The sequence below is a fragment of the Streptomyces sp. HUAS 31 genome (assembly GCF_028198125.1).
Classification (GTDB): Bacteria; Actinomycetota; Actinomycetes; order Streptomycetales; family Streptomycetaceae; genus Streptomyces; species Streptomyces chartreusis.
The window spans coordinates 7,523,456-7,579,982 of the sequence record NZ_CP116353.1; the positions used below are offsets into that span (position 1 = coordinate 7,523,456).

The following is a 56,527-nucleotide window of genomic DNA, read 5'->3' on the forward strand; positions in this document are numbered from 1 at the left end:
CCGTTCGGGGCGTTGCCGCACGTTGCGGTGGGGAAGCTCGGTGAACCGAGGTTCGGGCCCGCCTGGTTGGGGGTGTCCGCCACGAAGTCGCTGCCGCTGCACCCCTCGTCGTCGTCACCCCAGATATGACGCAGATTGAGCCAGTGACCGATCTCGTGCACGGCCGTGCGGCCGCCGTCGAAGGGCGCGCGGGCCGTGCCACGCGTGCCGAAGGCGCTGTGTGTGATGACGACGCCGTCCGTGGACGCGGCGCCACCCGGGAACTGGGCGTAGCCCAGCAGTCCGCCGCGCAGCCGGCAGACCCAGACGTTCAGGTAGACATCCGCGGGCCAGGCGTCACGTCCCCCGCTCAGGCTGAACTTGACCAGATCGTCCGTGTCCCAGTCCGTGACCGAGGTCTGGGTCCGGGTGATGCCGTCGGTGGTCCGGCCCAGCGGGTCGGTCCGGGCGAGATGGAACTGGAGACGTGCGTCGGCCACCAGGTCCCGCCACACCGGGGGCACTTGGTTCACATCGGTGTTGGCCGCCCGGAAGTCCTGGTTGAGAATGTCGATCTGACTGTTGATCTGGGCGTCGTCGATATTCTGCTCGGGGGTGTTGTGCACCACGTGCACCACGACGGGAACGTCGATGACGCCCTGACGGGCGGCCTCGCGGCGCTGTGTCTCGTAGCTGAACGCGGTGTTCTCGATCACGGCACGATTGCCGGCGTACTCCGGATTCACGGTGAGGAGTCGCCGGTGCACTTCCATGGCGCCGCACCAGCGGCTGTAGTCGGCGGAAGTGGCGCGGAGATACGACTGCGCATCGGACATGGCTGCGCCCCTCAAAGGGTGTTGGATGTGCCGCGTACACGGCGGCGTACTGCGCGTCGGACACGCGCTGTGGGGGTCGCGTGACACCGGTCGGCGGCCGGTTGCCCGTTCCTCCTGGACCCATACACTGATAATCCTAGTCATTCACGGAGAAGACCGGCAATTTTTGCGGCATGGAAGTGAGCGAGGTGGCCGGGTCATGCGAGAGCCCCCTGCGGGTCTGTTCCGGTCCTGGATCCACTCCTACGAAGAGGATCACGGTGATGTGAGGGTCTACCGGCCGGACGACCACCCGTTCCCGCCGGCCCGCGGACGCCGGGGAATGGAGTTCGCAGCCGGCGGCGCGTTCGTCGACCACCCCTTGGGGCGAGGTGACGCTCCCGACGCCGTACCCGGCCACTGGCGGCTCGCGGCGGACGGTCACATCATGTTGACCTTCGAAGGGGCGCGCCCGGAGCGGGAGTTGGAGATCGTGCGCTGCGACGAGGCCGTGCTGGAGGTCCGGCGCATCATGCACTGAGGGCACGCACAGGGCCCGTTGACTCCCCCGGAGTCAACGGGCCCTGCATTTGGGGTGGATGGGTCAGACCGGTACGCGTTCGCCCTTGTCGTCGTGGGCCGGGCCGTGGGTCACGGCCTCGGGGGCCTCGTCGTGGGTCATGTCAGGCAGGCGGTGCAGCCATTTCGGGAAGTACCAGTTGCGCTCGCCCAGCAGCGCCATCACCGCCGGGAGCAGGACGCCCCGGATGATCGTCGCGTCGATGAGGACCGCGGCCGCCAGGCCGACGCCCATCTGCTTCATGGACTGCATGGACAGCGTCCCGAAGATCGCGAACACGGCGACCATGATGACCGCGGCGCTGGTGACGACACCGGCCGTGGTGACCACACCGTGCTGGATCGCGTCCTTCGTCGTACGGCCCCGCAGTCGTGCCTCACGGATCCGCGAGACCACGAACACGTGGTAGTCCATCGACAGGCCGAACAGGATCACGAAGAGGAACAGCGGCAGCCAGGTGATGATGGCGCCGACGCCCTCCGCGCCCACCAGCGACGCGCCCCAGCCGTGCTGGAAGACGGCGACGAGGATTCCGTACGCCGCGCCCACCGACAGCAGGTTCAGCACGATCGAGGTGATCGCGATGGTCAGGGAGCGGAACGACAGCAGCATCAGCCCGAAGGCGAACACCACCACGAACGCGAAGACCGGGACGACCGCTCCGGCCAGCTGGTCGTTGAAGTCCTTCGAACCCGCGACCTGCCCGGTGATCGGCGCCTCGACGCCGTCGACCCTGCCCAGCGTGGCCGGCCGCACGTCGTCGCGCAGCTTGTCCAGGCTCGCGCCCGCCTTGTCGAGATCGGAGCCGCCGACCAGCGGGACGTACACGAAGGCGATGTTCTGCTCGTCGTGCAGCTTGATCTCGACCGGGCCGCGCGAGGCGCCCGAACTGACCGCACGCTCACGGAAGTCGGCGAGCGCGGACTTCACCTCGGGAGCGTTGATGTCGTCGGCCTTGACGACGACCTCGGCAGGGTCGGAACCGCCGGGGAAGGCCTCGTTGAGGCGGTTGTACGTCTGCACGATCGGCAGCGAGTCCCCGAACTCCTGGTCCAGCGTGAGGTTCTGGGTCTTCATGCCGAGCGCGGGAGCCGCGATGGCCAGCAGCGCACCGGCCGCGACGGCGACCGAGATGACGGGCCGCGCGAGCACTCCCTTGAGCACGGCCGTCCAGAACCGGCTCTCGCGGTTCGCGGCGCCCTTGTTGCGGCGGAGCCGGCTCTCCGGGTGCAGGAAGGGGATCTTGCCCTTCTCGACCCGCTCGCCCAGCAGCGACAGCAGCGCCGGCAGCACGGTCACCGACCCGACCATGGCGACCGCCACGACCATCAGCGACGCAAGTCCCATCGCCTCGAACTCGGCGAGACCGGTGAACAGCATGCCCGCCATCGCCACGCACACCGTGACACCGGAGACGATGATCGCGCGGCCACTGGTGGCGGCGGCGACCCGGAGCGCGGTCTGCGCATCCCGGCCGGCCTGGCGCTCCTCGCGCTCACGGCGCAGATAGAACAGGCAGTAGTCGACGCCGACGGCCAGACCGACCAGCAGCATCACGGAGTTCGCGGTGTCGCTCATCGGCATGACATGGCTGACGATGCCCATCAGGCCCATCGTCGCCATGATCGCGGTGACCGCGAGCAGCACCGGCAGCAGGGCCGCCACCAGCGCGCCGAAGGCGATGAGCAGAATGCCGAGGGCCACCGGCACCGCGGAGTACTCGGCCTTCTGGAAGTCGTCCCCGAACGCGTCGTCGAACGTCTTCATCATGCTGGCGCCGCCGATCTCCTCGATCCGCAGCGACCCGTGGTCCTTCTGGACGTCCTCGACCGCGTTCAGCACCGGCTCGACTCGCTCACCCGCGGTGTCCGAGTCACCGCGCATGTCGAACTGCACCAGCGCGCTGCGGCCGTCCTTGGAGATCGTCCGAGTGTCGTACGGCGACGTCACGTCCGTGACCTTGCCGGTGCCCTCGACCGCCTTGACGACGGCCGTGACGGCCGACCTGAACTCGGCGTCGGTCGCCTTGAGCGAACCGTCCTTCGACTGGATCAGGACGGTCTCACTGGCCGGCTCCTCGATCCCGGCGTCCTCGATGATCTTGGCGGCGGTGTGCGTCTCGCCCTTGAGCTGGTCGCTGTCCTTGACGTCGACCCGGCCGGCCGCCGAACCGAGCCCCATCGCCAGGACGACGAACAGCACCCAGATGCCGACGGCAGCCCATCGATGGCGGGCGCTCCAGCCGCCGGCGCGGGCGGCGAGGCCCCGTACCCGCGTTTCTCCGTTCCCCATGATGGGCTTGCCCCCTCGTCTTGCGGTGGCGGCCCCCTGCCGCCTCCTTTCGTTTCGAAGGTATGGGCCGGATAAAGCCATCTCGTCGTGCTCGCCGGTGAAGTGCGGCGGCCGGAAATCATCCGCTCGGCCCCCGGGCCCTCCCCACTGGGGAGGATGGGGGTCCCTTACATCTATCCGGCCGGGTCGGGGGAGTGGATCAGGGAGGCGCCGGTCTGGCGGATCGGGTGAAGGAGCTTGTGCTTCATGCTGACCGGTAAGTAACTTACGGGTCCGGCCCTCGTGCCCGCCCCCACTGGGCACGACGGCCGGCTCACGACGACCGGACCGCCCGGGGCGCGCGGGATCGCCATAAGGTGGCCGGATGACGACGACGTATGCGGCGCTGCTCCGTGGCATCAACGTGGGCGGCAGCAGAAAAGTCCCGATGGCCGAACTGCGCACCCTGCTGACCGGTCTCGGCCACGACGGCGTTCGCACCCATCTCCAGAGCGGCCAGGCCGTGTTCGCCGCCGATCACGGCGACGAGGAGTCCCTGGCCGCGGAGCTCGCGTCGGCCATCGAGAAGCACTTCGGCTTCGCCGTCGACGTGATCGTCCGCGACCATGCCTACCTCAAGGCGATCGCCGACGACTGCCCCTTCCCGGCTGCCGAGTTGGAGCCCAAGCAGCTCCATGTCACCTACTTCTCCGCCCCGGTCGAGGCCGAGCGCTTCGCGGAGATCGACCGGGACACCTACCTCCCGGAGGAGTTCCGGCTCGGCGACCGCGCCCTGTACCTGTACGCCCCGAACGGCCTGGGCCGCTCCAAGCTCGCCGAGATCCTGTCGAGACCGCGCATCAACAAGGGTTTGATCGCCACCAGCCGCAACTGGAACACCGTCGTGAAACTCGTGGAGATGACCGGTGACTGACGTCCGGACCGCCGCCGTGGAAGCCGCCATCGAGGGCGAACTGCGCCTTCTCCAGCCGGAGGTCCGGTCCTCCCCGGAACTGCTGGCCGAACTGCTGCACCCGGAGTTCAGGGAGTTCGGCGCGTCGGGGCGGTACTGGGACCGTCCGTCGATCATCGAGTCCCTGGTCGCGGGCGAGGACCCGGGGCCCCGGCCCGTCGTCGTGTCACGGATGGACGGCGTCCAGCTCGCCCCCGACGTCGTCCACCTCACCTTCGACACCGTGCACGCCGGCCGGCACGCGCACCGCAGCTCCCTGTGGCGGCGCACGGACGCCGGCTGGCAGATGTACTTCCATCAGGGGACGCCGTTCCCCGCCGAGGGGGACTGACCTTGCGCTACGTCATCATCGGGGCCGGAGCCGTCGGCGGCGTCATCGGCGGACGGCTCGCGGGCTCGGGGCACGAGGTCGTCCTGGTCGCCCGCGGCGACCACTTCGAGGCCCTACGGGATCACGGGCTGCGGCTCAGGGTGCCCGAGGGCGAGCTGACCCACCGGCTGCCCGTCGTCGACGGACCCGCCGCGCTCGGGGAACTGCGCCCCGACGACGTCCTCGTGCTCGCCGTGAAGACCCAGGACAGCGTGGCCGCGCTGCAGACCTGGGGCCCCGCCCCGGTCGCCGGCGGCGGTACGGCCGCCGAGCGGCTGCCCCTGTTCTGCGCGCAGAACGGCGTGGAGGGCCAGCGCCTCGCCCTCAGGCTCTTCCGGCGGGTCTACGGCGTCTGCGTATGGCTGCCTTCGACGTACGTCGAACCCGGGGTCGTCTCCGCCGCCGGCAGCCCCCTCACCGGCATCCTGCACCTAGGGCCTGTCTGGCGAACCCACGGCACCGACGAGACCGCCCGCCTCGTCGCCGCCGACCTGGAGAAGTCGCACTTCGAGGCACCGGTCGTCGCGGACGTGGCGCGCTGGCAGTACGCCAAGCTGCTGTCCAACCTCGGCAACGCCCTGGAGGCCGTCACCGGCCCCGTCTCCGACGAGGACGCCGTCGCGCTGTTCCGGCGGGTGCGGGCCGAGGGCGCGGCCGTGCTCGACGCCGCCGGGATCGCGTACGCGAGCACCGAGGAACAGCAGGCGGTACGGGGCGACAAGGTCACCCTCGTCCCCCTGGACGGCGCCCCGCGCGGCGGCGGCTCCTCCTGGCAGTCCCTCACCCGCGGCACCGGCACCATCGAGGCCGACTACCTCAACGGCGAGTTCGCCCTGCTGGGCCGGCTGCACGGCGTACCGACCCCGCTGAACGAACTCCTCCAGCACCTCGCCGACACCTTCGCGCGCGAACGGCGGCCGGCGGGCTCGATGCCGGTGGCCGAGCTGATGCACCTGGTCGACGGGGCGGTCGTCAACACACGCTGATCGACTGACCGCGGCTCGCCCCAACCAGGCGACAAACAGCGGCCGTTGTCCCTATGGTGATCCGCGCCAGGACGGCGGGAAGAGCAGGTCACCGTGGCGGGCGGCGCGGCACCGGCATGCCCGCGACGGTGCGGCCGGGCCGCGGCACCGGCCGGGCTCCCGGCCGTGCAAGCCACAGGAGGCGGGACAGTGAGTACCTACAACATGCGCGACTTCGACGGCTCGGCGCACGACGGGTCCGACCCGGCCGCGCTGCTGGGCCTCGCGGAGCGCCTCGTGGAGCGGCTGCACATCGAGAAGCCCGCACTGGTCCCGCAGGGGGAGATCGTCCGGGACGAGCTGCTGTACGCCGCGCAGGACGGCCTGCCCGCCAACCGCGGCCGGATCCGCTTCGCCCTGGAGGCCATCGGCACCGGAGTGGCGGCCGGCGGCGGCTGTCTCATCCTGGTCCAGGAGATCGGCCGCGTGCTGGAGGTGTGACGCCCCCGGACGCCCAGGTGCCGGGCGCTCAGGCCCCGACGGCCGCCAGCACCGGCACCCGCGCCGCCTCGTAGCGCTCCAGCAGGACCCGGGCCACCTCGGGCGCCGCCCCCAGCACGTCCGCGAGGACGTCCGCCCCGGCGGCGCCCCGGGCGATACGGTCCGGGAGGAAGCCCGGCGCCAGGACGTACGGCGCCACGGCCACCCGCTCGCAGCCCAGCTCGCGCAGCTCCCGCACGGCGTCCTCGGTACGAGGAAGAGATGCGGAGGCGAACGCAGGCCGCACGGCGCACCAACCGGTGTGCCGCCACTCCCGCGCGATTTCAGCGATCACTGCGATCGCCTCCGGGTCGGTGGACCCCGCCGAGGCCAGCACGACCCCGGTCGAGGACTTGTCGGCGGGCGTCAGGCCCGCCTCGTACAGGCGCCGCTCCAGGGCCGCCGTCAGCAGCGGCGACGGGCCGAGCACCTCCGCCTGCCGGATCCGCAGCTGCGGCGGCGCGTCCCGCAGCACCGCCGGGATGTCGGCCTTCGCGTGGAAGGCGCGCGTCAGCAGCAGGGGCAGCGCCACGACGTCCCGCACGCCCTGCGCCGCCAGCGACTCCAGCACGCCCTGCACGGAGGGGATGTTGAAGTCCAGGAAGCCGGTCTCCACCCGCACCTCGGGGCGCAGCGCGCGAACCCGACGTACGAGGGCGTGCACGGTCGCGGCATGCCGCGGATCGCGGCTGCCGTGGGCGATGACGAGGAGGACCGGTTTCTTGGACATCGGGGTTCAGCTCCTTGCCAGCAGACCGCGGCTGCGCAGCACCCACCGCTCCAGCGGGCTGAAGATCAGCAGGTCGATGGCGATGCCGACGATCAGGATGAGCAGGATGGCGAAGAACACCATCGACATGGAACTCGTGTTGCGGCCGTTCTCCAGCAGCTGGCCGAGGCCGACGCCGAGGTCGGGCGAGGACGCGATGATCTCCGCCGCCATCAGCGAACGCCAGGAGAAGGCCCAGCCCTGCTTCAGGCCCGCGAGATAGCCGGGCAGCGCCGCCGGCATCACGATGTGCCAGGTGCCCTTCAGACCCGTCGCGCCCAGCGTGCGGCCGGCCCGCAGGAACAGCGGCGGCACCTGGTCGACACCGGACACCAGGCCGTTGGCGATCGAGGGGACCGCGCCCAGCAGGATCACCGCGAACATCATCCGGTCGTTCAGGCCCAGCCAGATCACGGCCGGCGGCACCCACGCCACCGACGGCAGCGACTGGAGGCCGGACAGGATCGGCCCGATCGCCGCGCGCACGAACCGCACCCGCGCCACCACCAGACCCAGCGGCGTACCGATCGCGAGCGCCAGCAGGAAGCCGAGCAGACCGCGCGAGACGGACGTCCAGATGTACTCGTGGAGCGTGCCCTCCAGCCACGACTCGCGCAGCTCGCCCCACACGTCGGACGGCGCGGGCAGCTTCGTCGGGTCGCCGGCGATCCCGGACGACACCAGGAACTGCCACACCGCCAGCACCAGGGCGACGGCGACGACCGGCGGCAGGATCTTCTGGGTCAGGGTCCTGCGGAAGGGCGTACGGCCCGTCTGGACCGTCTCCAGTGCGTCCAGGCCCGCTTCGAGCCCGGCGAGATCGGCCCCGTCCTTGGCGGCGGTCGTCTCAGTGCTGGCCATGACGGCGGATCTCCCCACGCAGTTCTTCGGTGATCTCCCGGGACAGTTCCGCCACCTCGGCGTCCTCGATGCGGCGCGGCTGCGGGATGCCGACCGTCCACTCCCGCGCGATGCGGCCCGGCCGGGAGGACAGCAGGACGACGCGCTGCGCCAGGCGGACCGCCTCGCGCACGTTGTGCGTCACGAACAGGACGGACACCTGCGTCTCGCGCCAGATCCGGGTCAGCTCGTCGTGCAGCACGTCCCGGGTGATCGCGTCGAGCGCGGCGAACGGCTCGTCCATCAGCAGCAGTTTGCTGTCCTGGGCGAGCGCCCGCGCCATGGCGACGCGCTGGCGCATACCGCCGGACAGCTCGTGCACCCGCTTGCCGTACGCGCCCTTGAGGCGGACCAGTTCGAGGAGTTCCTCGGCGCGCTCGCGCCGCTCGGCCTTGGCGACACCCCGGAGCTTCAGGGCGAGCTCGATGTTCTTGCCCGCGGTCAGCCACGGGAAGAGGGCGTGCTCCTGGAACATCAGCGCCGGACGGCCGTCGGTGGTGATGCTGCCCGCGCTGGGCCGGTCGAGGCCGGCCACCAGGTTCAGCAGCGTCGACTTGCCGCAGCCGGACGCCCCGAGGAGGGTGACGAACTCGCCGGGCGCCACGTCGAGGTCGATGTCGTCGAGCACGAGCTGCTGCCCGGCGGGGCCGGCGAAGGACTTCGAGACGTGGTCGATGCGCGCGGCGTGCTCCACGGACACATCCGTGTCGGCGGCCTTGGCGAGGGCTGTCGCCATGGTCGTCACCTCCTGGGAACTCATCGGGATCAGTGCCTTGCTCACGACTTCGCGCCGAGTCCGGCGTCGTCGACCTCGGGTTCGCCCTCGCCCTTGAGGACCTTGTTCAGCGGTGCCAGGTCGTAGATCCCGGCCAGGTCCGGCTGCTGGAGCAGCCCGGCCTTGACCGCGTGCTCGGCCTGGGTGTTCAGGGTGGCCGCCAGCGGGTCGTCCGTGACCCGGATGGACCGCCACGCGGGGTCGAGCACATCGGCCGGGAGCGGCTTGCCGGTGTCGGCCTCGAGCTGGGCGTTGGCCGCCGCCTTCGCCTTGTCCGGGTTGGCGCCGATCCACTTGTTGGTCTTCACCGAGGCGCGCAGGACGGCCTCGACGACGTCCGGGTGCTCCTTGAGGAAGCTCTGCGACACGATCACGTTGGTGATCACGAACTTCTTGTCCGGCCACAGGTCGCCCTCGTCGAGCAGCACCTTGCCGCCCTCGGCGACCAGCTTCGAGGCGGTCGGCTCGGGCACCCACGCGCCGTCGATCGAGCCCGACTTGTAGGCGTCCGGCGTGATCTTGTTGTCGGTGCGGACGACGGAGACGTCGCCCTGGCCGCTCTCCGCGTCGACCTTCCAGCCCTGCTCGGAGACCCAGTTGAGGAACGCCACGTCCTGGGTGTTGCCGAGCTGCGGGGTGGCGATCTTCTTGCCCTTGACGTCCTTCAGGGACTTGATCTTCTCCGGGTTCACGACGAGCTTCACGCCGCCCGAGGCCGAACCGGAGATGATCCGCAGGTTCTTGCCGCCCGCCTTGATGTAGCCGTTGACCGCGGGGGAGGGGCCGATCCAGCCGATGTCGATCGACCCGGAGTTCAACGCCTCGATCTCCGAGGGACCGGCGTTGAACGTGGAGTACCGCGCCAGCGTGCCGCCGAGTTCCTTCTGGAACAGCCCCTCGTGCCGGCCGACCAGTGCGGTGGCGTGGGTGAGGTTTCCGAAGTAGCCGATCTTCACCGAGTCCAGGCCGTCGACCTTGGCCGCCCCGGCGATCGCCTGCTCGGCGTTGTCCTTGGCCTGCGAGCCGTAGCCGCACGCCGCGAGGGCGAGCAGCGGCAGCGCGGCCAGGACGGCGAGCGTCCGTCGCAGGGCGGGGGTGGCAGGCACGGGAGGGGTTCCTCTCGGTGGCCCGGCACTCACGCCCTGCTCAGGCGCGGCCGGGAGATCGGCGGATGGACGAGGGGCGGGTCAGCGCACACATCGCGATACACCGCCCTGTCCGCTGCCGAGGGCGCCGCTGCCGACGCGGCCGCCCTCCTTCGCGAACGTGGAGAAGAAGTCGAGGGCCTTCATGTCAGAAGTCCCACCCGTCGTCCTCGGCCTCGTCCTTGACCGGCTCCGGCGAGGCGAACGACTCGCCGACCATGCCCGCGGTGAGCGTGGTGCCGTCGCTGGGGTCGATCAGGATGAACGAACCGGTGCGGCGCGAGTCGGCGTAGGAGTCGACCGGCAGCGGCTCGGCGGTGCGGACCTTCACCCGGCCGATGTCGTTGGCGACGAGCTGCCCCGGGTGCGGGTGCAGGGACAGGTCGTCCAGCGTCAGCCGGGACGGGATGTCCTTGACGATCGCCTTGACCGTGCGGGTGCCGTGCTTGAGCAGCACCCGGTGGCCGACGGTCAGCGGCGCGTCGGCGACGTGGCACACGGTCGCCTCGATGTCCTGCGTGGTCGCGGGCGCGTCCTTCGTCGGCACGAGCAGGTCGCCGCGCGAGATGTCGATGTCGTCCTCCAGCAGGACGGTCACCGACTGCGTGGTCCACGCGACGTCGACCGGCTCGCCCAGCAGGTCGATGCCGGAGATCCTCGACACTCGGCCCGACGGCAGCACCGTCACCGACTCGCCGACGCGGAACGAACCCGCGGCGATCTGACCGGCGTAGCCCCGGTAGTCCGGGTGCTCGGCGGTCTGCGGACGGATCACGTACTGCACGGGCAGCCGGGCGTGGCAGTGGCTCAGGTCGTGGGTGACCGGGACCGTCTCCAGATGCTCCAGGAAGGTCGGCCCGCCGTACCAGTCCATGTTCGCGGACGGGTCCACCACGTTGTCGCCGGCCAGCGCCGAGATCGGGATCGCGGTGATCTCCGGGACGCCCAGTTCGAGCGCGTACGCCGTGAACTCCTCGGCGATCGCGGCGAACACGGACTCCTGGTAGTCGACCAGGTCCATCTTGTTCACGGCGAGCACCACGTGCGGCACCCGCAGCAGCGCGGCGATCGCGGCGTGCCGGCGGGTCTGCTCGACGACGCCGTTGCGGGCGTCGACCAGGATCACGGTCAGCTCGGCCGTCGACGCGCCGGTGACCATGTTGCGGGTGTACTGCACATGGCCCGGGGTGTCGGCCAGGATGAACCGGCGCCGGGGCGTGGCGAAGTAACGGTACGCCACATCGATCGTGATGCCCTGCTCCCGCTCGGCCCGCAGACCGTCGGTGAGCAGCGCGAGGTCCGGGGCGTCCTGCCCGCGCGAGGCGGACGCGCGCTCCACGGCCTCCAGCTGGTCCACGAGGACCGACTTGGAGTCGTGCAGCAGCCGGCCGACGAGCGTGGACTTGCCGTCGTCGACGGAGCCGGCGGTGGCGAACCGCAGCAGGGTCGTCTCGGAGAGTTCCGTGGTCGTGCTCATGCTTAGAAGTACCCCTCGCGCTTACGGTCTTCCATCGCGGCCTCGGACATCTTGTCGTCGGCGCGGGTCGCGCCGCGCTCGGTGAGCCGGGAGGCGGCGATCTCGGTGATGACCTGCTCCAGGGTCACGGCGTCGGAGTCGACGGCGCCCGTGCAGGACATGTCACCGACGGTCCGGTAGCGCACGAGACGCTTCTCGACCGTCTCGCCGTCCTTGGGGCCGCCCCACTCGCCGGCCGTCAGCCACATGCCGCTGCGCGCGAACACCTCGCGCTCGTGCGCGAAGTAGATCTCCGGCAGCTCGATGCCCTCGCGGGCGATGTACTGCCACACGTCCAGCTCGGTCCAGTTGGACAGCGGGAACACACGGACGTGCTCGCCGGGGGCGTGCCGGCCGTTGTACAGGTTCCACAGCTCGGGCCGCTGCCGGCGCGGGTCCCACTGGGAGAACTCGTCGCGCAGCGAGAAGACGCGCTCCTTGGCCCGCGCCTTCTCCTCGTCGCGGCGTCCGCCGCCGAAGACCGCGTCGAACTTCTCGCTCTGGATCTTCTCCGTCAGCGGCAGCGTCTGCAGCGGGTTACGGGTGCCGTCCGGACGCTCCTTGAGCACCCCGCGGTCGATGTAGTCCTGCACGGAGGCGACATGCAGCCGCAGGCCGTGCTCGGCGACCGTACGGTCCCGGTAGTCAAGCACCTCGGGGAAGTTGTGCCCGGTGTCGACGTGCAGCAGCGAGAAGGGGATCGCCGCGGGGGCGAACGCCTTCAGCGCCAGGTGCAGCATGACGATGGAGTCCTTGCCGCCGGAGAACAGGACCACCGGCCGCTCGAACTCACCCGCCACCTCGCGGAAGATGTGCACCGCCTCGGACTCCAGCGCGTCCAGGTGCGAGAGGGCGTACGGGGAGTCCGTACCCTCCTCCACCTCGGCGACGGTCGTCGTCATGCCAGTCCCCTTTCGGTGAGCAGCGCGTGGACCGCGGCCGCGGACTCCTGGACGGTCTGGTGCTGCGACTCGATACGCAGGTCGGGCGTCTCGGGCTGCTCGTAGGGGTCGTCCACCCCGGTGAGCCCGGACAGCTCGCCCGCCGCCTGCTTGGCGTACAGACCCTTCACATCCCGTACGGAGCACACCTCGACCGGAGTCGCCACGTGCACCTCGATGTACGGCGCCCCGCCCTCCTGGTGGCGCTTGCGCACCGCCTCACGGCTGTCCGCGTAGGGGGCGATCACCGGCACGAGCGCCTTGACGCCGTTGCGGGCGAGCAGTTCGGCGAGGAAGCCGATGCGCTGCACGTTGGTGTGCCGGTCCTCACGGCTGAAGCCGAGGCCCGCCGAGATGAACTCGCGGATCTCGTCGCCGTCGAGCACCTCGACGAGGTGGCCCTCCGCGCGCAGCCGCCCGGCCAGTTCGTACGCGATGGTGGTCTTGCCGGCGCTCGGCAGACCCGTGAGCCAGACGGTGGCTCCGGTCGTCACTTGGTTCTCCTGAGTCTGATTCGTCCGGGTGGTCGTCATCCGTGGAGCCCGCACTCGGTCTTGGCCCGCCCGGCCCAGCGGCCGGCCCGCGCGTCCTCGCCCTCCAGGACCCGCCTGGTGCAGGGGGCGCAGCCGACGGACGCGTAGCCGTCCATCAGCAACGGGTTCGTCAGCACGCCGTGTTCGGCGACGTAGGCGTCCACGTCGTCCTGCGTCCAGCGGGCGATCGGGGAGACCTTCACCTTCCGGCGCTTGTCGTCCCAGCCGACGACCGGGGTGTTCGCCCTGGTCGGCGACTCGTCGCGGCGCAGCCCGGTCGCCCAGGCCACGTAGTCCCCCAGCCCGCGCTCCAGCGGCTCGACCTTGCGCAGCTTGCAGCACAGGTCGGGGTCACGGTCGTGCAGCTTGGGCCCGTACTCGGCGTCCTGTTCGGCGACCGTCTGACGCGGGGTCAGCGTGATGACGTTGACGTCCATCACGGCCTCGACCGCGTCGCGGGTGCCGATGGTCTCCTCGAAGTGGTAGCCGGTGTCGAGGAACACGACGTCCACGCCGGGCATGGCACGGGAGGCGAGGTGGGCGACCACCGCGTCCTCCATCGACGAGGTCACGCAGAAACGCGGCCCGAAGGTGTCGACCGCCCACTGGAGGATCTCCAGCGCGGAGGCGTCCTCCAGGTCACGGCCCGCCTGCTCGGCGAGCGCCTTCAGATCGTCGGTCGTGCGCTCTTCCTGAACCGCGGTCATATCTCGTCTCCCCCTGCGTCGTTGGGCTGAAGGCCCCGGGTGAGCAACCCGAGGAACTTCAGCTGGAATGCGCGGTTGCACGCCGCGCATTCCCATGCGCCGTGGCCCTGCTCGGACGGACGGAGGTCCTCGTCGCCGCAGTAGGGGCAGTAGAAGGGGGCGGCCCGCTCGCTCACGACAGGGCCTCCTCGGAGGCACGGGCGGCCCACGTGGCGAACCGCTCGCCGTCCTCGCGCTCCTCCTGGAACCGCTTCAGGACGCGCTCGACGTAGTCCGGCAGCTCGTCGGAGGTGACCTTCAGGCCACGCACCTTGCGCCCGAACCCGGCCTCCAGACCGAGGGCGCCGCCCAGGTGCACCTGATAGCCCTCGACCTGCTCGCCCCGGTCGTTGACGACCAGCTGCCCCTTGAGACCGATGTCCGCCACCTGGATACGGGCGCAGGCGTTGGGGCAGCCGTTGATGTTGATGGTGAGCGGCTCGTCGAAGTCCGGGATCCGGCGCTCCAGCTCGTCGATCAGCTGGGAGCCGCGAGCCTTGGTCTCGACGATCGCGAGCTTGCAGTACTCGATGCCGGTGCAGGCCATGGTGCCGCGCCGGAACGAGGACGGCCGGGCGGTGAGGTCCAGCGCCTCCAGGGACTCGACGAGCGAGTCGACCTGCGCCTCCTCGACATCGAGGATGATCATCTTCTGCTCGACGGTGGTCCGGACCCGGCCCGAGCCGTGCGCCTCGGCGAGCTCGGCGATCTTCGTCAGCGTCGTGCCGTCGACCCGGCCGACGCGCGGGGCGAACCCGACGTAGAAGCGGCCGTCGTTCTGCCGGTGCACACCGACGTGGTCGCGCCAGCGCTGGAGCGGCTGGGCGGGGGCGGGGCCGTCGACCAGCTCCCGCTTCAGGTACTCGTCCTGGAGGACCTGGCGGAACTTCTCCGCGCCCCAGTCGGCGACCAGGAACTTCAGGCGGGCGCGGGTGCGCAGCCGCCGGTAGCCGTAGTCGCGGAAGATGCCGATCACGCCCGCCCAGACGTCCGGGACCTCGTCCAGCGGCACCCAGGCGCCGAGCCGGACGCCGATCTTCGGGTTGGTGGACAGGCCGCCGCCGACCCACAGGTCGAAGCCGGGGCCGTGCTCGGGGTGGTTCACACCGACGAACGCGATGTCGTTGATCTCGTGGGCCACGTCGAGCAGCGGCGAGCCGGAGATCGCCGTCTTGAACTTGCGCGGCAGGTTGGAGAACTCCTTGCTGCCGATGTAACGCCGGTGGATCTCGTCGATGGCGGAGGAGCCGTCGATGATCTCGTCCTCGGCGATACCCGCGACCGGCGAGCCGATGACCACACGCGGGGTGTCGCCGCAGGCCTCGGTGGTGGACAGACCGACCGCCTCCAGGCGGTTCCAGATCTCGGGCACGTCCTCGATCCGGATCCAGTGGTACTGGACGTTCTGCCGGTCGGTGATGTCGGCGGTGCCCCGGGCGAACTCCTGCGAGATCTCACCGATCACCCGCAGCTGCCGGGTGGTGAGCCGGCCGCCGTCGATCCGCACCCGCAGCATGAAGTACTTGTCGTCCAGCTCCTCCGGCTCCAGGATCGCGGTCTTGCCGCCGTCGATCCCGGGCTTGCGCTGGGTGTAGAGCCCCCACCAGCGCATCCGGCCGCGAAGGTCGTTCGGGTCGATGGAGTCGAAGCCACGCTTGGAGTAGATCGTCTCAATGCGTGTCCGCACATTGAGACCGTCGTCGTCCTTCTTGAACTGTTCGTTGCCGTTGAGCGGGGTGAAGTGCCCCGCGGCCCACTGACCCTCACCGCGGTGACGGCTCACCTTGCGGCGGGGAGTCGCGGCGGCAGGCTTCTGCGGGGTGGCGGCCATGGTTGATACGTCCTTCGGGACAGGCGGGAATGCGGCTCTGACCTGCGCATACGGGCGCATGGGCATACGTGCGCGGCTTTGCGCGGGAATGAAGCGGGAAGAGAGAGATGTCGGGCGCTGCGGGGCTGTCAGCGCGCCGGACAGATGGCGCTGGACATGCGGCCGAGGTCGACGTGCCGCCGACTCACCAAGGCAATTCCAGTTCCAGACATGACGGAAGCGTGGCACGGCGATCTGGACACAGTCCAGCTTCGTCCATCATGCGGACACCCTTGTCCCGTAGAGCGAGACAAGGGTGTCGTCGGTCACATGGCCGTATTGGGTCGTTTCTTCCCAGGTCAGGCTGGGTACGCCCCGGGCCACGGTCCGGGCGTGGCCGCCACGGCCTCCTCCTCGACCTTCGTGTCGAAGAGCTTGAAGCCGCGGCGCTGGTAATTGGCCATGGCGTGCTCGCCGTCCTTGCTGCATGTGTGCAGCCATACCCGCTTCGTCGGCGCCCGTCCCGGCCAGCGCTCCGCCAGGTCCCAGGCGCGCGCGGCGCCGTACGCCAGCAGATACCCGCCGATGCGGCGGCCGCGGAAGGCCGGGATCAGGCCGAAGTACTCGATCTCCACGACCCCGTCGTCCTGTGGGCTCAGCTCCACGTACCCGGCGGGCGTACCCCGGTCGTAGGCCACCCAGGTCTCGACGCCGTCCCGCTCCAGGTGCTCCTGCCACCGTGCGTACGGCCAGTCGAGCCGGTCGGTCCACAGGATGTCGCCGCCGACCGAGGCGTACAGGAACCGGCTGAACTCGGGAGAGGGCACCTCGGCACGGACGACCCGCACGTCGCCCTGCGGGGCTTCGGCCGGGAGGAGGTCGTCGGGGGAGGTCTGTTCCAGGGACCAGGTGGTCACGGCGAGGTTGGGCATGTCGGCCAGGGAATCATCCCGATGGCGGACTTGTCGATTGTCTCCCGGCCCGTCGTGGCCGGTCGCGCCGGCGGGGCCGCATGTCGGGACGGCCCCGCGCCCCTTCGTTTCGCTGTGCCCTTCCGGTGTGCCTCAGTCGAGCGCCCGGTCGATCGACGTCAGTGGCATCGCGAACAGCATCCGGCCCGACTGGGACCAGACCTCGCCGGTCGCCTCCCAGTACGACAGGGGGCCGGCCTTCAGGCCCCAGCACCGGGGCGCGTTCTCCGAGCCGCAGCGGGTCGCCTCGGCGCCTTCGGTGTCCTGGCGCCACAGGCTGCCGTGCCGGTCCGTGCTGCCCGGGGCGCGGCCCACGTACCAGCCGGCGCGGTCCGCTCCGCCTGCCCGGTAGGAGAGGACGCCCTCGATACCGGACGCGTCCGTCTCGTACGCCTCGACGGCCTGCGCGGATCCGCTCGCGCTGCTGGCCAGCAGGCCGGGGCGGGCCGGGTCCTTGCTGAAGTCGTAGCGCCACAGCCGGGCGGGCCGGTCGCTGTCGACGGCCGTCCGCTCGCTCGCGACCAGGCTGTCGGGCGCGGTGCTGCGGTCGAGGGAGATGCCACCGAGGTGCGGGGCGGTGCCCGCGCCTGTGAGGCGGTACGAGCCGATGGCCGGCAGGACGAAGCGCTGGCCGTGGGCCGACCAGCCGTCCGGGACGCGGCCCACGGCGGCACTGTCGACCGTGGCGCGCTGGACGCGGTTCATGTCGTACACGTACAGCCCGTCGGCCGCGGTGACCAGCAGCTTGTCCTGGTACCAGACCATGCCGGAGAGGCGGGAGGTCAGGGCGCGGTAGTCACGTCCGCCGTCCACCGGGACGACGAGGAGCGCGGAGGCGTACCTCAGGTGGGTGAGGTCGTTGGCGTCGACGAAGGCGACCCGCGCGAGGCCCCGGTCGGCGGTGCCCTCGTTCCAGCCGGAGAGGATCACCCGGTTGTCGTTCCACCAGCCGTCGTCGTCGGCGTCGCCCGAGGTGGTGACGGCACCCGCCCGCCAGCCCCGGGTATCGGCGCCGTCCCAGCAGTACGCGCGCGTGGCGGCGGGGGCTATCGGCAGCGCCGTGCGCTCGGTCGGCGTACAGCCGTTCGCCTTGCGCAGGCTCCGGTCGGCGGTCTGAAGGACGGCGTCGACGCCGACCGGCTTGCCCATCCCGGAGGAGAGTTCGTCGAGCGTGGCCTGCGGGACCAGCCGCTCCTGGAGCCGGAACGCGCCGGTCTCGGCGGCCCTGGTGAGAGGGGTCAGCGCCCCGGGGTTGTCGCCGACCGTGGCCTGTGAGGCGCTGATCATCGTGGCGGCGGCGGTGAGTGCGAGGGCGGTTCCGGCGAGGAACGCGCGCAGCGCACGCCCCTGCTTACGTCGACGGTGTCTGCCGCGGTGCTTCATCAAACCTCCCGAGGCGAGCCAACTGCGGCCATTGGTTTGTGCGTTGACCAAAGGAGCAGGTGGGGTGGCCCGTACAGGGATGCTACGGCAGTTGGGCACGCTTGCGGACTAAGACCCTGCAAATATGCGGAAGAAGAGTTCGGACTCAGGGCATCTCGGCCGAGAACCGCCCCCGCACCACCGCGGGGGCGGTCGAGTGCGGCAGCAGCTCACGCGGGTCCTCCGGCAGCAGCACCTCGACCTCCGCGTCCTCGCGGAAGCGGTACGGCCGGTGCTCCAGCAGGCCCCCGAGATAGCGCCGCACCCGCGACAGCTCCGCCCGCACCGTCACCGTGCGGCCCGGGTCGCCGAACATGTCCTCGGCCAGCCCCGCCGCGCTGCGACCCCCCGGGTGCAGGGCCAGCAGGTACAGCAATTCGGCGTGCCGGGGACTCAGTTCGTGGCTCCAGGTGCCCGCGCCGCCGGACACCGTCATCGACGAGCGGCGCGGCTGCGTCAGATCCAGCGCGATCCGTGTCGCCCCGGCCGGCACCGGCTCGTCGGCCGGCCGCAGCAGCCAGCCGCCCGCCAGCGGCTCCACCACGCACAGGCCGAGCGGCATGAGCCACCGCCGGCCCGGCGACAACGACTTGGGCAGCACGATCCGGCTCGTGTACGGCATCCCGGTCACCGCGGCCGTCCAGCCGTCCCGGTCCACCGCCAGGGCTCGCCCGGTCAGCCGTGCCAGCACCGGCGCCGCCACCGCGCGCAGCCGCTCCAGCCCCGTCAGGTGCAGCTCCCGCAGCCGGGCCTCGGCGAGCTTGGCCACCGAGTCGACCCAGGCGAGCGTGGCGGGATGCATGGTCTCAAGAGGGCCGCTGACATCGACGACGCCGAGCAGCCGGCCGTTGCGCGGATCGGTGATGGGGGCGCCCGTGCAGGTCCAGGAGGTCTGCGAGCGGTGGAAGTGCTCGGAGGCGAAGACCTGTACCGGCCGGCGCACCACGACCGGGGTGCCGATGCCGTTCGTGCCGACGACGTCCTCCCGCCAGTCGGCGCCGAGTTCGAAGCCGAGGCCGTCCGCCTTGCGCAGCACCGAGGAGTTGCCCTCCCGCCACAGCACCCGGCCCTCGCCGTCGGCGACGACCATGATGTGGTGGGCGACGTCGGCGACCGAAAGCAGACCCTCGCGCAGTACCGGCAGCACATGTCTGAGGGCGGTGGACTCCCGGCGCCGCTGCACCTCCTCGCGGGACAGCAGCCCCGACCGGAAGTCGTGGTCCGGATCGACCCCGCCGCGCAGCATGCGCTCCCAGGACTGCTCGATCACCGGCCGCGGTGCGACGGGTGAGCGCTGACCTGCGAGGGTGGCGGCGCGGACCTCGCTCAGCAGCCGCGCCGCCCGTGCCGCGTCCAAGGGGCCTCCCGGGAGAACGGTTCTCATCTGACTGTGTGTCTCATAGTGCCGCCCCGCCGCTCGCGGAGGGATACAGTCCGCACACAGTCGCCAACAAGTTGCAACCCCTTGCAACCCTGGTGGACCGCCCTGGCCTGATTGAGACTTGAGCGACGCCGTCCCGAGCGGCGTTCGCGGCCTCGAACGGGCCATGGCGGGGGTGGTGCCGTGTCGGCGCAGCACCACCCCTTGCCTCCGGCGGTTCGGCCGAATCGCCTCGGGTGGGGTGCTGGTTGATGTGCGTGGGCGGCTGCGGGTGCGTCGTGGCTGGTCGCGCAGTTCCCCGCGCCCCTGAGGGACAGGCCTGCGGCCTTCCCTCCCCGCGGTCAGGCCTGCGGCCTTGATCTCTCCACGATCGCCGTCAGGTCCAGGGTGTGCGGCAGGGTTCCGAAAGCGGCTCCGCCGTCGCTGCCCAACCTCGAGGCGCAGAAGGCGTCGGCCACCTCCGGTGGCGCGAATCTGACCAGGAGGGAGCCCTGGAGGACCAGGGTGAGGCGTTCGGTCAGGCGCCGGGCGCGTGCCTCGATGCCGTCCAGGTCGGCCAGGTCCGTCAACAGGGCCTTGATCGCGCCGTCCAGACGGTGATCGGCGCCGCGTGCCTGACCCACCTCCCGCAGGTACGCGTCGAGCGCGGCGGGCTCCCGCCGCAACGCCCGCAGCACGTCCAGCGCCTGGACGTTGCCCGCGCCCTCCCAGATCGAGTTCAGCGGCGACTCGCGCACCAGCCGGGGCATCCCGGACTCCTCGACGTACCCGTTGCCGCCCAGGCACTCGGCGGCCTCGACCGTCACCGGCGGGCACCGCTTGGTCACCCAGTACTTGGCGGCCGGCACCGCGATCCGCAGCAGCGCCTTCTCCTGCTCGCCGCCGGTGTCGTAGGCCGCCGCGAGCCGCAGCGCGAGGGTGGTCGCCGCCTCGGACTCGACGGCCAGGTCCGCCAGGACGTTGCGCATGAGCGGCTTGTCGACCAGCCGGCCGCCGAACGCCTCGCGGTGGTCGCAGTGATGGACGGCCTGCGCGACGGCCTGCCGCATCAGCCCCGCGGAGCCGAGCACACAGTCGAGCCGGGTCGCCGCGACCATCTCGATGATGGTGCGCACCCCGCGCCCCTCCTCGCCGACCCGGCGCGCCCACGTCCCGTCGAACTCGACCTCGCTCGACGCGTTCGACCGGTTGCCCAGCTTGTCCTTCAGCCGCTGGATCCGGAACACGTTGCGGCTGCCGTCCGCCAGCACCCGCGGCACGAGGAAGCACGTCAGCCCGTCCGGGGCCTGGGCCAGCACCAGGAACCCGTCCGACATGGGCGCCGAGCAGAACCACTTGTGCCCGCTCAGGGAGTACGTCCCGGACTCGGCCAGCGGGGTGGCCGTCGTCGTGTTGGCGCGTACGTCGCTGCCGCCCTGCTTCTCCGTCATGCCCATCCCGAACAGGGCACCGGCCTTGCGCTCCGCCGGGCGCAGCTCACGGTCGTAGATCATCGACGTCAGCCGCGGCTCCCACTCGGCGGCCAGGCCGGGGTCGGTGCGCAGGGCGGGGACCGCCGCGTGGGTCATGGACAGCGGGCAGCCGTTGCCCGCCTCGACCTGCGTCCACAGCAGGAACGCCGCCGCCCGCCGCACATGCCCGGCCGGCCGTACCCAGGCCGCGGTCAGCCCCGCCGAGACGCCCTTTCCGAGCAGTCGGTGCCAGGACGGATGGAAGTCGACCTCGTCGATCCGGTGGCCGTAGCGGTCGTGCGTCCGCAGGCGCGGCGGGTTCTCGTTCGCCAGTACGCCCCACTCCTGCACCTGCGCCGAACCGCAGGTCCGCCCGAAGGCGGCCAGCTCCTCGCCGACCTCGTCCAGCAGCTCGGGTGCGACATGACGTCCGACGGCCTCGGACAGGGCCCGGTCGGCGGTGTAGACGTCGTACCCGGCCAGGGGCGGTGGCTGGTTGGTCACCGTGTGCGTGCTGCCTGCCATGGCTGTGAAGCTCTCCCTCCGTCGGGCGATGTCACCACCCTGACACGGCGGGGGCACGGTGCGCGGGCAGGCGGCGAGCGCGCCTGCCCGGCGCCGCGATGAGTGCCGCGCCGCACGACGGATACCTTTAGGTCGTGCAGCCAGCAAGTGAACCGTCTCCCCAGCACTCCTCCGGTCGTCTCCACCGGGCGCGTGCCCTCTACCGGAACGTCTCCAAACGCAGGACCGCCTGGCTGCTGCTGAAGGACACCGTCAATTCCTGCATCGAGTACCGCATCCTCGGACTCGCCGCCGAAGCCGCGTTCTTCACGCTGCTGTCCGTGCCGCCGCTCCTCCTCAGCCTCATCGGCCTCCTCGGTTACGTCGACAGCTGGACCGGCACCGACACGATCAACAGCCTGGAGGCCAACCTGCTGGAGGCATCCCGCACCGTTCTGTCCGACAAGGGCGTGCGGCAGATCGCGCAGCCGATCCTCGACGACGTGATGAACGGCGGCCGGCCCGACGTGATCTCCGTCGGCTTCCTGTTCGCCCTGTGGTCGGGCTCCCGCGCGGTGAACGTCTTCATAGACACGATCACCGTGATGTACGGCCTCGACGGCGTCCGCGGCATCGTCAAGACCCGGCTGGTGGCGTTCCTGCTGTTCATCGCGGCGCTGCTGATCGGCTCGGTCGCGCTGCCGCTGATGGTGGCGGGGCCGGACGCGGTGGTGCGGATCGTGCCCTGGTCGGAGACCCTGGTGCAGGTCCTGTACTGGCCGGTCGTGATCATCCTGTCGGTGGCGTTCCTGACCACGCTCTACCACGTGTCCGTGCCGGTCCGCTCGCCCTGGATCGAGGACGTGCCCGGCGCGCTCGTCGCCCTCGGCATGTGGGTGCTCGGCAGCTTCCTGCTGCGCATCTACCTCCAGAACACCATCGAGGGCGCCACGATCTACGGCTCCCTCGCGGCCGCCGTCGCCGTACTGCTGTGGATCGGTGTGTCCGCGTTCGCGGTGCTCGTCGGGGCCGCGGTCAACGCCGCGATCGACCGGGTCTGGCCGGCCGCCGCGACGGCCGCGGCCCGTGCCGCGAACGAGCGGCTGCGGGAGGCGCAGGTCGCAGAGTACGTGGCCCGCGCCGCCGCGAGCCGCGAGTCCGACCCCGACGACCCGGATGATCCGGACATGCCGTCGGAGTTCCCGGAGCGGTGGTCCCGCTTCCTGCCCCCGGAGGACCTCTCGTCGAGGCTGCGGACCCATGTGAAGAGCACGCACCATCCGCCGCACAAGCCGGAGGACTCCTAGCGGCTCGCACGGCGGCGGTGGCCCCGGCTCAGGCCTTCCACGCCCCCGCCGCCGCGGCTTCCCTCGCGAAGTCGGTGAAGTCGCGCGGCGCCCGGCCGAGGACCTTCTCGACGTCGTTCGTGAGGTGGGCGTTGCGGCCGTCCATGAGGGTCTCGAAGACCTCCACCAGCAGCTCGACCTCCTCCGCCGGCACCCCGAAGCCGGCCAGCGCCTCGCCGTACGACCGCGTCGGAACCGGTGTGTACGTGATCGCGGTGCCGGTCGCCGCGGAGATCTCCGCGACCGCCTCCCGCCAGGACAGCAGCCGCGGCCCGGTCAGCTCCAGCGTCCGCCTCGCATACCGGTCACCGGACGTCAGCACGGCCGTCACCACGTCCGCGATGTCCCGCACGTCGACGAACGGCTCCCGCACCTCGCCCGCCGGGAAGACCAGCTCGCCGTGGACCATCCCCTCCACCAGCGGCCCCTCGCTGAAGTTCTGCGCGAACCACGTGGCTCTCACGATCGTCCAGTCCGCGCCGGACGACTTCAGCGCCTCCTCGGTCGGCAGCGCCTGGTCCTCACCGCGTGCCGACAGCAGCACCAGCCGCCGCACTCCGAGCCCCACCGCCTCCCGAGCGAGCGCGCCGATGCCCTCGGCCGCCGCCGGGGAGCCGACGTCGGAGGGGTACATCAGATACGCCGCGTCCGCGTCCCGCAGGGTCTGCGCCCATGTCGTCGGGTCCTCCCAGTCGAAGCCCAGGGCCCGGGACGCGGCCCGCACCGTGAGCCCCGCGTCGCGGGCCGCCCGAGCCACCCGGCTCCCGGTACGACCCGAGGCACCGGTCACCACTACCGTCATCCGCTGCGTGTTCGCCTTCTCGGCTGCGTTCTCCGTCATGCCTCCAGTCAACGGTCGCGCGCCCCAACAGCCCATCGCCGAACGGCTCATTCCCATGCGCGGGCGTCTACGCTGACGACATGGACGCCCTTGCAGGTCTGCTGGACGGTCCACGTGCCCGTGGCGCCTTCATGATCCGCGCCTGTTTCGAACCGCCGTGGTCCATCCGCATCGAGGACCGTGCCCCGCTCACCGTCATGGTCATGGTCCGCGGTGAGGCCTGGGTGTTCCCGGACCGGGGCGGGCGAAGCGAGATGGGGGTCCCCCCGGCCGAAGGCCGGGGGAGGATCCGGCTGCGGCCGGGCGACCTCGCGATCGCCCGCGGCCCGGACCCCTACACCTGCGCCGACGACCCCGGCACCGAGCCGCAGGCCCTGATCCTGCCGGGCGCCGAATGCCGCTACCCCGACGGCCGCTCCCTCAACGGCTCCATGGACCTCGGCGTGCGCACCTGGGGTGACCGGCCCGACGGCTCGGCCGTCATGCTGATCGGCACGTATCTGTGGGAGGGCGAGATCAGCGGGCGGCTGCTGAAGGCGCTGCCGCCGCTGCTGTCCCTGACCGCCGACGTGTGGAACTGTCCGCTCACCCCGTACCTCATGGACGAGATCGTCCGCGACGAACCCGGTCAGGAGGTCGTCCTGGACCGACTGCTCGACCTGCTGGTCATCGCCGCGCTCAGGGCCTGGTTCTCCCGCCCGCAGGCGGAGGCGCCGGCCTGGTACGCGGCGCTCGCCGATCCCGTGGTCGGCCGGGTGCTGCGGCTCGTCCAGGACGACCCGGCCCTGCCCTGGACGGTGGCCTCGCTTGCCGCCAAGGCGGGTGTGTCGCGGGCCGCGCTGGCCCGCCGGTTCACCGAGCTGGTGGGGGAGCCGCCGATGACGTACCTCACGGGGTGGCGGATGGCGCTCGCGGCGGACGCGCTGCGTGACACCGACGACACGTTGGACGCCATCGCGCGCAGGGTGGGGTACGGGAGCGCGTTCGCGCTGTCCAGCGCCTTCAAGAGGGTGTACGGGGTGAGTCCGCAGGAGCATCGGGGGCGGGTGGTGGGGTAGGCCGGGAATCGCCGTTGGGTGTGCGCCTCGTTGCGGTCTGCGGGTGGGTCGTGGCTGGTCGCGCAGTTCCCGCGCCCCTGGGAGTACGGCGTAGCCTTGTTCCCATGTACGCGGAACGCGCGTCCCGTCTGCCTGGTGCCGTGGTCTGGACGAACGGCATCGACGGGTCCGGTCCGGGTCGTGTTCTGCCCGACGGATGCATGGATCTGCTTTGGAACGACGGGCGGCTGCTGGTCGCCGGGCCCGACACACGCGCGTACGTGACGGACGGGCAGTCGAGCAGTTGGGCGGGTGTCCGGTTCTTCCCGGGGACAGCGCCCGGGCTGTTGGGGGTGCCCGCGCACGAACTGCGTGACCGGCGGGTCGAACTCGGGGACCTGTGGCCGGCCGAGGAGGTACGGCGGCTGCGCGCCCGTGTCGAGGCATCCCCCGACCCGGTGACCGCGCTGGAGGACGTGGCGTTGGAGCTGGCCGCCGCCGTGGACGAACCCGATCCGGTGCTACGACATGTCGTCACCGCCCTCGACTCGGGACGCCCCGTCGCCGCGACCGCCGATGAACTCGGCCTCGGCGCACGGCAGTTGCACCGACGCTGCCTGAGTGCCTTCGGGTACGGCCCCAAGACGCTGGGCCGGATCCTGCGGCTGCAACGCGCGCTCGCACTCGCCCGGGGAGGCACGGCCTTCGCAGACACGGCCGTTCGAGCCGGGTATGCCGACCAGGCTCATCTGGCCCGGGACGTCCGGGAGTTGGCGGGTCTGCCGCTCGGCGAGCTACTCGGCCGACGCGTCGGCAGCGCCCCTTAGGGGCGCGAGGCTGTATCGATATGCGGCTCCGCCGCGATGGGGGTCCCCCCCTCGAGCCAAGCCGAGAGTGGGGGAGCGACCGGCCACGACGGCGCCGCAGAGGAACGACAACCTCTCACGGCCCGTCCAGCGGAGCGAACAGGTCGACGCCGTTTCCGTCCGGGTCCTGCACACAGGCGTACCGCTGGCCCCAGAAGGCGTCCCAGGGCTTGAGCTCGCCGTGGTAGCCGGCGGCGACCAGCTCCTCGTAGACCGAGTCGACCTCCGAAGCGTCCTCGCACCGCATCGCGAGCGAGTGACGGCCGCTGCCGCCGGGCGGTCGCCACGCCGGGTGGAAGGACCGCACGGTCTGCTCCGTGTCGAGCAACAGCCGTAGTCCGCCCGGCAGTTCGGCCTCGGTGTGCGGCTCGTTCTCGGCGCCGTCGGGGAACGTGAAGCCGAGGCGGCGGTAGAAGGCGACGGCGGCGGCCATGTCGGTGACGACGAGGCCGATGGCATCGAATCGTGGAGTCATGCGGCCACCGTAGGCAGGGGGAGACCGGCCGGTCTTGAAGGAATCGGACACCCCTGCTGTTCGCCGGGCCGGCTCAGCCGAAGGTCACCGCCCCCAGCGGCGTTTCCACCGTGAAGGAGATCCCCACCGGGCCCGTCGTGAGGTCGAGGTCCGTGCCCAGGGCCGCGAGCAGGGGCCGGATCTCGTCCGGCTCGGGCGCGCTCGCCGTCAGCGACAGCAGGGGGGTGGTGGGCAGGCCGGAGGCGGTGGGATGGACCGTGGCGCTCCAGTCGATCAGGAAGGGGACGAGCCCGGAGGGGTGGGCGTCGACGCCGTCGGTCAGGCGCCACTGGAGCAGCGTGCCGTCGGGCTTGCGGCGGCTCATCGACTGCGCCGGGCCGGGGTCGTAGCCCAGGGCGCGGGCGGCCGCGATGGCCGCGTCCAGGTCGGGCGGGCTGATCGCCCAGGTGACCGTGCGCGGGACGGTGAGCCCGTCGACGTCGAAGGGGCGGGGCTCGCCGGGCGTGGACTGCTCGGGGTCCGGGCCGATGATCTCCAGGTATCTGGTGCCGCCCAGGGACACCAGGTAGTTGCGCGTGCCGAGCCCGACGTGCACCCCGCCCGGGGCGGGGGCCACACCGGTCCGCCGGGTGAAGTCGGCGACCGTGGAGGCCAGGTCGGGGGTCGCGAGGACGAGGTGATCGAGAAGCGCGGGAATGGCGTTCATCGCAGCCGAGGCTACGCAGAGCGGCGTCCGTGATGGAACACCTGTGCGCCACGACACGCCGGTCAGTCGTCGAAAACGACCGTGCCGTCGGGCAGCAGCGTCGGATGGATCTTCATGGGGCCGTACTCGTCCACGTCCGAGGGGCGTGCCGGCTCCGGGCCGTCGGGGCCCATCCGCAGCACCCGCTCGACCCGGCAGATCCGGAACGCCATTCCCTCCACCCGGGCCTCGTCGGCGCGCTCCAGCGCCCTGAACTCCTCGGCCGCCCGCGTGTACACGGCCTTCTTCGCGTCGTCGAACCGGAACAGCAGGGGCCACATCTCGGCCATCGCGTCGTGCAGCACGCGCCGGGCGTCGTGCGGGGTGGCCTGGAGCGCCAGGGCCGGTTCCCAGCGGGTGTGCTCCCGTTCGACCACGCCGAAGCACGTGGGCAGCAGCACGACTTCCGGATGCGAGCGCACCGCCCGCTCCGAGTCGCCGCGCACCTCGGCGGGAAATCGCGCTCCCCGGTACGCGAAACCCCTCAGCCACGCGCGCAGGGCACCGGCCATCGGGCCGCCGTCCGCGCGGTCCGTGTCGAGGGCGAGGTCCAGATCGGGGGAGGGGGTGTGGCCGTCCCGGAAGTTCCAGGTCCGCTCGGCGGGCTCCGGGTCGGTGGGCCGCGGCGGCTCCAGCGCCCGGCCGTCGCAGCGCGTGAACTCGTCCCCGCGCACGATCCGGTACCGCACCCCGCACGCCTCGACCTCGTTCACCGGCTTCCGGTCCAACACGGCTACGGCGGCGAGGAGTTCACGGCGCACCCCCGGGTCCTCGGTGCCGTCCTTGGCGCGGAACCACAGGTGCGTGTTCAGCGAGTCCCGGCACATCTGCGGCATCCCGTTCACGACCGGCTTCAGCAGCCGCCACCGCGGCCCCGCCGCCGGATCCCGCACGGCGACCCCGAACACCGGCCCACGCAGCGCGAATCCCGGATAGCGCACCGAGGCGTCCACCGCGTCGGCCTCCCGCACCCAGGCGGCGGGGTCGTCGCGGTGCACCAACTCCTCGTGCAGCGCGTGGATCTGTTGCTGCCAGTCATGGGTCATGCACGCATTGTCGCGAGGGTGCCGTCACGCCCAGGGGTGAACGGACCCAACATCCACGGCGGTTGGACGGACCCGCGGGCGACGGTACGGAACTCTCCGATCACCGCCGGCAGTGGGGCGAACCCCACCGCTCGCCTAGGCTCGCCCGCATGCCCGTACGACTCCTCGTCTTCACCCGCACCACGGCCTACCGGCACGACTCCATCCCGGCCGGCGTCGAGTCCGTCCGCACCCTCGGCGACTTCGCGGTGGACCACACCGAGGATCCACGGGCCCTGGAAACGCCCCTCGACGCGTACGCGGCGGTCGTCTTCCTCTCCACCAGCGGCGAGGTCCTCACCCCGGCCGGGCGCGAGCGCCTCGCCGCGTACGTCGAGGCGGGCGGCGGCTTCGTGGGGGTGCACGCGGCGGCCTGCACCGAGTACGAGTGGCCGTACTACGGCGAGCTGCTCGGCGCCCGCTTCGACCGGCACCCGGACCTCCAGCCGGGCAGGGCGATCGTCGAGGACCGCGACCACCCGGCCACCCGGCACCTGCCCGTCGTATGGGACTTCGTCGACGAGTGGTACGACTTCCGCACCAACCCCCGTGGCACGGTGCGGGTGTTGGCCCGCGCGGATGAGTCGTCGTACGAGGGCGGCGGCATGGGCGAGGACCATCCGCTGGTGTGGTGCCGTGAGCAGGGGGCGGGGCGCGTCTTCTACACGGCTCTCGGGCATGCCTCCGAGGCGTACGACGACCCCGACTTCCGCGCCCACCTCCTCGGCGGCATCGACTGGGCGGCGAGGTCCACCCGGTAGCCGTGCCGCGCGGTAGCCGTGCCGCGAGGTAGCCGTGCCGGCCTGGCCGGACGCGACGGAGGGCCACTGCCGCTCGGCGGGGTGGCCCTCCGTCGTTCCCCCGTCCGGTGGTCCGGGGAAGACACTGCTCGGCCGACCCTGCCGGAACCTTGAAAAGAGCTTGAATTCGCTGGTCAGAGCGCATGACTTGGGACTTAGGATCCTGCCTCGGGGGTGGTCCGTGTGGCCGTGGAGTTCCGTGTGCTGGGCGAGGTCGAGGTCCGTGTCGACGGCCGGCGGCTGGAGCTGGGTCCCGCGCGGCAACGATGTGTCCTCGCGGCACTGGCCTGCGAGGCCCCGCACATGGTGACGGTGGACCAACTCCTCGACCGTGTGTGGGGAGAGCGGCCCCCGCAGCGGGCGCGGGAGACCCTGTACAGCTACCTCTCCAGGCTTCGCCGGGCGTTACAGCCGGCGGCGACCTCCACGGGCGCGGACGGGGGAGCGGGGATCACGCGACGCGACGGCGGCTACGAACTGACCGTCCACCCTTCCGCCGTCGACCTGCACCGCTTCCGTTCCCTGGGTGCCGAGGCGCGCACCGCCGTACAGGCGGGCCGCGAGGACGAGGCGGCTCGGCTCTTCGAGGAGGCCCTCGCGCTCTGGCGGGGCGAGATGTGCCCCGGCATGGACAGCGCCTGGTTCACCACTCGGCGCGAGACGGCTCAACTGGAGCGGATCGCGGCCGTGCTGGACCTGAACGACGTTCAGTTGCGGCGGGGCCGTCACGCCGAGCTGCTGAGCACTCTGCCCGCCCTCGCCGACAGCCACCCGCTGGACGAGCGGCTCGCCGGCCAGCTGATGCTCGCCCTCTACCGCGGCGGCCGGCCCGCCGGCGCGCTCCAGCACTACCAGCTCCTGCGCAGCCGGCTCGCCGACGAACTGGGCATCGACCCCGGGCCACCCCTCCAGGAGCTCTATCAGGGGATCCTCGTCTCGGACCCACGGCTCGCCGCCCCGCCCGGCGACACCGCCCCGAAGTCGCCGACCGCCCCCGCCACCCCACAGCCACGGCAACTGCCCGCCCCACCACCCCTTTTCACGGGACGAGGCAGCGAACTCGCCCGTCTCGACAAGCTGTTGGCTCCCCACGACAAGCCCGTCGACCTTGGCGTCCTGATAGCGGCGATCTGCGGCACCGGCGGCGTGGGCAAGACCTGGCTCGCGCTGCGCTGGGCCCACGACCAGCAGGAGCTGTTCCCCGACGGCCAGTTGTACGCCGATCTGCGCGGCTTCGCCCCCTCCGGCGAACCGGCGGACCCGCACACGGTCCTGCGGGGCTTCCTGGAGGCCCTCGGCGCCGACCCCGCGGCCCTGCCCACCGGACCGCAGGCCCAGGCCGCCCTGTACCGCAGCCTCACCGCCGACCGGCGCGTGCTCGTCGTGCTCGACAACGCCCGCGACAGCGACCAGGTGCTGCCCCTGCTGCCGGGCAGCCCCGGCTGCGCGGTCCTGATCACCAGCCGTCACCAGCTCCCCGGACTCACGGCCTCGCACGGCGTCGGCCGCCTCACCCTGGACACCCTCGACGCCACCGAGGCCCGCGACCTGCTCGTACGCCGCATCGGTGCCGACCGTCTCGCCGCCGAACCCGACGCGGCGGCGGAACTCCTGCGGCACTGCGCCGGGCTCCCGCTGGCCGTGAGCGTCCTCGCCGCCCGCGTCACCACCAACGCGGTGCTCACCCTGGCCGACCTGGCGGCCGAACTGCGCGACACCGCCACCCGGCTCGACGCCCTGGAGACAGGCGAGGCGTCCGCGGACGTACGCGCCGTGTTCGCCTCCTCCTATCTCGCCCTGGACCCCGACTCCGCCCGGGTCTTCCGCCGGCTCGCCCAGGCGCCCGCCGCCGACATCGCCCTGCCCGCCGCGGCCGGCCTCACCGCGCTGCCATCCGCCCGGCTCCGCACCCTGCTGCGCCGCCTCCAGGCCCACCACCTGGTCCAGGAACACCGTCCGGGCCGCTTCTCCTGCCACGACCTGCTGCGGTCCTACGCCCTCGAACTGGCCCGGACCGAAGGGCTCCCCGGTGAAGCGGACGCGGCACTCACCCGCGTACTCGACCACTACGCGCACACGGCGTACGCCGCCGACCTCCTGCTGCTGCCCCACCGCGACCGGCTCGACCCGGCCCCGACGGCGGACGGCGCACAGCCCGAACAACTCGCCACGCACGAGGCCGCGATGGAGTGGTTCATCCGCGAGCACCCGGTCCTGACGGCGACCGTCGAGTACGCCGTACGCACCGGCCACGACGCCCAGGCGTGGTGGCTGGCCCGCGCGCTCAGCACCTTCCTCGCCCGCCGGGGCCGCTGGGCCGACGTCACCGCCGTGCACACCACCGCCCTCGCCGCCGCCGTCCGCCTCGGCGACACCGCAGCCCGCGCCGAGTCGCACCGCACCCTCGCCTGGGCGTGCACGGAGACCGGCCGCTACGCCGAGGCCCATGAACAACTCGCACACGCGCTGGCCCTGTCGGAGGCCGACGGGGACCTCCGATCGGCCGCCCACACCCATCTCGCCGCGGGCTGGCTGTACGAACGCGAGGAGGACCGGGCCGCGGCACTTCGGCACGACCAGCGGGCCGTGGACCTGTTCACCTCGCTCGACGACCTCCCGGGCCGGGCCCGGGCCCTCAACGCGGTGGCCTGGGACCACACCAGGCTCGGCGACCACGCAGCGGCGGTGCTCCACTGCCGGCAGGCCCTCGCCATCCAGCGCGAGCTGAACGACGAGCGCGGGCAGGCCGCCACCTGGGACACCCTCGGCTACGCCCATCACCAACTCGGCGACCACACCGCCGCCGTCGACTGCTACGAACACAGCCTCGACCTCAACCGCGCCCTCGGCCACCGCTACAACGAGGCCGAGACCCTGGTCCACCTCAGCCGCACCCACCGCGCCACGGGAGCCGACAAAGCCGCGGCACGGGCCCTGCGCGAGGCACTGGCCATCCATCTCGACATCGACGCCCCCGCCCGGGAGGTGGACGAGGCCCGCGCGCTCCTGCGCGAGCTGGGCGGCCCGACCACTTGAGCCCGCGTCGGTTCGGGACCGACGCGGGCTCTCAGGGCCGACCCTCAGTGGCGGGGCCTGCGCAGCGCGCGGAACTGGGGGCCGTACGTGCCCCGGCCGCCGGGGACGGGGGTCTCCATCAGTTCCACGGCCGGCTTCTCCAGTCCGCGCATCGTGCGGATGCCCGCGCCGAGGGTGCGGTGGCCGCCGCCCGCCCAGGCCGCGTCGAGGGAGTCCAGCACCGTGCTGTACATGGCGTCGAAGCGGAACAGCAGCCCCCCGACATGGGCGGACGTGTTGCGCCAGCCGCCGACCGGCACGGGTGCCATGGGGCGCACGTCGGGGAAGGGCACGGGCGGGCCGACGTATCTCCAGCCGTCGTCGGTCTCGCGCAGCTCCCTGCCGTGGTAGATCTCCCCGAAGGCGTAGTAGTGCGCCGGACGGTCGTCCGAGAAGGAGTCGGTCGGGGAGCTCTCGGTGCCCTCGCCCTGCTCCCTGATGATCTCGATGGCGTGCTCGACGTCGTCGAGGGTGCGCACCGGGCGCAGCTCGTCGGTGTCGATGTGCTGGGTCACCTGACCCCGCGTCGCCAGGTCCGGCCGTACCGCGCGGAAGGCCCCGATCATGCCCTCGTAGAACTCGCCGACGGTGGGGGAGGGCTGCACGCTGCGGGCGAGCGACACCTCGGGGGCCTCGATCGCCATCATCACGTCGCGCACGAAGGGCCTGGTGAGGCCCGACAGATAGACGGTCACCCCGGCGCGCACCCCGCCCGGCAGCGGACCGGGGTAGACGGGCGCGGCGGCCTTGATCTGCGGCCTGCCGCCCACGGCCACGAGCAGGTTGCAGACGATGCCCAGGTGGTACATCTCGTCGCCGACGATACGGCGGATCATCCGCGCGACCTCGCTGCGCTGGTCCTTGACCGACCACCAGCCGCACAAGTAGGGCGGGATGGTGGCGAGTTCGAGGCCCACGGCGACCTGAAGGGCGGACCTGAGCCAGGCGACCCCGCGACTGTCCTCGGGGACGGCCATCAGACGCGCCACGGACCCGAGGCCGGCCGCGGCCTGCGCGGGCGCCTGCGCCGCCGCGACCTCGGCAGCCGCCACGTCCGCCGCTGCCAAGTCCGCCGCCGCCACGTCCGCCTGTGACGCGGCGGCCTGTGCGGGCCCGGCGACCGCTGCCGGCGCCCCGGCCGCCACCGCGGCCGACGCCAGGAACCTTCTGCGCTTGAACGGAGCAACCGCCGGCTCGTCCGGCTCTTCGCCCATACCCGTCAAGTCAACCTCGCCTCAGCTCATAGGGACGGCCCCGCCTCGGTCAGCCGCACCGCGGCCGGGGCCCCTCCGACAGCTCGCGAAGCTAGCAGCGATCACCGCCGCCACCAGGGCACACGTGCCGAACGGCGCATCGACCACCCTGTCGGGCCAACGATCACGAGCCCCGGTGCGTGGGTGCCGTCGCGACCGCCGGGGGAGGTGGCCGCAGGCCTCAGCGCGGCGTCGCGTCCCGTGGTGCGGCCGTGCTCGACCGCCGCACCAGTCGCGTCGACAACTCCGTCCGCGTGCTCTCCGGCCGCTCCCCGTCCATCATCCGCACCAGCAGCCGCAGCGCGGTCGCCGCCATCTCCGACAGCGGCTGGCGGACGGTGGTCAGGGCGGGGGAGATCCAGCGGGCCTCCGGCAGGTCGTCGAAGCCGACCACGCTCATGTCGTCCGGCACGCTCAACCCCCGTTCCGCCAGCGCCTCGTAGACCCCGAGGGCCATCCGGTCCGAGCAGACGAAGACGGCCGTCGGCGGTTCGGGCAGGTCGAGGAGTTCCAGCGTCCGCAGGTGCGCGACGCCCTCGTCGAAGCCGGCGTGTCTGACGTACTCGGGGCGGTGCCGCACCCCGGCCGAGGCGAGCGCCGAGCGGTAGCCGGCCACCCGGGCCGCGCTGCACATCTTGCGCTGGTGACCGGCGATGACGGCGATGCGTTCGTGGCCGAGCGCCAGGAGGTGCTCGGCGGCCGTCACCCCGCCGTGCCAGTTCGCCGCGCCCACCGACACCACGCCGGACGGCGGCTCAAGGACCGGGTCGATCATCACGAACGGGATGCGGTGCTGCTCCAGCCACGCGTACTGCGACGGCGTCAGCTCGGCCAGGTTGAACAGCACCCCGGAGGAGCCCCGTGCGGTGAGCTTGTCCAGCCAGCCCCGCTCCGGCCGCGCGCCCCGCGTCCGGGTCAGCCCCGCCGAGACCACCACCTCAAGGCCCGCGTCGTGGGCCGCCGCCTCCACCCCGTGCAGCACCGCCCCCGACCACGAGTTGTCCAGCGAGTGCACGACGAGGTCGACCAGGCCCGGTGTCTTCGCCGCGTCGAAGCGCGGTCTGCGGACATAGCCGAGCCGGTCCAGCGCCTCGGTGACCCGGCGGCGGGTCTCCGGGGCCACGTCCTCACGGCCGTTGACCACCTTGGAGGCGGTCGGTACGGACACGCCGGCCTCGCGGGCCACGACCGCGAGGGTCGGCCCGGCAGCCACGCTCGCACCGCCCGTACGGACCATCGGGAACCACCTCTCCGGCCCGCCCGAGGGCCATGAAAAGTTTCGACCAGCGCGAAACAGTAAGCGCTTCCTACCCTAGGTTCGCCGCGCCGAGTCCGGAAGAGCCCGGAGTCGGCGGAGGCCACGGGGCTGCACCGGTCGAGCGGTCGCCCCGGCGGCGGTGACCGCGGCAGCACCGGCGGAGGCTTCGACCGGCTCGGCTCCGGCACGCCGGTGCACGCCGGGTGACGGGTACGCCGAACAGCCCTCTCACCCGCCCGTGCGGCGGAATACCGGGCCACAATGAGTTGCTCTGATCTTCACGGTGCACGAGCGCGGTGAGGAGGCTGGTGGACGTATGACGGCAGTCCAGGCAGACCCCGTGGTGAGCACGCCCTACGGTTCGGTACGGGGCCGGTACGAGAACGGCGTCGCGGTGTTCCGGGGCATCCCCTACGCGGCGCCCCCCTTCGGCCCGCTCCGGTTCCGGCCGCCCGTGCCGCCCGAGCCCTGGGACGGTGTGCGCGAGGCCGTGGCTTTCGGGCCGACCCCGCCGAAGCCGCCGTACTCGGAGGCGTTCGCGCAGTACCTGTCCGATCCGGTCGTGCCCGGCGACGACTGTCTCAATCTGAACGTCTGGACGCCGGAGCCGGGCCCCGGGGCCCGGCTCCCGGTCATGGTGTGGCTGCACGGCGGCGCCCTGACCCGCGGTTCCTCCGGCGTGCCCGTGTACGACGGGCGCCCCTTCGCCCGGGACGGCGTGGTCCTCGTCTCGGTCAACTACCGGCTCGGCGTCGAGGGCTACGGCTACTTTCCCGACGCCCCCGCCAACCCCGGTCTGCGCGACCAACTCGCCGCCCTGAACTGGGTCCACGCCTCCATAGCGGCCTTCGGTGGCGACCCGGACCGCATCACCCTGTTCGGCCAGTCCGCCGGCGCCATCAGCATCGGCGCGCTGCTCGCCGCCCCGCAGGCCCAGGGACTGGTCCGGCGGGCGATCCTCCAGAGCGGCCCACCGGAGGCGGCCGAACGGGACAAGGTGCGGCGCATGGTGCGCCGGATGGCGACCCGGCTGAAGATCCCCGCCACCGCCGCGGCCTTCGCCGAGGTCGACCCCGAGTTGCTGCTGCGCACCCAGGCCGAGGTGGGCCGGCTCAGCAGCCCCGTGGTGGGCGGGCCCGCCTTCGGCATCGTCGTCGACGGCGACCTCGTGCCCCGTGATCCGCTGGCGGCCCTCACCGAGGGCGACGCCGCGGACGGCGTGGAGCTGATGCTGGGCTGGACCCGGGACGAGTACCGGCTGTGGCTGGTGCCCGGCGGGCTCCTGGAACGCGTCGACCGGCTCGGCGCGGTCGCCCTGGCCGGCGCCATGGCCCGCTGCCACGTCGGCGCCGAGGTGCCCCGCGGCTACCGCGCCCTGCACCCGAAGGCCGGCACCGCCGAGATCGTCGGCCAGATGGTCACCGACCACCTGCTGCGCCTCCCGCTGCACCGCCTGGCCGACGCCCGCCCCGGATCGTCGTACGTCTACGAGTTCGCCTGGCCCTCCACCCTCCCCGACCTCGGCGCCTGCCATGCGCTGGAGCTCGGCTTCGTCTTCGACACCGGGGAGGTCCCCGAGTCCCGCAAGCTGGCCGGCGAGGGGGCCCCGCAGGAGCTGGCCCACGAGATGCACCGGGCCTGGGTGCGCTTCGCGGTGGACGGCGATCCCGGGTGGCAGCCGTGGGACGACACGCATCCGGTACGGATCTTCGGCGACGGCGACACCCACACCGCCCACGGCCCGCGCGACGCCGAGCTCGCCCTGTGGGCCGCCGCCCAGCCCCGCGAGCCCGCCGTCACGACGGACCCGGCCGACGGCGTGCCCGCGCGCGGCACCGAGATGCGGTCGGTCGTACGACGACTGAGGCTGCCCGGCGCGGTTCGCCGGCACTGAGGGCCATGGGGCGCACCTCCAGGGGCGGGGGCCGAGGCGGCTACGCCGTAGCCCCCAGCATCCGTGCGATCGAGCCGATCACCTCGGGTCCCACCCGGCAGCAACCGCCGATCAGCCGTGCGCCGGACGCCCGCCACCCCTGGACCTCCTCCGCCGTGAAGGTGGACCGGCCGTCCCAGGCGCGCGCCTGGGCGTTCCAGGCCTCGCCGCTGTTGGGGTAGACGACGACGGGCTTGCCCGTGACCCGGGCGGCGGTCTCCACCGCCCCCTCGACGTCCTCGGGCGCACAGCAGTTCACGCCGACCGCGATCACCTCGTCGATGTCGGCGGCGAGCGCGAACGCCTCCTCCAGCGGCTGCCCGGCGCGGGTGCGGTCACCGGCCACGGAGTACGACAGCCAGGCCGGGACCCCCAGCCCGCGCACCGCTCGCAGCAGCGCCTCGGCCTCGTCGGTGTCGGGGACCGTCTCCAGCGCCAGCACGTCCGGCCGGGCCCCGGCCAGCACCTCCAGACGCGGCCGGTGGAAGCGCTCCAGCTCCGCCACGCTCAGCCCGTACCTGCCCCGGTACTCGGAGCCGTCCGCGAGCATCGCCCCGTACGGCCCCACCGACGCGGCCACCCACAGCGGCCGCGCGATGCCCTCGGTCCGTGCCCGCCGTACCGCCTCGCGGGCCAACTCCACGCCGAGCGCGATCAGTTCGGCCGCCCGCTCGCGCCCGATGCCGCGCTTGGCGAACCCCTCGAACGTGGCCTGGTAGCCGGCGGTGATCGCCACGTCCGCGCCCGCCTCGAAGTAGGCCAGATGCGCCTCGGTGATCGCCTCCGGCACCTCCGCGAGCAGCCGCGCCGACCACAGTTCGTCGCTCAGGTCGTGCCCGGCGGACTCGAGCTGGTTGGACATCCCGCCGTCGAGCACGACGGTCCCGGCGGCGAGGGCTTCGGCGAGGGCGATGGTGCTGGTCATGTGGACGACGGTAGTCGAGGGGAAAACCGAGCCTCGGGAGAAAGCGCTCTCCCTCGTCCCGTCGAACCCGTTGACCTCCCGGTGGCACACCCTTACCTTTTCGGCGTTCGTAATGACAGATCACGTCCGTGATTTCGAACACATCCCCCATGTGTCCCCGAGAGGCAGTCCGTATGAGCCGCGAACACGACCTGCCCGAAATCCCCAGCCGCAGACTGCTGTTGAAGGGCGCCGCGGCCGCCGGCGCCCTCACGGCCGTCCCCGGCATCGCCCACGCCGCCCCCGAGCCGGCGCCCTACGAGAACCCCCTCGTCCGGCAGCGCGCCGACCCCCACATCCACCGCCACACGGACGGCCGTTACTACTTCACGGCCACCGCTCCCGAGTACGACCGGATCGTCCTGCGCCGCTCCCGCACCCTGGGCGGCCTGTCCACGGCGGCCGAGTCGGTCATCTGGCGGGCCCACCCCACCGGCGACATGGCCGCCCACATCTGGGCGCCGGAGCTGCACCGCATCGGCGGCAAGTGGTACGTCTACTTCGCCGCCGCGCCCGCCGAGGACGTGTGGCGCATCCGCATCTGGGTCCTGGAGAACTCCCACCCCGACCCGTGCAAAGGCACCTGGGTGGAGAAGGGGCAGGTCAGGACGGCCTGGGAGACCTTCTCCCTCGACGCCACGACCTTCATCCACCGGGGCACCCGCTACCTCTGCTGGGCGCAGCACGAGCCGGGCATGGACAACAACACCGGCCTGTTCCTGTCCGAGATGGCGAACCCCTGGACACTGACGGGACCTCAGATCCGGTTGTCCACACCGGAGTACGACTGGGAGTGTGTCGGCTACAAGGTCAACGAGGGCCCCTACGCCCTCAAGCGCAACGGCCGCGTCTTCCTGACCTACTCGGCCTCCGCCACCGACCACCACTACTGCGTCGGCATGCTCACCGCCGACGCCGGCAGCAACCTCATGGACCCGGGCAGCTGGTCCAAGTCCCCGACCCCGGTCTTCACCGGCAACGAGACCACGAAGCAGTACGGTCCCGGCCACAACTGCTTCACCGTTGCCGAGGACGGCCGCAGCGACGTGCTCGTGTACCACGCCCGCCAGTACAAGGAGATCGTCGGTGATCCCCTGAACGACCCCAACCGCCACACCCGCGTCCAGCGCCTGGGCTGGCACCCGGACGGCACCCCGGACTTCGGCGTACCCGTGGCGGACACCGCGGCGGACACGACCGCCGCGACCGTAAAGGAGAGTGAGTGAGATGAGACGTGCGTACGCGGTTCTGCTCGCCTTCTGCCTGGCCCTGGCCGGCGCCCTGGTCACCGCGGGCCCCGCGCAGGCGGCGCCCCAGACCGTCACCACCGGCACGCAGTTCACCGACACCTCGGGCAACCCGGTGCACGCCCACGGCGGCGGTGTCCTCAAGGTCGGCTCGTACTACTACTGGTTCGGCGAGCACCGCAACGCCGACAACACCTTCCGCTACGTGGACGCCTACCGCTCCACCGACCTGAAGAGCTGGGAGTTCAGGAACCACGTCCTGACCCAGTCGAGCGCCGCCGAGCTGGCCACCGCCAACATCGAGCGTCCGAAGGTCATGTACAACGCCGCCACCGGCAAGTTCGTCATGTGGATGCACAAGGAGAACGGCACCGACTACAGCGAGGCCCGCGCCGCCGTCGCCGTATCGGACACGGTCGACGGCAACTACACCTGGCAGGGCAGCTTCCGTCCGCTCGGCCAGCACATGTCCCGCGACATCACGGTGTTCGTCGACACCGACGGCACCGGCTACATGATCTCCGCGGCCCGGGAGAACTACGACCTCCAGATCTACCGCCTGACCAGCGACTACACGGGCATCGCCGCCCTGGTCGCCGACCCCTGGCACGGCGGCCACCGCGAGGCCCCCGCCCTGTTCAAGCGGAACGGCGTCTACTTCATGCTGACCTCGGGCGCCACCGGCTGGAGCCCCAACCAGCAGCAGTACGCCACCGCCACGGACATCGCCGGCCCGTGGACCGCGATGACGAACGTCGGCGACTCCACCACCTACGGCTCACAGACCGCGTACGTCCTCCCCGTGCAGGGCACTTCGACCACCTCGTACCTCTACCTCGGCGACCGCTGGGGCAACTCCTTCGGCGGCACCGTCAACGACTCCCGCTACGTCTGGCTGCCGCTGACCTTCCCCTCCTCGACGTCGATGTCGATGTCCTGGTCCCCGGAGGTCACCGTCGACACGGCCACCGGCGCGATCAGCGGCACGAGCGCCACCTACAACACCCTCGTCGCCCGGCACAGCGGCCGCTGCGCCGACGTCACCAGCCAGTCGCAGTGGCAGGGCGCCCAGCTCAAGCAGTACGACTGCAACGGCGGCACCAACCAGAAGTACTGGTTCAAGTCCGTCGGCGGCGGCTACCACCAGCTGATGACCCGGCACAGCTCCCTGTGCGTCCAGGAGAACGCGAGCACGGTGACGCAGGAGAACTGCAACGCCTCATCCACCGCCCAGCAGTGGTCGGTCACCACCAGCGGCTCCTATGTCGCCGTCGTCTCCCGCGCGAGCGGCGAGTGCCTGGACGTGAACGGCGCGTCCACCGCCAACTCCGCCGCGATCATCACCTACACCTGCAACGGCGGCACCAATCAGCAGTGGACGCGCGGGTCGTGAGATGCCGTCAGGCGAGCAGGTCGATCGCGTCGATTGCCGTGCCCGCGCTGAGATAGCCCGTGGTCCCCGAACCGCTCACCACGTCGATCCGCAGCACGTTGTACTGGCCGGTGTCCGTCCGCCAGGCGGACGCCGGCACGCTGTACGTGAAGGTGTGGTTGTTGCCCCGGTAGGACCCGTTGGTCAGCGACCGGGTGCCCGGCTGGGTCGGCGGGGAGGGGATCGCGGACGTCCAGGCGTCGTTCACCGTCACCTGGGGCCGGCCGTTGGCGTACGCCGTCGTCACCCCGATCCGCAGGGTGTGCGCGGCCGCCGCCTGGGCCGCCGTCAGCTTGAAGTACACGAGGATCCCGCTGTTGACGTCCTTCCAGAGGTAGCAGGGGAAGGACGCCGTCTCGTCGTTGCCGACGACCACGTTGCCCGTCCAGGAGGCGGCGCGGACGTCGGAGGGGTGCGCGTACGTCATCAGTCCGGCGTTCTTGAAGCCGGCCGGTGTGCCGTTCCAGTCGCCGATCCGCCAGATGGCGCTCGCGTTGCCGGGGTCGTTCGAGGACGGGATCGCGATCGTGTTGAGGGTGGTCGTGCCACCCGCCGTCACCGTCACCGAGCCCGTGTACACGGCCAGTTCGCCCTTGAAGACGGTGAGCGTGTACGTCCCCGGCAGCACACCCCCGATGGAGAACCAGCCGTCCGAGGCGCGGGCCGAACTCCAGTACTGGGCGTCCGAGTTGGCGAGTCCGACCGTGTACGGGTACGCCGTGTTCCGCCCGGAGATCCCGACTCCGGCCACCCGGCCGCGCCCGCCCGCGCCGACGTACCCGGACATGCCGAGCGAGTCCGCCCACGAAGTGGTGAGCGTGCCCGGGAACAGGGAGGAGGAGGGCGCGCCCCCGTCCGTGAGGGCGATGACGTACGGGCCCTGGAGGCCGAAGCGCTGGGCCTCGGTCTGGTTCTGGCCGTAGTAGAGGATCTCGTACAGGCCGCCGCCGTCCGCGCTCTGGTGCCGCAGCAGCGAGCGGTAGAAGGGGCCGCCGGACGCCTTCTCGTGGTTGCTGCGCACGATCCACAGGCCGACGCCGCCGCCCGTCCAGCCGACATGGTCGTAGTCCATCACCCGGAGCCCGGAGTAGTGCTTCGAGCGGGTCTGGCCGTCGGGCTTCGCGAACACGTCCGAGGCCTCGACGGTGGTGGGCGCGTAGGTGTAGGAGTCGGGCTCGTCGTTGAGGAACAGGCCCTTCTTCACACGCAGGATGTAGCGGGTCGCCGAGACGGACGTGTCGGCCTTGTCGGTCCAGAGATAGATGTTGTTCTCGCCGCTGCGGGCCGCGTAGTAGTGCCGCAGGGTGCCGTGGGCGACCGAGATCAGGATCGTCGTGCCGGACTGTTCTATGGACACGGTGGAGGTGCCGAGGCCGGACTCGATGTGCGAGTTCATGCCGCCGTAGCCCTGGTAGTCGGTGCCCCGGTAGATCAGCGAGGTCAGGTCGCCGTTGGTCTTGCTCACCTTGAAGACCAGGTCGGCGCCGGTGTCGACGACGTAGTTCGAGCCGTCGTCGCTCCAGCCGAAGGCCGCGGCGCGTGCCGTGCCGGCGAGGGCCGCGGTGCCGGCCGCGGCCGTGGCGCCGAGGACGAAGGTGCGGCGGCGAACGGATCTTCCCTGGGATCCGGACATGGGGGGTGCCTCCTTCGGAGTCTGGGTGCGGGTGTTGTGCAGAGTGGCAGTTGAATCGATTTCGCGAAAGGGCTTGCGCAGAGCTTGGGCTGGGCGGTTCTCTGAACTGGCATTCAGATCTAGAAAGCGCTTGTCGAGTCGAGCGAGAGGAGTCGCGCATGAGACGTTTCAGCGTCGCCGTACTGGTGACGGCCGCCGTGGGCGGTGTGCTGACCGCGGCACCGGCCCGGGCCGCCGAAACCTTCGCCAACTGCACCGCCACCGCCTGCCACTTCGACGTCCCGCCAGGCAGCTACGACGTGAAGGTCGTCCTCGGCGGCGACACGGCGTCGAGCACGAGCATCGCGGGCGAGACCCGCCGGGGCCTGCTCCCCGAGACGTCCGTCCCGGCCGGTGAGCGCACCGCCCGCAGCTTCACCGTGGACGTCCGTACGCCGGAGGGCGAGCCGACCGGCGCCGAGGGCACTCCCGGCCTGGACCTGCGACTGGGAGGCGCGGCCCCCGCACTCGCCGACGTCAAGGTCACCCCGGCCCGCCACGCCCGCCGGATCTTCCTCGTCGGCGACTCCACGGTCTGCGACCAGCCCGGCGACCCGTATGCCGGCTGGGGCCAGCAGCTGCCGCAGTACCTCCGCAAGGGCCTGTCCGTCGCCAACCACGCCGACTCCGGTGAGAGCACGGTCAGTTACCTCGCCGACGCCCGTCTGTGGGCCACCGTCCGGCCGCTGGTCCGTCGCGGCGACCTGGTGCTGATCCAGCTCGCCCACAACGACAAGACGACCGACGAGGCGACGTACCGGGCGAACCTGGAGACACTCGTGGCGGGCGTGCGCGAGAGGGGAGGCGAGCCGGTGCTCGTGACGCCGATCGTCCGCCGCTGGTTCAACTCCGACGGCACGCTGAACAATGGCACCGCGCTGCTGGTGAACGGCCTGGGCGTGGACCATCCCGCGGTGATCCGCTCGGTCGCCGCCGCCCGCGACGTCCCTCTGATCGACCTCACGGCGAAGACCAAGGCGCTGGTGGAGTCCCTCGGCGTCGAGGGCTCCAAGGCGCTGTACCTCTACAACGAGAAACGGGACAACACGCACACTTCCGTGCACGGCGCCACGGTGTACGCGAGCCTGGTCCGCGAAGAACTCGTCTCCCGGCATCTGGTGCCCGAGGGCCTGGTGCGGGTGGGATGAAACCCCTGGGGCGTCCCGACCGGAACCGGGGCGCCCCAGGCCTTGACCGAGCCGCACGGAAAGAGAGCGATGGACCTGCCCCCGGACGACCGCACCCGCAGCCCCCGCACCGGCTACACCCGCGCCCACTGGGAGGCCGCCGCCGACTCCCTGCTCGCGGCGGTCGAGCCGTACGCCACCGAGGACCGTGCGCTCTACCACCTCCCGGGCGAACATGAGAGCTGGTCGGGCCGCCTCTCCGACGGTCTTGAGGGCTACGCCCGCACGCTGCTGACGGCGGCGTTCCGCCAGGACGAGACGGCGCTGGAGCGCTACGCCGACGGGCTCGCGGCCGGTGTCGCGGGTGTCTGGCCCCGCATCGAGGACCGCGGCCAGCCCCTGGTCGAGGCGGCGTCGATCGCTCTCGCGCTGCGGCTGACCCGGCCCCTGCTCTGGGACCGGCTGGACGACGGGGTGCGGCAGCGCGCGGCGGCCTGGCTCGGGGACGCGCTGACCGCCGAAGCCTGGCCCTGCAACTGGGAGTTGTTCCCGGTGACGGTGGGCGGCTTCCTCCAGGAGGCCGGCTACGAGGCCGAAGCGTCCCGCAAGGCGATCGAGCGGGGCCTGGAGCGCATCGAGGACTGGTACGTCGGCGGTGGCTGGTACACCGACGGCGACGGCCGGAAGTACGACTACTACAACGGCTGGGCCATGCACCTGTACCCGGTGCTGCACGCCTGGCTCGCACGCGACGAACGCCTTCTGGACCTGTACGGCGGGCGACTCGAACGCCATCTGGAGGACTACGCCCGCCTGTTCGGCGGCGACGGCGCCCCGCTGCACCAGGGCCGCTCCCTGACCTACCGCTTCGCGACCACGGCCCCGCTGTGGCTGGGCGCCCTCACCGGCCGCACCCCGCTGCGGCCGGGGGAGACGCGCCGACTGGCCTCGGGCGCTCTGAAGTACTTCCTGGAGCGCGGCGCCGTGGACGCGAACGGCCTGCTCACCCTCGGCTGGCACGGCCCCGACGAGACGGTCCTGCAAGGCTATTCGGGCCCGGCGTCCCCCTACTGGGCGAGCAAGGGCTTCCTCGGCCTGCTCCTCCCGGCCGACCACGAGGTCTGGACGGCGCGGGAGGAGCCCGGCCCCGCCGAGCGCGTCGACGCGGTCACCGCGATCCAGGCCCCCAACTGGCTCCTGCAGTCGACGAGTTCGGACGGCGTGGTCCGCCTCCACAACCACGGCAGCGAGGACGTCCGCTACGACCCGCACTACACCCGCCTCGCCTACTCGACGGCCACGCGGCCCGCACCCGCGCACGACAACAGCGTGATCGTCGGCGACGACCCGAGCCGCACGGACATCGTGCCGCTGGGCGTGGGGGAGGGCTGGGCGGCCTCGCGGCACTCGGTCGGCGACGGGGTGCGGGTCACGAGCGTGGTGCTCGCGCGGGGCGCCGTCGAGGTGCGGGCCCATCTGGTCGCGGGGGCGCGGCCGGGGACGCCGGTGCGGGTCTCCGGCTGGGCCGCGCGGGACGGGTTCCGTGCCGAACTCCGGCCGGCCGCCGGTCTCGACGCCGGCCTCACCGGCGTCACCAGCGACCGCCCCACCCTCTTCGTCGCCCTCGCCCGCCTCACCGCCGAACCGGAACCCGCGCCGCTGGACGACCTGGTGACCGTGCGGCCGGACGGTGGGGACGGGATCCTCGTGCGCTGGAGCGACGGCCACGAGGTCCTGGCCCGGTTGACGGACGGCGAGGGCGTCGGCGTCACCGCCTGAGCACGGCCGGGCACCGCGACGGCGTCACATGGCCGTGGCCCGCCCGGAGAGACCCGCCCGGTCGAGCGACCGGGCGACGGCGGGCAGGTCCCGAGGATCGCCGTCGGGGCCGGTGGAGCCGAGCCGCTCCAGTAGCAGCCGCGCGTCCAGCCGGTATGCCTCGGCGTCGGCCAGCAGGTCGGCCGCGCCCGGACCGGGGAGCGTGCCGTCGATGTGGCACGCCAGGTCCCTCAGCAGGGCGGCACGGTCGACGAAGTCGCTCAGACCGCAGTCCAGGCCGTCGTCCTTGAGGCTGTCGGGATAGGGCGCCCGGCTCCAGGCCTCGTTCTCGTACCAGTAGACGCAGCCCAGTTCGTAGCCTTCGAGCCGGTCGCGCAGCTCCTCGTAGGGCAGCCAGTCGGGGCCGCCCGCCAGCATGTCGATCGGCGGCTCGTGCCACTTCACGCCGCTCGACTCGTCCTCGCCGTAGAGCACGTACCGGCCCTCGCCCATCCGCGACATGACCCACCAGGTACAGCCGCAGTCGTCCCAGTGCAGGCCGTCCTCGTCGATCCAGTGGCCACTCCTGTGAACCGTCGGCGTCTCCTCCCTCTCGGTCGTCGCCTCGACGGCGGCGATCAGCGCCCACCGCGCCCACAGCACCTCGCCGGCCGGAAGGTCCCCCGGCAGCCCCGGTCGGTGAATGGTCATGCGTTCCCCCGAGTCGTACTCGCCACGATGATGATCACCGCAACACTACGACGTTCACTCGCCCGCGCCCCATGCTTCGGCCGGCACCGAAGTGACCGGGGCCTAGCGTCGGAACCGGAACGAGGACCGCCGACGCACAGGGAGACCGTCGTGACCACCTTCGCCGAACTCCACCGAGGCGAGGAGCCCCTGCTGCTCCCCAACGCCTGGGACCACGCCTCGGCCGGGGCGCTCGCCGCCGAGGGCTTCCGCGCGGTCGGCACGACCAGCCTCGGCGTCGCCGCCGCCGTGGGCCTGCCCGACGGGGCGTCCGCCACCCGCGACGAGACCCTGCGCCTCGCCCTCGCGCTGGGCTCGGGACCGTACCTCCTCTCCGTGGACGCCGAGGACGGCTACAGCGAGGACCCCGACGAGGTGGGGGAGTTCGCCCGGGAACTCGTGGCCGTGGGGGCCGTCGGCATCAACCTGGAGGACGGTCTCGGCTCACCTTCGCTGCACGCCGCGAAGATCGCCGCCGTCAAGGCGGCCGCACCCGGCCTCTTCGTCAACGCGCGCACCGACACGCACTGGCTCGGGAAGGGGGAAACGGACATCAGGGCCCGGCTCGACGCCTACCAACAGGCGGGCGCCGACGGCGTGTTCGTGCCCGGGCTCACCGAACCCCGCGAGATCACCGCCCTGGTGAAGCATCTCGACGTCCCCCTCAACATCCTCTACGACCCGGCCGGCCCCACCCTTCGCCGGCTCGCAGACCTGGGCGTCCGGCGGGTCAGCCTCGGCTCGCTGCTCTACCGGCGGGCGTTGGGCGCGGCGGTAGAGACCGCACTGGACATCCGCGAGGGGCGCACACCGCGCGGGGCGGCCCCGTCGTACGGCGACGTGGACGCGCTCAGCCGTCGGGGCGAGGTGTGACTCACAGCGACGAGCCGTAGGTTCCTGTTAGCCTTGACTCTTTCGCGGGTATCACACCCTTTGGACTCATCACCGGCGAGGGACCGAGGAACCATGACCATGGACATCCCCGGCGACAGGCGTCTGGCGGCCGCCGTCGTGATGGACGACCGACAGCGGGTGCTTCTGGTGCGCCGCAGCGAGAAGGAGCGGTTCCTGCCCCGGGTGTGGGGCGTTCCCTGCGGAAAACTGGAGCCCGGTGAGAGTGCCGTGGACGGCGCCCTGCGGGAGCTGAAGGAAGAGACCGGACTGCTCGGCGAGATCGTCCGCAAGGTCGGCGAGTCCTCCTTCCTGAGCGACTACCGGGGGCACGAGATCAAGAACTGGCAGGAGAACTTCCTGGTCCGGCCCCTGACCGGGGAGATCACCCTGCCCGAGCCCGACCAGGACCACGCCTGGCTCGCCCGCGCCGAGCTGACGAGCGTCGAGATCGACGAGTACAACCTCGACATCGTCCGGCAGGCGTTCACAGAGTTCTGAGCTGCTCCGCGAGGTCCCGCAGCGCCGCCAGATATTCCGCCGTCCCCAACGGCACCTTCGCGACCGCGCCCGGATGCGGGCCCGCCGCCGTGAACACATCGGTGTGCGGCCGTCGTTCGGCGCCCGTCTCCAGGAACAGCGTCACCGTCGGCCGGTCCGTGTCGCACCAGGCCCGGTGCAGGGTGTGCGCGGGCAGGGCGTAGGAGCTGCCCGCCGCGTACTGGCCCAGATGCGTCAGCCGCAGCCGCGCCGGCCCCGCCGGCTCCAGCACCCAGCTCGCCGAGTGCTCCGCCAGCGACTCCTCGTAGCGGGCGGCAGCGATGCCGCCGTCGCCGACCTCGTACAGCTCCATGGCCAGCCGGCCCCGTACGACATAGGACGCCAGTGGTGAACGGTGGTTGTGGATGTCCTCCTTGCCGATCGCGCCCGCGCCCGGATGCCAGACGTGCGCGCGCAGCATCTGACGCGGTCCGCCGTCGATCAGCAGCAGCTTGTCGAAGCCGAGGACATGCCGGTACGACAGCCGGGCGCGGGCGTCCGGATCCGCCTCGCCCGAGGCGAGTTCGGAGACCAGCTCCAACAGCCTTTCGGGTGAGCCGAGTTCGGTGACGACCGCACGGGCCGCGGCCACCAGCCGGTGCTCGGGCAGTTCACCGTCCAGCGCCCCGGTCAGCAGCCTCCGTGCCGCCAGGACCTGCCGACCGCCCATGCACCATCCTCCAACGCCCGCTCTAATCAACCGACTTCAGCCCTGTGGCTGGTACATCCATACGGCATGCGCACGCAGCGCCGAAAGACCTTGATAGGTCATCCACATCGGCCGCCGCCGCTCGGTCGCCTCGTCCCGCGCCCACAGCCAGATGCCGTCCGTCTGCCCCGCCCACACCGCGGCGACCGCCCCCTCCAGCCGTACCCGGAGCTCGTCCTCCAGGCCCTCCGCGCGGGCAATCTCCAGCGCGCTCGGCGTGAGCAGGGCGCGGGCGAGCCAGGACGCGGTGAAGTGCCGTACGTTCAGCACCTCGTGGCGGGCCGGGTCGTCGGTGCGGGGCCGGCGCACCTCCTCGTGGAGGTTCGCCAGGTCCGGACACGTGTCGTGCGGCGCGTCGGGGCACGACAGCAGCCAGCGGATGCCGTCCTCACGCGCGGCACGGGCGCGTTCGGCGCGCGCGTCGCCGTCCTCGCCGAGCACCCGGGCGGCCCGGTCCAGGGCGACGACGGCCTGCGCGGTGTGCAGCGGCGACGGCCTGCCGTACGGCGGCTGGAGCCGGTAGCCCCAGCAGCGCAGATGGTCGCGGCGCGGGTCGCTGATCGCGCCGTCGGCGAGGGCCTCGCGCAGCAGGGGCAGGACCTCGGAGCGGGGCGCGGCCCGCAGCAGCCCGCGCAGCACCGTCGTCACGACATGGGTGGACTCCCGCCCGGCGCGGTCGAGTCGGCGGGTGAACCCGTCGGCGCAGTGCTCCACCTCGGCCGCCAGCCGCTCGGGGGACGCACCCGCGCGGGCCAGCGCCCCCAGCACCAGCGCCGTGACCTCCGGCCGCGCCTCGGAGCCCTGCGAGCGCGCCGACCAGCCGCCGTCGGGAAGCCGCAGCCGCCACAGCGTGTCGACCAGTTCGCCGGTGCTCAGCCGTCCCTCGGGCACGCCGAGGTCGAGCATGATGTGCAGGCCGTAGGCGGTGCCGACGGGCGTGGGCCGGGACGGCGTGTCCTCGCCGAGGGAGTGCGGCCAGCCGGTGAGCCGCCCGTGCTGCGGGTCCTCCACCACGGACACCTGCTCGACGAGGGTGTCGTAGGCGGTGGCGAACACGACCGGCAGCGGGCCGGGCGCGCCCGGTGCCATCGCGCCGGGCCCCACGGTGGGAGCGGGCGCGGAGTCGGCCGCCGTCCGCGCCCGCAGCAGTCCCGCCGCCAGCCAGGCCGCCACGAAGGTGCCGAGCCCGCTGACCCCGGAGATCAGATACCGGGCGGCCGAGCCGTCGATGGAATCGGGCAGGACACTGAACAGGAACTGGAAAACCCCGTATCCGGCGGCCGCGGCGCCGAGGCCCCCGAGCCAGCCCACGAAGCGTGCCGGGGGCGAGGTGTGCGGGTCGTCCGCGTCCGGGGAGGGGGGTGCGGGATCGGGCCGACGGGACCTCAAGGGGCCGCGTCCGAGCTGCTGTTGGGACAAGACGCGCTCCCTCCCCCGTGGCGGCGGCGTGCGAACTCCGCGAAGCTTCCAGTCTAAGTGGTCAGCGTGGCACCTGGGGCAATGGCCGGTGGTGCCCGCCGCGCGGCCAGTTGGCCAGAGCCACGTGCAGGGCGTCGATCGCGCGGTCCCACGACTCGCGCACGTCCCGGGGAGCGCCGAACGCCCCGGTGGACTCCAGGGCGCAGTAGCCGTGGAAGGTGCTGCGCAGCAGACGGACCGCGTCGGTGAGGTCGGGCTCCTGAAGGCCGTAGGCGCGGAGCATGCCGTAGGTGATCTCGGCGGTGCGGCGCATCGCGGGGGAGTCGGCGACCAGGGACCGGTCGACGCGGATCTGGGTCGCGGCGTACCGGCCCGGGTGCTGCAGGGCGTACTCCCGGTAGGCGTCCGCGAAGGCGGCGAGCGCGTCCTTGCCGGCGCGTCCCGCCACGGCCGCGGCGATCCGGTCGATCATCTCGCCGCCCGCCAGCAGGGCGAGGCGGACGCGCAGGTCCTGGAGGTTGCGGACGTGCGAGTACAGGCTCGCGTCCTTCACGCCGAAACGACGGGCCAGCGCGGACAGGCTGACGTTCTCGAAGCCCACCTCGTCGGCGAGCTCCGCGGCGGCCGCGGTGAGGCGGTCGGCGGTGAGTCCTGCGCGGGCCATGGGAGTGCGTCCTTCGACTGCGGAAACCTAAAGCGACTAGGCAGGATGCTAGTGGTCGCCGGTCGCACCCGGCCTGACCAGCCCCGTCTCGTACGCCAGGACGACGGCCTGGGCACGGTCCCGCAGCGACAGCTTGGCGAAGATACGGGCCACGTGGGACTTCACCGTGGCCTCGCTCAGGGTGAGACGGGCGGCGAGCTCGGTGTTGGACAGGCCCCGGCCGAGCAGGGTCAGGACCTCACGTTCGCGAGGAGTGAGGGACGCCAGGTCGGCGGGGACGCCGGGCGTGCGGGTGGCGGGGTCCGTGGCGAAGCGCTCCACCAGGCGGCGGGTGATGGAGGGGGCCAGCAGGGCGTCGCCGGTGCTGACCAGACGTACGGCCGCCGCCAGGTGCTCGGGTGTGACGTCCTTGAGGAGGAAGCCGCTCGCCCCGATCGACAGTGCCGTGTAGACGTAGCGGTCCAGGTCGAAGGTGGTGAGCATCAGCACCCGGCAGTCCGGGGCCTGCCGGAGGATGCGGCGGGTGGCGTCCAGGCCGTCCATGTTCGGCATGCGGATGTCCATCAGCACCACGTCCGGGCCGAGTTCACGCGCCAGCGACACCGCCTCCACGCCGTCCGCGGCCTCGCCGACCACCTCGATGCCGCGCGCGGTCAGGATCAGCCGGAAGCCGGTGCGGATCAGCGTCTGGTCGTTGACGACGAGCACGCGCGGCGACGGCTCGGCCACCGGCGCCGTCACGGCCGGTCCAGGGGGATGCGCGCCCGGACGCGGTAACCGCCGCCGAGCCGCCGCCTGGCGTCCAGGTCACCGCCGTAGACCGCGACCCGCTCCCGCAGCCCCAGCAGGCCGCGCCCGGTGCCGTCCCGGTGCCGCGGTACCGGCCGGGGCTCCCGCGGGGCGCCGCCGGTCAGCACGCTCGGCCCGGTGTTCAGGACCTCCACCCGCAGCGCGTGGTCCGCGTAGCGCACCGTGACCTCGGCCTTGCCGCCGTCGCCGTGCCGGAGCGCGTTCGTCAGGGCCTCCTGCACGATGCGGTACGCCGTCACGTCGATCCCCTGCGGCAGCGGGCGGGGCTCGCCGGAGATCCGGACCTCGACCGGCAGCCCCGCGAAGGACACCCGGTCGACCAGCTGCCCCAGCCGGTCCATGCCGGGCTGCGGGGCGAGGTCGGCGGCGCTCGCACGGTCGTCCGCGCCGGTCTCGGTGTCATCGTCCTCGCCGCTCGGCGACGGGGCCAGCAACCCCAGCAGATGCCGTAGATCCGTCATCGCGCCGCGGCCCGCGTCCTCCACCGCCCGCAGCGCCGCCGACGCCTCGTCCGGCATGGTGCCCATGACCTCGCGGGCGGCGCCGGCCTGGACGACCATGAGGCTGACGTTGTGACTGACGATGTCGTGCAACTCGCGGGCGATACGGTCGCGTTCGGCCGAGACCGCCGCCCGGGCCGCGCTCTCCCGCTCCCGCTCCAGCAGCCAGCCGCGCTCCCCGACCGCCTGCCGCCAGCGGCGCCGCGTCCGCGACAGCGCCACCGACAGCGCCAGTACGGCCGCGCACGCCACCGCGAGTGCCACCACCGGCGCGTTCGTCCCCCAGTCCCCCATGGCGTTCACCCTGACAGACGATCACCGCGAGCGCATCGGCCGGGAGGTGCAGACCCTGCATCCGGAGGATGAGGCGCCGGGCCGGATGCCATCCCGGGTGGGATGTCCGGACGCGGGTCCGCCTCGTAGCGTCCTGCCCATGACAGTCGAGGACAGCAGTGGAGAAGTCGTCGTACGGCTCGACGGCGTGCACAAGGAGTACGGCGAGACGACGGCGCTGGCCGGGGTGTCGCTGGAGATCCGGGCCGGGGAGGCGGTCGCGGTGATGGGCCCCTCGGGGTGCGGCAAGTCCACGCTCCTCAACATGATCGCCGGCCTGGACCGGCCCACGGGCGGCACGGTCGTCGTGCACGGGGAGAACGTGGGGGAGCTGAGCGAGAAGGGGCTCGCCCTGTACCGGCGGCGCCGGATCGGGATGATCTTCCAGTTCTTCAACCTGATCGACGACCTGTCAGCCCTGGACAACGTGGCGCTGGCCGCACAGCTGACCGGCACCCCGGCCCGTCAGGCCCGCCGTCGCGCTCTGGAGCTCTTCGACGAACTCGGCATCGGGGCCCGGCGCAACGCCTACCCCGCCGTCCTCAGCGGCGGTGAGCGGCAACGCGTCGCCGTGGCAAGGGCGTTGATGAACCGCCCGGCCCTGCTCCTGGCCGACGAGCCGACCGGCGCCCTGGACAGCCGCTCCGGGGAACAGGTCATGGATCTGCTGCTCGACCTCAACCAGATCGGCCAGACGCTGATCCTGGTCACCCACGACGAGCACCTCGCCCGGCGCTGCGCCAGCCGGCTCGTCGAGTTCGCCGACGGCCGGGTCACCGGCGAGCACACCCTGGAGCCGTCCGCATGAGGGCCGTGTGGCGCGCCGCCCGCGCGGCGGTACGGCGGCGCAGACTCCAGACGCTCGTCATCGCGCTGGTCACCCTGACCTCGACGGCGGCGACGGTCGTCGCCCTCGGTCTGCTCGACGCGGCCTCCGCCCCCTTCGACAAGGCCTTCGGCAGGCAGCGCGGCCCGCACGTGACCGCCGTGTTCGACCCGGCGAAGGTGTCCGCGCCACAGCTCGCGCGGGCCGCCCGGCAGCCCGGCGTGGCGGCCGCCGCGGGCCCCTATGCGCAGGCCACGGTCGAACTGCCGGACGGCGCAATGAACTTCGGCCTCGGCACCCAGATCACGGTCGTCGGCCGCGCCGACCCCGACGGCCCCGTGGACCGGCTCGACCTGTGGGCGGGCCGCTGGGCCACCAGCCCCGGCGAGGTCGTGCTGAACCGGCAGTCCGACTGGACCCCGGACGACCTCGGCAAACGGCTCCCGATGCCGTCGGGCGGCCCGGAACTCACCGTCGTCGGGTTCGCCTTCGACCTGAGCCGTACCGCCGACGCCTGGGTCGCTCCCGGGCAGATCGACGCCCTGGAGCCGACCGCCGCCCAGATGCTGTTCCGCTTCCCTGACGCCTCCTCCGAGGACCGGCTGCGCGACCAGCTCGGCACGGTCACCGAACGGCTCCCGGCGGACGCGCTGACCGCCTCCCGGACGTATCTCACCCTCAAGCACCAGGTGAGCAGTTCGGCGCGGGCGTACACGCCCTATCTGATGGCCTTCGGCATCCTCGGGATCGCCGTCGCGGTGCTCATCGTCGCCAACGTGGTCAGCGGGGCGGTGATCTCCGGGTTCCGGCACATCGGTGTGCTCAAGGCGCTCGGCTTCACGCCGGGGCAGGTGGTCGCCGTGTACCTCACGATGATCTCCGTGCCCGCGGTGGTCGGCTGTGCGCTCGGCACACTCCTCGGCAATGTGCTCGCGCGCCCCTTCTTCGAGTTCGTGTTCATGGGGCCGGACGCGGGAGTGCTCCACGACGACGTGTCCGTCGCCGCATGGGTGAACGCCGTCACCCTGCTCGCCATGCCCGCGGTCTGCGTCCTCGCCGCGCTCGCCCCGGCCCTGCGCGCCCACGGCATGTCGGCGGCGCGGGCGATCAGCGCGGGCAGCGCCCCGCGCGTCGGGCGTGCCCTGGGCATCCAGCGCCGGCTGGCCGGCAGCGGACTGCCGCGCTCGGTGAGCCTGGGCATGGGGCTGCCGTTCGCCCGGCCCGGACGCAGCGTGCTGACGCTGGCCGCCGTGGTCCTGGGAGTGACCACCGTGACGTTCGCGACCGGCCTTGCGACGACCATGGACCGGTTCGGGAACGCGGGCCGCGACGCCTACCAGGTGACGGTGTACGCCTCCAGTTTCCGGCACGGCAAGGAGATCGAGCCGCGGCACGACGACCGCGAACTCGACGCCCTGCTGAGGGAGTTGCCGGGCGCGGGAGAGGTCACCGCACGGGCGTCGGTGGACGTACGGCTGACCGGCTCGGCCCATCAGGTCACCCTCGAAGGGCGTCGGGGCGACCGGCTCCGACTGGACGGCGTACTCACGGACGGCCGGTGGATGCGCGCGAGCGGCGAGATCGTCGCCGGCTCGGCCTTCCTGCGGCAGAACGGCGTACGGGTCGGCGAACGGGTGAGCCTGGAGAAGGGCGGCCGGACCGAACGGGTGCTGGTCGTCGGTGAGTTCATGGAGAGCAACGCCCGGGTCGTGCTCTCCGACTGGCCGACGCTGACGGCGCTCGCCCCGGCCGAGCGGCCCATCGCCTACCACGTGGCACTGCGCGACGGCGCAGACCCGGCCGGCTACGCCCGCGCGGCCCGCGCCGCCGACGCCGGGGTCACCCCGGACGTGCGGGGCTCCAACTCCGTCACACGGACCATCGTCGGCTCGGCCTCCGTCCTCACCCTGATGCTCGCCGCGGTCGCCTCCCTCGGCGTCTTCAACACGGTCGTCCTGAACACCCGCGACCGCAGGCGCGACCTGGGCATGCTCAAGTCGATCGGCATGACCCCACGCCAGGTCACGGCGATGACGGTGACGTCGATGGCCGTCCTCGGCGCGCTCGGCTCCCTGCTCGGCATCCCGCTGGGCATGGCCGGCTACGAGCTGGTGATCCCGCGCATGGCGGACGCGGTGGACATCACCCTGCCGCCCTGGATGACGGACGTCTGGCAGGCCCTCGCCTTGACCGGACTCGCCCTCGCGGGGCTGCTGATCGCGGTGCTGGGGGCGTACGTACCGGCGCGCAGGGCGGCGCGGCTGACGATCGGGGAGGTGCTGCGCAGCGAGTGAGGCGGCGGCCTCAGCAGCGCCTGCCGTGGGCCACGACCAGCTCGACGTCCTCGGCCCGCACCCGCAGGGCGTGGCGCTCGGTGTCGTCGCCCCGGGCCGGAGACGGGTCCCAGAGCCAGAGGGTGTCGCCGCTCGGCTGGAAGGACAGCACCGGGTGGGCGGTCGGGACGGGGCCGTTCACGACGGGTGTCTCGGGGCCAAGGGGCCGGACGCAGACGAGTTCGGCCCGCAGGCCGAAGTAGCCGGGCGGACGGTGGCCCGCGCCGGCCGCGTCCATCGCGCGACCGGCGGCCTTCTCCACGTCGTCGAGCGCGATCTGCACGACGGTCAGGACCGCGATCAGCCCTGCCAGCACCAGCGAGACACGGAAGAAGCCGCTCACCGGCGCCTGCACATTGAAGTGCCGGGCCCAGCCCGCCAGCGCGATGAGCCCCAGCAGGAACAGCACGGCCACGGCCAGCGGGCGCATGGCCACGAGGTACTGCCAGTAGAAGCCCACATGCACCGCGTCGGCCGGGATCCCGAACATGTCCTCCAGATAGACGGCGTGCAGGAACGCCCCGACCCACGGCATCACGAACGGCAGCGGCGCCGCGAGGACGGGAAGGAACCACTGCACGTTGCGGCTGAACCAGGACGCGCTCAGCGCGTACCACAGCCCGAAGGCCGTGAGCCCGAGGCCGAGCGTCATGCCGAATCCGGCGAGCAGCCCGGACAACCCCGTGTCCTCGGAGCGTCCCCAGATCCAGCCGGCGAACGTCCCGCTGCCCGCCAGGACCATGCCGCAGCCCAGCCGGACGAGCTTGGGACGTGGCGCGTTCGAGGTCATCCACGCACCCGTCGGCCAGGAGACGGCCGCGGGCACGAGCAGTGCGGTGAAGCGCCACGCGGTGTCGAACGCCCCGAGGACGATGCCGCTCGCGACACAGACCAGCACGACGGCACTGATCACCGCGACCCGTCCGGCATCCTGACGCCATTGCGTCGCCCCGGCCTCGGGGCGGGGCCCGATCGCCCGGCGTATGTCGTGCGCGTCGGGGTCGAAGGGCGGGCCGCCGATGTTGCGCGCCCCCAACTCCGCGAGCGCCCGCTCCCGTTGCTCGTCGGAGTACTCGCCGCGCAGCTGGAGCGTGTGGCGCACGTCCAGGCCGCCGACGGCCGCCCAGTGCTCGGCCAGCCACCGCAGGACCGGTCCCGCGCCGGCCGGCACCCTGCGGTGCACGTGGTAGACCGTCTGCGTCTCGGTCGGTCTGGGCGGGATCAACTTGCTCTCGCGCACCCACAGATCGAGCTTGCGCCGCTTGGCGAGGGTGGTGAGCTGCTCGACGGCCGTCGACCGTGCGGTCCAGCGGGAGCCGTGCACGGGGACCTCGACGATGAGCCCGGCGTACCCGTCTTCCACGGTGACCGAGTCGCCGTCCCGCGCGGGCCGCACCCCCCACCCCTGGGCGCCGAACACCCCGCTCGCCAGCTCCAGTTCGTCCTGGTCGTCACGGACCTCGACGACCAGGCGAACCCTGCGGTTGTACGGTCCCAGCGCCTCCGGTGTCACCGGGGAAGTCTCGCACCGTCAGCCGATCGGCGCGTACAGCACCCCCAGCTTGTCGATCTCGTCGCCGGAGCGCCCCGTGAAGCCGACGATCTGCCGACCCGGCGGCGCCGTGAAGGTCTTCGCGTCCGAGGTCGCCGTGCCGGAGGACAGCGTTCGGCCCTTGTCGGTGGTGAAGGCCGCCGAGAAGATCCGGGTACGGCCGTCCTTCTGGCCCTGCGTCAGCTTCGCCGTCGTGAGGTGCTCGCCGGCGGCGAGGGTCAGGGACGTCGCGGTGCCGCCCGTGCCGCCGTGGGCGAGGGCGCCGCCGCCGTCGTGGGTCAGGGCGACCGCGTCCAGGCGGGACCCGCCGCGCAGGGTCAGGGTGCGGGGCGCGGGCGTGGCCGGGAGGTCGTCGGCGTCGTTGAAGGCCGTGCCGTGCGGGCCGCCGAAGAAGTCGCTCGCCCTCAGGGACGGGTCGAGGGTGTAGGAGAAGTCGACCGTGTGCGGGAAGTGGTCGGAGAGGTGCTCGCCGTCCCCGCGCAGGAACTTGGCCCAGTCGTTGTGGTAGCGGGTCGCGTTCAGGGACAGCAGTTCGCCGCCGCGGTAGAGGACCTTGTCGACGACCTCGCAGTCGTCGGCCGGCGCCGTCGCGTCGCACAGCAGCGCGTCACCGCCGGCCGCCGGGGGAGTGCCGCCCTTCACGAGTTGCACCCACGCGTCGGTGAGGCCGTTCTCGGCGACGAGCGTGCGGATGTTGTCGCCGGTACGGGTGTAGCGGGTGTTGGTGTCGCCCATGACGATCACCGCGTTGCCGGCCGAGTTGGCCTGGATGAAGTCCGACAGCTGCTCGACGTTGGCGCGGCGGGCGGCGAGCGCGGCGTCGTCGGAGTCGGCGTTGGTGTGGACGTTGTACAGGTCCAAGAACACGCCCTCGGCGAGGCGCACGCGGGCCAGCGTGAAGCCCTTGGGGGTCAGGCAGTTGGTGCCGG

Annotated in this window: 52 protein-coding genes (2 of these 52 cut by a window edge); 19 read left to right on the forward strand and 33 right to left on the reverse strand. The window is 72.0% G+C overall.

Translation table 11 applies throughout. The annotated features are described in order from the left end of the window. On the reverse strand, positions 1-815 hold the 5' portion of the coding sequence (locus PGH47_RS33385; protein WP_271666471.1) for a zinc metalloprotease. The gene continues 136 nt to the left of window position 1, outside the view; the window shows 815 of its 951 coding nt (coding positions 1-815); its start codon is at positions 813-815; its stop codon lies beyond the left edge, outside the window. Between the two features lie 199 nt (positions 816-1,014). Here PGH47_RS33385 and PGH47_RS33390 point away from each other — a divergent pair, with 199 nt between their 5' ends. Next, positions 1,015-1,335 carry a hypothetical protein gene (locus PGH47_RS33390; protein ID WP_271666472.1) on the forward strand — a complete coding sequence of 107 codons (321 nt, stop codon included), beginning with the start codon at positions 1,015-1,017 and terminating at the stop codon, positions 1,333-1,335. Positions 1,336-1,398: 63 nt separating this feature from the next. On the opposite strand, the gene PGH47_RS33395 is transcribed toward PGH47_RS33390, so the two are convergent. After that, positions 1,399-3,666: an MMPL family transporter gene (locus PGH47_RS33395; protein ID WP_271666473.1), complete on the reverse strand. Its 2,268-nt coding sequence runs from the start codon at positions 3,664-3,666 to the stop codon at positions 1,399-1,401. A 364-nt stretch (positions 3,667-4,030) separates the two neighbouring features. Between PGH47_RS33395 and PGH47_RS33400 the strand changes: the two genes are divergently transcribed. The 4 genes from PGH47_RS33400 (at position 4,031) to PGH47_RS33415 (ending at position 6,454) form a co-directional block, all read left to right on the forward strand. Further along, positions 4,031-4,579, forward strand: coding sequence for a DUF1697 domain-containing protein (locus PGH47_RS33400; RefSeq protein WP_271666474.1), 549 nt, complete (start codon positions 4,031-4,033; stop codon positions 4,577-4,579). After that, entirely contained in the window at positions 4,572-4,949 is a 378-nt protein-coding gene (locus tag PGH47_RS33405) for a nuclear transport factor 2 family protein (protein WP_271666475.1), read from the forward strand. Before PGH47_RS33400 ends, PGH47_RS33405 begins: the two co-directional genes overlap by 8 nt. A 2-nt stretch (positions 4,950-4,951) precedes the next feature. Further along, the gene (locus PGH47_RS33410) at positions 4,952-5,974 is read left to right on the forward strand and encodes a ketopantoate reductase family protein (protein ID WP_271666476.1); all 1,023 of its coding nucleotides are present in this window, start codon (positions 4,952-4,954) and stop codon (positions 5,972-5,974) included. A gap of 189 nt (positions 5,975-6,163) precedes the next feature. Continuing rightward, positions 6,164-6,454, forward strand: a complete 291-nt coding sequence (locus PGH47_RS33415) for a hypothetical protein (protein ID WP_271666477.1) — start codon at positions 6,164-6,166, stop codon at positions 6,452-6,454. 28 nt (positions 6,455-6,482) lie between these two features. Here the strand turns inward: PGH47_RS33415 and PGH47_RS33420 are convergent, their stop codons facing one another. From PGH47_RS33420 to PGH47_RS33485, 15 genes are all read right to left on the reverse strand, one after another. After that, complete coding sequence (locus PGH47_RS33420) at positions 6,483-7,223, reverse strand: sirohydrochlorin chelatase (protein WP_271666478.1); 741 nt, start codon at positions 7,221-7,223, stop codon at positions 6,483-6,485. A 6-nt stretch (positions 7,224-7,229) separates the two neighbouring features. Next, positions 7,230-8,123, reverse strand: a complete 894-nt coding sequence (locus PGH47_RS33425) for an ABC transporter permease (RefSeq protein WP_107907760.1) — start codon at positions 8,121-8,123, stop codon at positions 7,230-7,232. Next, positions 8,110-8,898: an ABC transporter ATP-binding protein gene (locus tag PGH47_RS33430; protein WP_271668211.1), complete on the reverse strand. Its 789-nt coding sequence runs from the start codon at positions 8,896-8,898 to the stop codon at positions 8,110-8,112. Before PGH47_RS33430 ends, PGH47_RS33425 begins: the two co-directional genes overlap by 14 nt. A gap of 41 nt (positions 8,899-8,939) precedes the next feature. Next, positions 8,940-10,043 carry an aliphatic sulfonate ABC transporter substrate-binding protein gene (locus PGH47_RS33435; protein WP_271666479.1) on the reverse strand — a complete coding sequence of 368 codons (1,104 nt, stop codon included), beginning with the start codon at positions 10,041-10,043 and terminating at the stop codon, positions 8,940-8,942. A gap of 187 nt (positions 10,044-10,230) precedes the next feature. Continuing rightward, positions 10,231-11,559: a sulfate adenylyltransferase subunit 1 gene (locus tag PGH47_RS33440; RefSeq protein WP_150499295.1), complete on the reverse strand. Its 1,329-nt coding sequence runs from the start codon at positions 11,557-11,559 to the stop codon at positions 10,231-10,233. A 2-nt stretch (positions 11,560-11,561) separates the two neighbouring features. Further along, entirely contained in the window at positions 11,562-12,500 is a 939-nt protein-coding gene (gene cysD / locus PGH47_RS33445) for a sulfate adenylyltransferase subunit CysD (protein WP_271666480.1), read from the reverse strand. Next, positions 12,497-13,072 (reverse strand): adenylyl-sulfate kinase, encoded by a 576-nt coding sequence (gene cysC / locus PGH47_RS33450; RefSeq protein ID WP_107907764.1) that lies wholly within the window; start codon positions 13,070-13,072, stop codon positions 12,497-12,499. Before cysC ends, cysD begins: the two co-directional genes overlap by 4 nt. Continuing rightward, on the reverse strand, positions 13,069-13,779 hold the full coding sequence (locus tag PGH47_RS33455) for a phosphoadenylyl-sulfate reductase (protein ID WP_271666481.1): 711 nt from the start codon (positions 13,777-13,779) through the stop codon (positions 13,069-13,071). Before PGH47_RS33455 ends, cysC begins: the two co-directional genes overlap by 4 nt. Next, positions 13,776-13,955 carry a hypothetical protein gene (locus PGH47_RS33460; protein WP_030967755.1) on the reverse strand — a complete coding sequence of 60 codons (180 nt, stop codon included), beginning with the start codon at positions 13,953-13,955 and terminating at the stop codon, positions 13,776-13,778. Before PGH47_RS33460 ends, PGH47_RS33455 begins: the two co-directional genes overlap by 4 nt. Continuing rightward, the gene (locus tag PGH47_RS33465; RefSeq protein ID WP_271666482.1) at positions 13,952-15,649 is read right to left on the reverse strand and encodes a nitrite/sulfite reductase; all 1,698 of its coding nucleotides are present in this window, start codon (positions 15,647-15,649) and stop codon (positions 13,952-13,954) included. Before PGH47_RS33465 ends, PGH47_RS33460 begins: the two co-directional genes overlap by 4 nt. 128 nt (positions 15,650-15,777) lie before the next feature. Beyond that, complete coding sequence (locus tag PGH47_RS43295; RefSeq protein ID WP_310591794.1) at positions 15,778-15,861, reverse strand: putative leader peptide; 84 nt, start codon at positions 15,859-15,861, stop codon at positions 15,778-15,780. A gap of 126 nt (positions 15,862-15,987) precedes the next feature. Then, positions 15,988-16,560: a GNAT family N-acetyltransferase gene (locus PGH47_RS33470; RefSeq protein WP_271666483.1), complete on the reverse strand. Its 573-nt coding sequence runs from the start codon at positions 16,558-16,560 to the stop codon at positions 15,988-15,990. Between the two features lie 132 nt (positions 16,561-16,692). After that, a complete protein-coding gene (locus tag PGH47_RS33475) occupies positions 16,693-17,982 on the reverse strand; it encodes a hypothetical protein (RefSeq protein ID WP_271666484.1) in 1,290 nt (429 codons plus the stop codon). A gap of 145 nt (positions 17,983-18,127) precedes the next feature. Then, positions 18,128-19,405 carry a GAF domain-containing protein gene (locus tag PGH47_RS33480; RefSeq protein ID WP_271666485.1) on the reverse strand — a complete coding sequence of 426 codons (1,278 nt, stop codon included), beginning with the start codon at positions 19,403-19,405 and terminating at the stop codon, positions 18,128-18,130. A gap of 338 nt (positions 19,406-19,743) precedes the next feature. Next, positions 19,744-21,378 (reverse strand): acyl-CoA dehydrogenase family protein, encoded by a 1,635-nt coding sequence (locus PGH47_RS33485; RefSeq protein ID WP_271666486.1) that lies wholly within the window; start codon positions 21,376-21,378, stop codon positions 19,744-19,746. A 134-nt stretch (positions 21,379-21,512) separates the two neighbouring features. Between PGH47_RS33485 and PGH47_RS33490 the strand changes: the two genes are divergently transcribed. Then, on the forward strand, positions 21,513-22,664 hold the full coding sequence (locus PGH47_RS33490) for a YihY/virulence factor BrkB family protein (RefSeq protein WP_271666487.1): 1,152 nt from the start codon (positions 21,513-21,515) through the stop codon (positions 22,662-22,664). Between the two features lie 28 nt (positions 22,665-22,692). On the opposite strand, the gene PGH47_RS33495 is transcribed toward PGH47_RS33490, so the two are convergent. Beyond that, positions 22,693-23,544, reverse strand: a complete 852-nt coding sequence (locus PGH47_RS33495) for an NmrA family NAD(P)-binding protein (RefSeq protein WP_271666488.1) — start codon at positions 23,542-23,544, stop codon at positions 22,693-22,695. Between the two features lie 80 nt (positions 23,545-23,624). Between PGH47_RS33495 and PGH47_RS33500 the strand changes: the two genes are divergently transcribed. Together PGH47_RS33500 and PGH47_RS33505 are read left to right on the forward strand one after the other, a co-directional pair. Next, positions 23,625-24,602, forward strand: coding sequence for an AraC family transcriptional regulator (locus PGH47_RS33500; RefSeq protein WP_271666489.1), 978 nt, complete (start codon positions 23,625-23,627; stop codon positions 24,600-24,602). 104 nt (positions 24,603-24,706) lie between these two features. Further along, complete coding sequence (locus PGH47_RS33505; RefSeq protein WP_271666490.1) at positions 24,707-25,408, forward strand: helix-turn-helix domain-containing protein; 702 nt, start codon at positions 24,707-24,709, stop codon at positions 25,406-25,408. 115 nt (positions 25,409-25,523) lie between these two features. Here the strand turns inward: PGH47_RS33505 and PGH47_RS33510 are convergent, their stop codons facing one another. From PGH47_RS33510 to PGH47_RS33520, 3 genes are all read right to left on the reverse strand, one after another. Continuing rightward, positions 25,524-25,922: a VOC family protein gene (locus PGH47_RS33510; protein ID WP_271666491.1), complete on the reverse strand. Its 399-nt coding sequence runs from the start codon at positions 25,920-25,922 to the stop codon at positions 25,524-25,526. A gap of 73 nt (positions 25,923-25,995) precedes the next feature. After that, on the reverse strand, positions 25,996-26,628 hold the full coding sequence (locus PGH47_RS33515; protein ID WP_271666492.1) for a VOC family protein: 633 nt from the start codon (positions 26,626-26,628) through the stop codon (positions 25,996-25,998). A gap of 62 nt (positions 26,629-26,690) precedes the next feature. Next, complete coding sequence (locus tag PGH47_RS33520) at positions 26,691-27,713, reverse strand: DUF5954 family protein (protein ID WP_271666493.1); 1,023 nt, start codon at positions 27,711-27,713, stop codon at positions 26,691-26,693. Between the two features lie 149 nt (positions 27,714-27,862). Between PGH47_RS33520 and PGH47_RS33525 the strand changes: the two genes are divergently transcribed. Both PGH47_RS33525 and PGH47_RS33530 read left to right on the forward strand, forming a co-directional pair. Further along, positions 27,863-28,513 carry a ThuA domain-containing protein gene (locus tag PGH47_RS33525; protein WP_271666494.1) on the forward strand — a complete coding sequence of 217 codons (651 nt, stop codon included), beginning with the start codon at positions 27,863-27,865 and terminating at the stop codon, positions 28,511-28,513. Positions 28,514-28,735: 222 nt separating this feature from the next. Then, positions 28,736-31,588 (forward strand): AfsR/SARP family transcriptional regulator, encoded by a 2,853-nt coding sequence (locus PGH47_RS33530; protein WP_271666495.1) that lies wholly within the window; start codon positions 28,736-28,738, stop codon positions 31,586-31,588. Positions 31,589-31,632: 44 nt separating this feature from the next. Here the strand turns inward: PGH47_RS33530 and PGH47_RS33535 are convergent, their stop codons facing one another. Together PGH47_RS33535 and PGH47_RS33540 are read right to left on the reverse strand one after the other, a co-directional pair. Further along, entirely contained in the window at positions 31,633-32,841 is a 1,209-nt protein-coding gene (locus PGH47_RS33535) for a ferritin-like domain-containing protein (RefSeq protein ID WP_271666496.1), read from the reverse strand. Positions 32,842-33,061: 220 nt separating this feature from the next. Continuing rightward, a complete protein-coding gene (locus PGH47_RS33540) occupies positions 33,062-34,117 on the reverse strand; it encodes a LacI family DNA-binding transcriptional regulator (protein ID WP_271666497.1) in 1,056 nt (351 codons plus the stop codon). 337 nt (positions 34,118-34,454) lie between these two features. Here PGH47_RS33540 and PGH47_RS33545 point away from each other — a divergent pair, with 337 nt between their 5' ends. Continuing rightward, complete coding sequence (locus PGH47_RS33545; protein WP_271666498.1) at positions 34,455-36,032, forward strand: carboxylesterase/lipase family protein; 1,578 nt, start codon at positions 34,455-34,457, stop codon at positions 36,030-36,032. 40 nt (positions 36,033-36,072) lie between these two features. Here the strand turns inward: PGH47_RS33545 and mmuM are convergent, their stop codons facing one another. Further along, positions 36,073-36,996, reverse strand: a complete 924-nt coding sequence (gene mmuM, locus PGH47_RS33550; protein WP_271666499.1) for a homocysteine S-methyltransferase — start codon at positions 36,994-36,996, stop codon at positions 36,073-36,075. A 173-nt stretch (positions 36,997-37,169) separates the two neighbouring features. Between mmuM and PGH47_RS33555 the strand changes: the two genes are divergently transcribed. Next, positions 37,170-38,261 carry a glycoside hydrolase family 43 protein gene (locus PGH47_RS33555; protein ID WP_271666500.1) on the forward strand — a complete coding sequence of 364 codons (1,092 nt, stop codon included), beginning with the start codon at positions 37,170-37,172 and terminating at the stop codon, positions 38,259-38,261. 1 nt (position 38,262) lies between these two features. Continuing rightward, on the forward strand, positions 38,263-39,675 hold the full coding sequence (locus PGH47_RS33560; protein WP_271666501.1) for an RICIN domain-containing protein: 1,413 nt from the start codon (positions 38,263-38,265) through the stop codon (positions 39,673-39,675). Positions 39,676-39,682: 7 nt separating this feature from the next. On the opposite strand, the gene PGH47_RS33565 is transcribed toward PGH47_RS33560, so the two are convergent. Beyond that, positions 39,683-41,347: a rhamnogalacturonan lyase B N-terminal domain-containing protein gene (locus PGH47_RS33565; RefSeq protein WP_271666502.1), complete on the reverse strand. Its 1,665-nt coding sequence runs from the start codon at positions 41,345-41,347 to the stop codon at positions 39,683-39,685. A 158-nt stretch (positions 41,348-41,505) separates the two neighbouring features. Between PGH47_RS33565 and PGH47_RS33570 the strand changes: the two genes are divergently transcribed. Together PGH47_RS33570 and PGH47_RS33575 are read left to right on the forward strand one after the other, a co-directional pair. Next, complete coding sequence (locus PGH47_RS33570; protein WP_271666503.1) at positions 41,506-42,534, forward strand: rhamnogalacturonan acetylesterase; 1,029 nt, start codon at positions 41,506-41,508, stop codon at positions 42,532-42,534. A gap of 69 nt (positions 42,535-42,603) precedes the next feature. Further along, on the forward strand, positions 42,604-44,292 hold the full coding sequence (locus PGH47_RS33575) for a DUF2264 domain-containing protein (protein WP_271666504.1): 1,689 nt from the start codon (positions 42,604-42,606) through the stop codon (positions 44,290-44,292). 24 nt (positions 44,293-44,316) lie between these two features. Here the strand turns inward: PGH47_RS33575 and PGH47_RS33580 are convergent, their stop codons facing one another. After that, complete coding sequence (locus tag PGH47_RS33580) at positions 44,317-44,982, reverse strand: hypothetical protein (RefSeq protein ID WP_271666505.1); 666 nt, start codon at positions 44,980-44,982, stop codon at positions 44,317-44,319. A gap of 150 nt (positions 44,983-45,132) precedes the next feature. Between PGH47_RS33580 and PGH47_RS33585 the strand changes: the two genes are divergently transcribed. Next, positions 45,133-45,894: an isocitrate lyase/PEP mutase family protein gene (locus tag PGH47_RS33585; RefSeq protein WP_271666506.1), complete on the forward strand. Its 762-nt coding sequence runs from the start codon at positions 45,133-45,135 to the stop codon at positions 45,892-45,894. A 93-nt stretch (positions 45,895-45,987) separates the two neighbouring features. Continuing rightward, positions 45,988-46,413, forward strand: coding sequence for an NUDIX hydrolase (locus PGH47_RS33590; RefSeq protein WP_376054109.1), 426 nt, complete (start codon positions 45,988-45,990; stop codon positions 46,411-46,413). On the opposite strand, the gene PGH47_RS33595 is transcribed toward PGH47_RS33590, so the two are convergent. The 5 genes from PGH47_RS33595 to PGH47_RS33615 form a co-directional block, all read right to left on the reverse strand. Beyond that, complete coding sequence (locus PGH47_RS33595; RefSeq protein ID WP_271666507.1) at positions 46,400-47,122, reverse strand: hypothetical protein; 723 nt, start codon at positions 47,120-47,122, stop codon at positions 46,400-46,402. The two genes, PGH47_RS33590 and PGH47_RS33595, sit on opposite strands and share 14 nt — an antisense overlap. Before the next feature lie 36 nt (positions 47,123-47,158). Next, positions 47,159-48,580 (reverse strand): hypothetical protein, encoded by a 1,422-nt coding sequence (locus PGH47_RS33600; RefSeq protein WP_271666508.1) that lies wholly within the window; start codon positions 48,578-48,580, stop codon positions 47,159-47,161. A 61-nt stretch (positions 48,581-48,641) separates the two neighbouring features. After that, complete coding sequence (locus tag PGH47_RS33605; RefSeq protein WP_271666509.1) at positions 48,642-49,244, reverse strand: TetR/AcrR family transcriptional regulator; 603 nt, start codon at positions 49,242-49,244, stop codon at positions 48,642-48,644. Positions 49,245-49,292: 48 nt separating this feature from the next. After that, positions 49,293-49,973 (reverse strand): response regulator, encoded by a 681-nt coding sequence (locus PGH47_RS33610; RefSeq protein WP_271668213.1) that lies wholly within the window; start codon positions 49,971-49,973, stop codon positions 49,293-49,295. Positions 49,974-49,981: 8 nt separating this feature from the next. Next, positions 49,982-50,848, reverse strand: coding sequence for a sensor histidine kinase (locus PGH47_RS33615; protein WP_271666510.1), 867 nt, complete (start codon positions 50,846-50,848; stop codon positions 49,982-49,984). 139 nt (positions 50,849-50,987) lie between these two features. Here PGH47_RS33615 and PGH47_RS33620 point away from each other — a divergent pair, with 139 nt between their 5' ends. Beyond that, positions 50,988-51,695 (forward strand): ABC transporter ATP-binding protein, encoded by a 708-nt coding sequence (locus PGH47_RS33620; protein ID WP_271666511.1) that lies wholly within the window; start codon positions 50,988-50,990, stop codon positions 51,693-51,695. Next, positions 51,692-54,007: an ABC transporter permease gene (locus tag PGH47_RS33625; RefSeq protein ID WP_271666512.1), complete on the forward strand. Its 2,316-nt coding sequence runs from the start codon at positions 51,692-51,694 to the stop codon at positions 54,005-54,007. Before PGH47_RS33620 ends, PGH47_RS33625 begins: the two co-directional genes overlap by 4 nt. A gap of 10 nt (positions 54,008-54,017) precedes the next feature. Here the strand turns inward: PGH47_RS33625 and PGH47_RS33630 are convergent, their stop codons facing one another. Further along, entirely contained in the window at positions 54,018-55,559 is a 1,542-nt protein-coding gene (locus PGH47_RS33630) for a hypothetical protein (RefSeq protein WP_271666513.1), read from the reverse strand. A gap of 18 nt (positions 55,560-55,577) precedes the next feature. Then, positions 55,578-56,527: the 3' portion of a jacalin-like lectin gene (locus tag PGH47_RS33635; RefSeq protein ID WP_271666514.1), read on the reverse strand. The gene runs 379 nt beyond the window's last position; only the last 950 of its 1,329 coding nucleotides appear in the window; the start codon falls outside the window, past its right edge — the gene reads right to left on this strand; the stop codon is at positions 55,578-55,580.

Bases quoted from the DNA above. Each gene is read 5' to 3' on its own strand.
- PGH47_RS33390 (WP_271666472.1), top strand. From the start codon at position 1,015: ATGCGAGAGCCCCCTGCGGGTCTGTTCCGGTCCTGGATCCACTCCTAC.
- PGH47_RS33395 (WP_271666473.1), bottom strand. From the start codon at position 3,666: ATGGGGAACGGAGAAACGCGGGTACGGGGCCTCGCCGCCCGCGCCGGC.
- PGH47_RS33400 (WP_271666474.1), top strand. From the start codon at position 4,031: ATGACGACGACGTATGCGGCGCTGCTCCGTGGCATCAACGTGGGCGGC.
- PGH47_RS33420 (WP_271666478.1), bottom strand. From the start codon at position 7,223: ATGTCCAAGAAACCGGTCCTCCTCGTCATCGCCCACGGCAGCCGCGAT.
- PGH47_RS33425 (WP_107907760.1), bottom strand. From the start codon at position 8,123: ATGGCCAGCACTGAGACGACCGCCGCCAAGGACGGGGCCGATCTCGCC.
- PGH47_RS33430 (WP_271668211.1), bottom strand. From the start codon at position 8,898: ATGGCGACAGCCCTCGCCAAGGCCGCCGACACGGATGTGTCCGTGGAG.
- PGH47_RS33440 (WP_150499295.1), bottom strand. From the start codon at position 11,559: ATGAGCACGACCACGGAACTCTCCGAGACGACCCTGCTGCGGTTCGCC.
- cysD (WP_271666480.1), bottom strand. From the start codon at position 12,500: ATGACGACGACCGTCGCCGAGGTGGAGGAGGGTACGGACTCCCCGTAC.
- cysC (WP_107907764.1), bottom strand. From the start codon at position 13,072: ATGACGACCACCCGGACGAATCAGACTCAGGAGAACCAAGTGACGACC.
- PGH47_RS33455 (WP_271666481.1), bottom strand. From the start codon at position 13,779: ATGACCGCGGTTCAGGAAGAGCGCACGACCGACGATCTGAAGGCGCTC.
- PGH47_RS33465 (WP_271666482.1), bottom strand. From the start codon at position 15,649: ATGGCCGCCACCCCGCAGAAGCCTGCCGCCGCGACTCCCCGCCGCAAG.
- PGH47_RS43295 (WP_310591794.1), bottom strand. From the start codon at position 15,861: ATGTCTGGAACTGGAATTGCCTTGGTGAGTCGGCGGCACGTCGACCTC.
- PGH47_RS33470 (WP_271666483.1), bottom strand. From the start codon at position 16,560: ATGCCCAACCTCGCCGTGACCACCTGGTCCCTGGAACAGACCTCCCCC.
- PGH47_RS33475 (WP_271666484.1), bottom strand. From the start codon at position 17,982: ATGAAGCACCGCGGCAGACACCGTCGACGTAAGCAGGGGCGTGCGCTG.
- PGH47_RS33480 (WP_271666485.1), bottom strand. From the start codon at position 19,405: ATGAGAACCGTTCTCCCGGGAGGCCCCTTGGACGCGGCACGGGCGGCG.
- PGH47_RS33485 (WP_271666486.1), bottom strand. From the start codon at position 21,378: ATGGCAGGCAGCACGCACACGGTGACCAACCAGCCACCGCCCCTGGCC.
- PGH47_RS33495 (WP_271666488.1), bottom strand. From the start codon at position 23,544: ATGACGGAGAACGCAGCCGAGAAGGCGAACACGCAGCGGATGACGGTA.
- PGH47_RS33500 (WP_271666489.1), top strand. From the start codon at position 23,625: ATGGACGCCCTTGCAGGTCTGCTGGACGGTCCACGTGCCCGTGGCGCC.
- PGH47_RS33505 (WP_271666490.1), top strand. From the start codon at position 24,707: ATGTACGCGGAACGCGCGTCCCGTCTGCCTGGTGCCGTGGTCTGGACG.
- PGH47_RS33510 (WP_271666491.1), bottom strand. From the start codon at position 25,922: ATGACTCCACGATTCGATGCCATCGGCCTCGTCGTCACCGACATGGCC.
- PGH47_RS33515 (WP_271666492.1), bottom strand. From the start codon at position 26,628: ATGAACGCCATTCCCGCGCTTCTCGATCACCTCGTCCTCGCGACCCCC.
- PGH47_RS33520 (WP_271666493.1), bottom strand. From the start codon at position 27,713: ATGACCCATGACTGGCAGCAACAGATCCACGCGCTGCACGAGGAGTTG.
- PGH47_RS33525 (WP_271666494.1), top strand. From the start codon at position 27,863: ATGCCCGTACGACTCCTCGTCTTCACCCGCACCACGGCCTACCGGCAC.
- PGH47_RS33535 (WP_271666496.1), bottom strand. From the start codon at position 32,841: ATGGGCGAAGAGCCGGACGAGCCGGCGGTTGCTCCGTTCAAGCGCAGA.
- PGH47_RS33540 (WP_271666497.1), bottom strand. From the start codon at position 34,117: ATGGTCCGTACGGGCGGTGCGAGCGTGGCTGCCGGGCCGACCCTCGCG.
- PGH47_RS33545 (WP_271666498.1), top strand. From the start codon at position 34,455: ATGACGGCAGTCCAGGCAGACCCCGTGGTGAGCACGCCCTACGGTTCG.
- mmuM (WP_271666499.1), bottom strand. From the start codon at position 36,996: ATGACCAGCACCATCGCCCTCGCCGAAGCCCTCGCCGCCGGGACCGTC.
- PGH47_RS33555 (WP_271666500.1), top strand. From the start codon at position 37,170: ATGAGCCGCGAACACGACCTGCCCGAAATCCCCAGCCGCAGACTGCTG.
- PGH47_RS33560 (WP_271666501.1), top strand. From the start codon at position 38,263: ATGAGACGTGCGTACGCGGTTCTGCTCGCCTTCTGCCTGGCCCTGGCC.
- PGH47_RS33565 (WP_271666502.1), bottom strand. From the start codon at position 41,347: ATGTCCGGATCCCAGGGAAGATCCGTTCGCCGCCGCACCTTCGTCCTC.
- PGH47_RS33570 (WP_271666503.1), top strand. From the start codon at position 41,506: ATGAGACGTTTCAGCGTCGCCGTACTGGTGACGGCCGCCGTGGGCGGT.
- PGH47_RS33575 (WP_271666504.1), top strand. From the start codon at position 42,604: ATGGACCTGCCCCCGGACGACCGCACCCGCAGCCCCCGCACCGGCTAC.
- PGH47_RS33580 (WP_271666505.1), bottom strand. From the start codon at position 44,982: ATGACCATTCACCGACCGGGGCTGCCGGGGGACCTTCCGGCCGGCGAG.
- PGH47_RS33590 (WP_376054109.1), top strand. From the start codon at position 45,988: ATGACCATGGACATCCCCGGCGACAGGCGTCTGGCGGCCGCCGTCGTG.
- PGH47_RS33595 (WP_271666507.1), bottom strand. From the start codon at position 47,122: ATGGGCGGTCGGCAGGTCCTGGCGGCACGGAGGCTGCTGACCGGGGCG.
- PGH47_RS33605 (WP_271666509.1), bottom strand. From the start codon at position 49,244: ATGGCCCGCGCAGGACTCACCGCCGACCGCCTCACCGCGGCCGCCGCG.
- PGH47_RS33615 (WP_271666510.1), bottom strand. From the start codon at position 50,848: ATGGGGGACTGGGGGACGAACGCGCCGGTGGTGGCACTCGCGGTGGCG.
- PGH47_RS33620 (WP_271666511.1), top strand. From the start codon at position 50,988: ATGACAGTCGAGGACAGCAGTGGAGAAGTCGTCGTACGGCTCGACGGC.
- PGH47_RS33625 (WP_271666512.1), top strand. From the start codon at position 51,692: ATGAGGGCCGTGTGGCGCGCCGCCCGCGCGGCGGTACGGCGGCGCAGA.